The 54634-nt window shown below is 71.4% G+C and carries 57 protein-coding genes and 1 pseudogene (2 of these 58 only partly in view); 29 read left to right on the top strand and 29 right to left on the bottom strand.

Going from position 1 to position 54634, the window contains the following annotated elements:
* Together AQJ27_RS35115 and AQJ27_RS35110 are read right to left on the bottom strand one after the other, a co-directional pair.
* A protein-coding gene (locus tag AQJ27_RS35115) for an SPW repeat protein (protein ID WP_067377632.1) crosses the window boundary here: on the bottom strand, positions 1-295 show its 5' portion. It extends 146 nt beyond the left edge of the window; the window shows 295 of its 441 coding nt (coding positions 1-295); its start codon is at positions 293-295; the stop codon falls past the left edge of the window.
* 137 nt (positions 296-432) lie between these two features.
* Positions 433-1035 carry a TetR/AcrR family transcriptional regulator gene (locus AQJ27_RS35110; RefSeq protein ID WP_067377630.1) on the bottom strand — a complete coding sequence of 201 codons (603 nt, stop codon included), beginning with the start codon at positions 1033-1035 and terminating at the stop codon, positions 433-435.
* A 78-nt stretch (positions 1036-1113) separates the two neighbouring features.
* On the opposite strand from AQJ27_RS35110, the gene AQJ27_RS35105 reads away from it, so the two are divergent.
* Complete coding sequence (locus AQJ27_RS35105) at positions 1114-1956, top strand: MBL fold metallo-hydrolase (protein ID WP_067377628.1); 843 nt, start codon at positions 1114-1116, stop codon at positions 1954-1956.
* A 67-nt stretch (positions 1957-2023) separates the two neighbouring features.
* On the opposite strand, the gene AQJ27_RS35100 is transcribed toward AQJ27_RS35105, so the two are convergent.
* A complete protein-coding gene (locus AQJ27_RS35100) occupies positions 2024-2620 on the bottom strand; it encodes a sigma-70 family RNA polymerase sigma factor (protein ID WP_067377625.1) in 597 nt (198 codons plus the stop codon).
* A gap of 132 nt (positions 2621-2752) precedes the next feature.
* Between AQJ27_RS35100 and AQJ27_RS35095 the strand changes: the two genes are divergently transcribed.
* Entirely contained in the window at positions 2753-3781 is a 1029-nt protein-coding gene (locus AQJ27_RS35095) for a MerR family transcriptional regulator (protein WP_067377623.1), read from the top strand.
* Between the two features lie 30 nt (positions 3782-3811).
* Here AQJ27_RS35095 and AQJ27_RS35090 read toward each other — a convergent pair whose 3' ends face one another.
* The 3 genes from AQJ27_RS35090 to AQJ27_RS35080 all read right to left on the bottom strand — a co-directional run bounded on the left by AQJ27_RS35090 (position 3812) and on the right by AQJ27_RS35080 (position 7784).
* A complete protein-coding gene (locus AQJ27_RS35090) occupies positions 3812-4534 on the bottom strand; it encodes a DUF4142 domain-containing protein (RefSeq protein WP_201264387.1) in 723 nt (240 codons plus the stop codon).
* Positions 4535-4756: 222 nt separating this feature from the next.
* Positions 4757-6130 (bottom strand): cryptochrome/photolyase family protein, encoded by a 1374-nt coding sequence (locus AQJ27_RS35085; RefSeq protein ID WP_067377616.1) that lies wholly within the window; start codon positions 6128-6130, stop codon positions 4757-4759.
* 118 nt (positions 6131-6248) lie between these two features.
* Entirely contained in the window at positions 6249-7784 is a 1536-nt protein-coding gene (locus AQJ27_RS35080; RefSeq protein WP_067377614.1) for an SDR family oxidoreductase, read from the bottom strand.
* 186 nt (positions 7785-7970) lie between these two features.
* Between AQJ27_RS35080 and AQJ27_RS57495 the strand changes: the two genes are divergently transcribed.
* The gene (locus AQJ27_RS57495) at positions 7971-8138 is read left to right on the top strand and encodes a hypothetical protein (protein WP_165854173.1); all 168 of its coding nucleotides are present in this window, start codon (positions 7971-7973) and stop codon (positions 8136-8138) included.
* 10 nt (positions 8139-8148) lie between these two features.
* On the opposite strand, the gene AQJ27_RS35075 is transcribed toward AQJ27_RS57495, so the two are convergent.
* Complete coding sequence (locus AQJ27_RS35075) at positions 8149-9075, bottom strand: LysR family transcriptional regulator (protein WP_067377611.1); 927 nt, start codon at positions 9073-9075, stop codon at positions 8149-8151.
* A gap of 137 nt (positions 9076-9212) precedes the next feature.
* On the opposite strand from AQJ27_RS35075, the gene AQJ27_RS60885 reads away from it, so the two are divergent.
* From AQJ27_RS60885 to AQJ27_RS35055, 5 genes are all read left to right on the top strand, one after another.
* Entirely contained in the window at positions 9213-9296 is an 84-nt protein-coding gene (locus AQJ27_RS60885) for a putative leader peptide (protein WP_351305882.1), read from the top strand.
* A gap of 156 nt (positions 9297-9452) precedes the next feature.
* Positions 9453-10625 carry a dimethylsulfone monooxygenase SfnG gene (sfnG, locus tag AQJ27_RS35070; protein WP_067377608.1) on the top strand — a complete coding sequence of 391 codons (1173 nt, stop codon included), beginning with the start codon at positions 9453-9455 and terminating at the stop codon, positions 10623-10625.
* Positions 10626-10678: 53 nt separating this feature from the next.
* A complete protein-coding gene (ssuE, locus tag AQJ27_RS35065; protein WP_067377605.1) occupies positions 10679-11233 on the top strand; it encodes an NADPH-dependent FMN reductase in 555 nt (184 codons plus the stop codon).
* Between the two features lie 4 nt (positions 11234-11237).
* The gene (locus AQJ27_RS35060) at positions 11238-12422 is read left to right on the top strand and encodes an SfnB family sulfur acquisition oxidoreductase (RefSeq protein WP_067377602.1); all 1185 of its coding nucleotides are present in this window, start codon (positions 11238-11240) and stop codon (positions 12420-12422) included.
* 41 nt (positions 12423-12463) lie between these two features.
* Positions 12464-13606 (top strand): LLM class flavin-dependent oxidoreductase, encoded by a 1143-nt coding sequence (locus tag AQJ27_RS35055; RefSeq protein ID WP_067377599.1) that lies wholly within the window; start codon positions 12464-12466, stop codon positions 13604-13606.
* Here the strand turns inward: AQJ27_RS35055 and AQJ27_RS35050 are convergent.
* The gene (locus AQJ27_RS35050) at positions 13596-14678 is read right to left on the bottom strand and encodes an acyl-CoA dehydrogenase family protein (RefSeq protein WP_067377596.1); all 1083 of its coding nucleotides are present in this window, start codon (positions 14676-14678) and stop codon (positions 13596-13598) included. The two genes, AQJ27_RS35055 and AQJ27_RS35050, sit on opposite strands and share 11 nt — an antisense overlap.
* A 115-nt stretch (positions 14679-14793) precedes the next feature.
* Between AQJ27_RS35050 and AQJ27_RS35045 the strand changes: the two genes are divergently transcribed.
* Both AQJ27_RS35045 and AQJ27_RS35040 read left to right on the top strand, forming a co-directional pair.
* The gene (locus AQJ27_RS35045) at positions 14794-15150 is read left to right on the top strand and encodes a YciI family protein (RefSeq protein ID WP_067377593.1); all 357 of its coding nucleotides are present in this window, start codon (positions 14794-14796) and stop codon (positions 15148-15150) included.
* Positions 15147-16343 (top strand): RNA polymerase sigma factor, encoded by a 1197-nt coding sequence (locus tag AQJ27_RS35040; RefSeq protein ID WP_067377591.1) that lies wholly within the window; start codon positions 15147-15149, stop codon positions 16341-16343. Before AQJ27_RS35045 ends, AQJ27_RS35040 begins: the two co-directional genes overlap by 4 nt.
* 75 nt (positions 16344-16418) lie before the next feature.
* Here AQJ27_RS35040 and urtE read toward each other — a convergent pair whose 3' ends face one another.
* From urtE to AQJ27_RS35010, 6 genes are all read right to left on the bottom strand, one after another.
* A complete protein-coding gene (gene urtE, locus AQJ27_RS35035; protein ID WP_067377911.1) occupies positions 16419-17111 on the bottom strand; it encodes an urea ABC transporter ATP-binding subunit UrtE in 693 nt (230 codons plus the stop codon).
* A gap of 4 nt (positions 17112-17115) precedes the next feature.
* Entirely contained in the window at positions 17116-17937 is an 822-nt protein-coding gene (urtD, locus tag AQJ27_RS35030; RefSeq protein ID WP_067377588.1) for an urea ABC transporter ATP-binding protein UrtD, read from the bottom strand.
* Positions 17934-19049 carry an urea ABC transporter permease subunit UrtC gene (gene urtC, locus AQJ27_RS35025; RefSeq protein ID WP_067377585.1) on the bottom strand — a complete coding sequence of 372 codons (1116 nt, stop codon included), beginning with the start codon at positions 19047-19049 and terminating at the stop codon, positions 17934-17936. Before urtC ends, urtD begins: the two co-directional genes overlap by 4 nt.
* Entirely contained in the window at positions 19046-19942 is an 897-nt protein-coding gene (gene urtB, locus AQJ27_RS35020; RefSeq protein ID WP_067377583.1) for an urea ABC transporter permease subunit UrtB, read from the bottom strand. The genes urtC and urtB overlap by 4 nt, the downstream gene beginning before the upstream one ends.
* 83 nt (positions 19943-20025) lie before the next feature.
* Positions 20026-21246: an urea ABC transporter substrate-binding protein gene (gene urtA, locus AQJ27_RS35015; protein ID WP_067377580.1), complete on the bottom strand. Its 1221-nt coding sequence runs from the start codon at positions 21244-21246 to the stop codon at positions 20026-20028.
* A 383-nt stretch (positions 21247-21629) separates the two neighbouring features.
* Positions 21630-22742 (bottom strand): substrate-binding domain-containing protein, encoded by a 1113-nt coding sequence (locus AQJ27_RS35010; RefSeq protein ID WP_067377577.1) that lies wholly within the window; start codon positions 22740-22742, stop codon positions 21630-21632.
* A gap of 114 nt (positions 22743-22856) precedes the next feature.
* Here AQJ27_RS35010 and AQJ27_RS35005 point away from each other — a divergent pair, with 114 nt between their 5' ends.
* The 4 genes from AQJ27_RS35005 (at position 22857) to AQJ27_RS34990 (ending at position 26865) form a co-directional block, all read left to right on the top strand.
* A complete protein-coding gene (locus AQJ27_RS35005) occupies positions 22857-23267 on the top strand; it encodes a MarR family winged helix-turn-helix transcriptional regulator (RefSeq protein ID WP_235613697.1) in 411 nt (136 codons plus the stop codon).
* Between the two features lie 113 nt (positions 23268-23380).
* Positions 23381-24739, top strand: a complete 1359-nt coding sequence (locus tag AQJ27_RS35000) for an aldehyde dehydrogenase family protein (protein WP_079065465.1) — start codon at positions 23381-23383, stop codon at positions 24737-24739.
* 272 nt (positions 24740-25011) lie between these two features.
* Entirely contained in the window at positions 25012-25902 is an 891-nt protein-coding gene (locus tag AQJ27_RS34995; RefSeq protein ID WP_067377571.1) for a glycoside hydrolase family 19 protein, read from the top strand.
* A 54-nt stretch (positions 25903-25956) separates the two neighbouring features.
* Positions 25957-26865, top strand: coding sequence for an aldo/keto reductase (locus AQJ27_RS34990; RefSeq protein WP_201264386.1), 909 nt, complete (start codon positions 25957-25959; stop codon positions 26863-26865).
* A gap of 55 nt (positions 26866-26920) precedes the next feature.
* On the opposite strand, the gene AQJ27_RS34985 is transcribed toward AQJ27_RS34990, so the two are convergent.
* The 3 genes from AQJ27_RS34985 to AQJ27_RS34975 all read right to left on the bottom strand — a co-directional run bounded on the left by AQJ27_RS34985 (position 26921) and on the right by AQJ27_RS34975 (position 29456).
* Positions 26921-27631 carry a dienelactone hydrolase family protein gene (locus AQJ27_RS34985; protein WP_067377565.1) on the bottom strand — a complete coding sequence of 237 codons (711 nt, stop codon included), beginning with the start codon at positions 27629-27631 and terminating at the stop codon, positions 26921-26923.
* A 72-nt stretch (positions 27632-27703) separates the two neighbouring features.
* Entirely contained in the window at positions 27704-28756 is a 1053-nt protein-coding gene (locus AQJ27_RS34980) for a bile acid:sodium symporter family protein (RefSeq protein ID WP_067377561.1), read from the bottom strand.
* Positions 28710-29456 carry a phosphatase PAP2 family protein gene (locus tag AQJ27_RS34975; RefSeq protein ID WP_067377559.1) on the bottom strand — a complete coding sequence of 249 codons (747 nt, stop codon included), beginning with the start codon at positions 29454-29456 and terminating at the stop codon, positions 28710-28712. Before AQJ27_RS34975 ends, AQJ27_RS34980 begins: the two co-directional genes overlap by 47 nt.
* Positions 29457-29828: 372 nt before the next feature.
* Between AQJ27_RS34975 and AQJ27_RS34970 the strand changes: the two genes are divergently transcribed.
* Positions 29829-30224: a VOC family protein gene (locus AQJ27_RS34970; protein ID WP_054233807.1), complete on the top strand. Its 396-nt coding sequence runs from the start codon at positions 29829-29831 to the stop codon at positions 30222-30224.
* A 41-nt stretch (positions 30225-30265) separates the two neighbouring features.
* Positions 30266-31330, top strand: coding sequence for an adenosine deaminase (locus tag AQJ27_RS34965; protein WP_067377555.1), 1065 nt, complete (start codon positions 30266-30268; stop codon positions 31328-31330).
* Here AQJ27_RS34965 and AQJ27_RS34960 read toward each other — a convergent pair.
* The 3 genes from AQJ27_RS34960 to AQJ27_RS34950 form a co-directional block, all read right to left on the bottom strand.
* Positions 31318-31827: a mycothiol transferase gene (locus AQJ27_RS34960; RefSeq protein WP_067377552.1), complete on the bottom strand. Its 510-nt coding sequence runs from the start codon at positions 31825-31827 to the stop codon at positions 31318-31320. The genes AQJ27_RS34965 and AQJ27_RS34960 overlap by 13 nt on opposite strands.
* A gap of 27 nt (positions 31828-31854) precedes the next feature.
* Positions 31855-33357 carry a carotenoid oxygenase family protein gene (locus AQJ27_RS34955; RefSeq protein ID WP_067377549.1) on the bottom strand — a complete coding sequence of 501 codons (1503 nt, stop codon included), beginning with the start codon at positions 33355-33357 and terminating at the stop codon, positions 31855-31857.
* Between the two features lie 100 nt (positions 33358-33457).
* Positions 33458-34351, bottom strand: a complete 894-nt coding sequence (locus tag AQJ27_RS34950) for a LysR family transcriptional regulator (protein WP_067377546.1) — start codon at positions 34349-34351, stop codon at positions 33458-33460.
* Between the two features lie 126 nt (positions 34352-34477).
* On the opposite strand from AQJ27_RS34950, the gene mgrA reads away from it, so the two are divergent.
* Positions 34478-35470, top strand: coding sequence for an L-glyceraldehyde 3-phosphate reductase (gene mgrA, locus AQJ27_RS34945; RefSeq protein WP_067377543.1), 993 nt, complete (start codon positions 34478-34480; stop codon positions 35468-35470).
* Positions 35471-35522: 52 nt separating this feature from the next.
* Here mgrA and AQJ27_RS34940 read toward each other — a convergent pair whose 3' ends face one another.
* A complete protein-coding gene (locus tag AQJ27_RS34940) occupies positions 35523-36518 on the bottom strand; it encodes an oxidoreductase (protein WP_067377540.1) in 996 nt (331 codons plus the stop codon).
* A gap of 100 nt (positions 36519-36618) precedes the next feature.
* Between AQJ27_RS34940 and AQJ27_RS34935 the strand changes: the two genes are divergently transcribed.
* Positions 36619-37548 carry a helix-turn-helix transcriptional regulator gene (locus AQJ27_RS34935; RefSeq protein WP_067377537.1) on the top strand — a complete coding sequence of 310 codons (930 nt, stop codon included), beginning with the start codon at positions 36619-36621 and terminating at the stop codon, positions 37546-37548.
* On the opposite strand, the pseudogene AQJ27_RS52790 reads toward AQJ27_RS34935, so the two are convergent.
* A pseudogene (locus tag AQJ27_RS52790) lies at positions 37538-37672 on the bottom strand (DUF1905 domain-containing protein); the annotation flags it as partial. The gene AQJ27_RS34935 and the pseudogene AQJ27_RS52790 overlap by 11 nt on opposite strands.
* A gap of 30 nt (positions 37673-37702) precedes the next feature.
* Entirely contained in the window at positions 37703-38083 is a 381-nt protein-coding gene (locus tag AQJ27_RS34930) for a nuclear transport factor 2 family protein (protein ID WP_067377534.1), read from the bottom strand.
* Between the two features lie 383 nt (positions 38084-38466).
* Here AQJ27_RS34930 and AQJ27_RS34925 point away from each other — a divergent pair, with 383 nt between their 5' ends.
* From AQJ27_RS34925 to AQJ27_RS34915, 3 genes are all read left to right on the top strand, one after another.
* Positions 38467-38877, top strand: coding sequence for a hypothetical protein (locus AQJ27_RS34925; protein ID WP_067377532.1), 411 nt, complete (start codon positions 38467-38469; stop codon positions 38875-38877).
* 254 nt (positions 38878-39131) lie between these two features.
* Positions 39132-41465 carry an FHA domain-containing protein gene (locus tag AQJ27_RS34920; protein ID WP_067377529.1) on the top strand — a complete coding sequence of 778 codons (2334 nt, stop codon included), beginning with the start codon at positions 39132-39134 and terminating at the stop codon, positions 41463-41465.
* Between the two features lie 5 nt (positions 41466-41470).
* Entirely contained in the window at positions 41471-42097 is a 627-nt protein-coding gene (locus tag AQJ27_RS34915; RefSeq protein WP_067377526.1) for a hypothetical protein, read from the top strand.
* Positions 42098-42155: 58 nt separating this feature from the next.
* Here the strand turns inward: AQJ27_RS34915 and AQJ27_RS34910 are convergent, their stop codons facing one another.
* Positions 42156-43457: a streptophobe family protein gene (locus tag AQJ27_RS34910; protein ID WP_067377522.1), complete on the bottom strand. Its 1302-nt coding sequence runs from the start codon at positions 43455-43457 to the stop codon at positions 42156-42158.
* A gap of 466 nt (positions 43458-43923) precedes the next feature.
* Here AQJ27_RS34910 and AQJ27_RS54965 point away from each other — a divergent pair, with 466 nt between their 5' ends.
* Complete coding sequence (locus AQJ27_RS54965; protein ID WP_067377519.1) at positions 43924-44754, top strand: DUF6777 domain-containing protein; 831 nt, start codon at positions 43924-43926, stop codon at positions 44752-44754.
* Between the two features lie 7 nt (positions 44755-44761).
* Here AQJ27_RS54965 and AQJ27_RS34900 read toward each other — a convergent pair whose 3' ends face one another.
* The 4 genes from AQJ27_RS34900 to AQJ27_RS34890 all read right to left on the bottom strand — a co-directional run bounded on the left by AQJ27_RS34900 (position 44762) and on the right by AQJ27_RS34890 (position 47225).
* Positions 44762-45184 carry a PRC-barrel domain-containing protein gene (locus AQJ27_RS34900; protein ID WP_067377516.1) on the bottom strand — a complete coding sequence of 141 codons (423 nt, stop codon included), beginning with the start codon at positions 45182-45184 and terminating at the stop codon, positions 44762-44764.
* Positions 45181-45774 carry a PRC-barrel domain-containing protein gene (locus tag AQJ27_RS34895; RefSeq protein ID WP_067377513.1) on the bottom strand — a complete coding sequence of 198 codons (594 nt, stop codon included), beginning with the start codon at positions 45772-45774 and terminating at the stop codon, positions 45181-45183. Before AQJ27_RS34895 ends, AQJ27_RS34900 begins: the two co-directional genes overlap by 4 nt.
* Positions 45774-45917 (bottom strand): hypothetical protein, encoded by a 144-nt coding sequence (locus AQJ27_RS57485; RefSeq protein ID WP_167552135.1) that lies wholly within the window; start codon positions 45915-45917, stop codon positions 45774-45776. Before AQJ27_RS57485 ends, AQJ27_RS34895 begins: the two co-directional genes overlap by 1 nt.
* 126 nt (positions 45918-46043) lie before the next feature.
* A complete protein-coding gene (locus AQJ27_RS34890; RefSeq protein ID WP_067377509.1) occupies positions 46044-47225 on the bottom strand; it encodes a PP2C family protein-serine/threonine phosphatase in 1182 nt (393 codons plus the stop codon).
* Positions 47226-47351: 126 nt separating this feature from the next.
* Here AQJ27_RS34890 and AQJ27_RS34885 point away from each other — a divergent pair, with 126 nt between their 5' ends.
* Together AQJ27_RS34885 and AQJ27_RS34880 are read left to right on the top strand one after the other, a co-directional pair.
* Positions 47352-47864, top strand: a complete 513-nt coding sequence (locus AQJ27_RS34885; RefSeq protein ID WP_067377507.1) for a MarR family winged helix-turn-helix transcriptional regulator — start codon at positions 47352-47354, stop codon at positions 47862-47864.
* A gap of 275 nt (positions 47865-48139) precedes the next feature.
* On the top strand, positions 48140-48469 hold the full coding sequence (locus AQJ27_RS34880; RefSeq protein ID WP_067377504.1) for an STAS domain-containing protein: 330 nt from the start codon (positions 48140-48142) through the stop codon (positions 48467-48469).
* A gap of 7 nt (positions 48470-48476) precedes the next feature.
* Here AQJ27_RS34880 and AQJ27_RS34875 read toward each other — a convergent pair whose 3' ends face one another.
* On the bottom strand, positions 48477-49004 hold the full coding sequence (locus AQJ27_RS34875; RefSeq protein ID WP_067377500.1) for a MarR family winged helix-turn-helix transcriptional regulator: 528 nt from the start codon (positions 49002-49004) through the stop codon (positions 48477-48479).
* Positions 49005-49236: 232 nt separating this feature from the next.
* On the opposite strand from AQJ27_RS34875, the gene AQJ27_RS34870 reads away from it, so the two are divergent.
* From AQJ27_RS34870 to AQJ27_RS34850, 5 genes are all read left to right on the top strand, one after another.
* The gene (locus tag AQJ27_RS34870) at positions 49237-49689 is read left to right on the top strand and encodes an ATP-binding protein (RefSeq protein ID WP_067377903.1); all 453 of its coding nucleotides are present in this window, start codon (positions 49237-49239) and stop codon (positions 49687-49689) included.
* Positions 49690-49796: 107 nt separating this feature from the next.
* Positions 49797-50996, top strand: coding sequence for a PP2C family protein-serine/threonine phosphatase (locus AQJ27_RS34865; RefSeq protein ID WP_235613694.1), 1200 nt, complete (start codon positions 49797-49799; stop codon positions 50994-50996).
* Entirely contained in the window at positions 50993-52660 is a 1668-nt protein-coding gene (locus AQJ27_RS60225; RefSeq protein ID WP_067377493.1) for a sensor histidine kinase, read from the top strand. Before AQJ27_RS34865 ends, AQJ27_RS60225 begins: the two co-directional genes overlap by 4 nt.
* Positions 52657-53100, top strand: coding sequence for a response regulator (locus AQJ27_RS34855; RefSeq protein WP_067377490.1), 444 nt, complete (start codon positions 52657-52659; stop codon positions 53098-53100). Before AQJ27_RS60225 ends, AQJ27_RS34855 begins: the two co-directional genes overlap by 4 nt.
* Before the next feature lie 213 nt (positions 53101-53313).
* On the top strand, positions 53314-54634 hold the 5' portion of the coding sequence (locus AQJ27_RS34850) for a diacylglycerol/lipid kinase family protein (protein ID WP_067377487.1). It continues 23 nt past the right edge of the window; only the first 1321 of its 1344 coding nucleotides appear in the window; it begins with the start codon at positions 53314-53316; the stop codon falls past the right edge of the window.

Genomic DNA, 54634 nt, shown 5'->3' with positions numbered 1-54634 from the left:
CCATCGCACAGATGGCCCAGCTCAGGCCGTACATCCGTTCGGGGGCCCTGGTGAATCCGAGGGCCAGCAGGCCTATGGCGATGCCCATGATGAGGTTGTGCGTCGCCAGGGCAGGCTGGCTCGTCGTGTAGTGGAGTATCCAGGGGGACACGGCGCAGTACAGACCGAGCAGGAACACCGGTCCGTCGACGAGCGCCACATCGCGGCCACCGAGCACGCGGTCATACCGCTCCCGCATTTCGGATGCATCGGGGTGGGTCGTGATGTCACTTCTGGGGTGCGAGACGTTGGCCATGAGTCGTCTCCTTCGTTCTCTGCAGGCCTGACCGCTTCTGGCGCGGTATGCGGTTGGCGCCGCTTGTTTTCATTGTGCTCTTATTTCTTCTTTATGTGTAGAGGTGGCTTTTGGCTCCGCCGGGGCGGGATCCATCCTCAGGGGGCGATGAGGAGGCGGGCGACGGCGCGGCGGGCCCGCGTGGGTGCCTGTGGGTCGCGATGGAGCTGGATGGACTGATTGGCCGCCAGGGCCACGCCGTTGAGCTCGAAGGCGAGCTGTTCCACATCGGTGCGCGGGGGCAGTTCACGGGCCTCGATGGCTGTGCTCAACTCCGCGGTGACATACGCCGACCAGGAGGCGAGCGCGTCGAGCACCGCGTCGCGGACCGGGCCGGGCCGGCCGTCGAACTCGCTCGCCACCGAGGTGAGGAAGCAGCCGCCGTGCCCCTCGACCTCCGTCATGTAGTCGATCCACTCGTCGAAGGCGCGCGTCAGCCGCTCGGTGCCGGGTCTGGCGCCGACGGCCCGGGCCGGTACGCGTAGCCGGAACCTCTCGACGGCCGCGGCCAGAACGGCGAGTTGGAGCGCTTCCTTGCTGCCGAAGTGGCCGATCACACCGGCCTTGCTCATCTCCAGATCGGTTGCCAGACGGCCGATGGTGAGGCCTTCGAGGCCGTCCGTGGAGGCCAGCGTCAGGGCGCTGTCGATGATCCGGCTCCGCGTGGCGGCGGTTTCGGCAACGGACTTGCGGGGGCTCATACGGTCACTTTAACCTAACGACCGTTCGCAATTAGCTGACGATCGTTCGTTAGGTATGACCCATCGAAGGGACTCACGGTGAAGATCCATCACCTGAACTGCGGCTCCATGCGGACCATCGACACCGAGGAGGGGAGCCTTCCCGCGGTCTGCCACTGTCTTCTCGTGGAGACCGACCGGGACGGGCTCGTCCTCGTCGAGAGCGGCATCGGTACGCAGGACGTGGCGCGGCCCGAGGAGAGCCTCGGCCCGGACTTCCTCGGCCGGGCCCAGCCCGTCCTCGACCTCGCGGAGACCGCGCTGCACCAGGTCACCGCGCTCGGCTTCCGCCCTGGGGACGTCCGGCACATCGTCCTCAGCCACCTCGACCTCGACCATGCCGGGGGACTGCCCGACTTCCCCTGGGCCAAGGTCCATCTGAGCGAGGCCGAACACCGCGCGGCGATGGCTGCCCCCGGGGCTCACCCCGAGGACCGCGTCCGCTACCGCCCCGCCCAGTGGGCGCACCGGCCGCGCTGGGTGACGTACGCGCAGCCGCACGGCGAGGCGTGGTTCGGATTCGACGCCGTGCGCCCGCTGGAGGGCCTGGACGCCGAGATCGCACTGGTCCCGCTCGGCGGCCACACCCGCGGCCACAGTGCGATCGCCGTCGCCGACGGCGGTCGCCGGCTGCTGCACTGCGGGGACGCGTACTACTTCCACCACGAGATCGACCCCGACCATCCTCGGGGACACCCCGGCCTGGACCTCCTCCAGCAGATCGCCGAGGTGGACCGGCCGCTGCGCCTCGGCAACCATGCCCGTCTGCGGGAACTGGTGCGGCTGCACGGCGACGAGGTGGAGGTCTTCAGCGCGCACGACCCGTGGGAACTGGCGCGCTACGCGGGCGGGACCGAAGGTCCGGGAACGAATCCGTCGTGATCGCGGTCCGCCCCGACCAGGCCCTGCGGCTGCCGGCGGATCGGCTCGCGGTGGCGGAATCAGGTGTTCAGCCGACGGCCTGCGCGCGCAGGCAGTGGCGCAGCTGGCGCAGTCCGCGCCGGGAGTGGCTCTTGACGGTGCCCAGGGGCCAGCCGGTGCGCTGGGCGATCTGGGGCTGGGTCAGGTCCTCGTAGAACGCGAGGTGCAGCACCCTGCGCTGGGGCGCGGGAAGTCTGGCGAGCTCGCCGCGCAGGAGGACGCGGTCGAGCACGGTCTCCGGACGAGCCCGGGTGTCGTCGACCGGGCCGAGGAGGGCTCCGGCGGCGGCGACCAGATCGGTACGGCGGGTCCGCGCGGAGAGCGCGTCGGCGATCTTGCGGCGGGTGATGCCGACGAGCCAGCCCACGAAGGCGCCGCGCTCGGGGCGGTAACCCTGCCGGCCCTGCCAGACGGCCAGGAACACCTGCTGGGTGACGTCCTCGGCCTCCCGGGTGTCGCCGCCCAGCGAACGTCCGGCCAGTGTGTGCACCAGCGTTCCCCAGCGGTGGTAGGCGGCGGTCAGGCACTCCTCGTCGCCAGCCACGAGGCCCTGGACCAGGTCCGTGTCGGAGAGCGCCTCCCGCCGCCCGTCGACGCACTGCTCGGTGATGGAATCCACGGTCATGGCCACGGCTCCTCGGTTCGGGCGGGCTCCCGGTCACCGTGCGCTTCCCGCGACGCGCCCGGTGATCCCCATCGTGTGAACCGAGGCACATGACGGACAACTCGCATCGTTTGTGCGTCGTATAGTCGCCGCATGGGCGAGATCCAACCGGCACAGCGGCGGGAGGCGGCCGCGCGGCCCGTCGAAGCGGGCGTCACGACGGGGTCCCTGGCCCGCCGCCTCGGGGTGTCGCCCACGACCCTGCGTTCCTGGGACCGGAGGTACGGAGTGGGGCCCGCGGCGCGTTCGGACGGGCGGCACCGCCGCTGGACGCCGCAGGACGTGGCGATGCTCGAGGAGATGTGCCGGCTGACGTCGGCCGGGGTACCGCCCGCCGAGGCGGCCAGGACCGCCCAGGAGGGCGTCGGGCGCAATCAGCCCGGCCCGGAGCTGCCCGGGGGAGACGACCGGCCCGGCGGGCACCGTTCACAGGCGGCCGGCGCGCTGCCGCTCGGTGACGTCCGCCAGGAGTGCAGGGGTCTCGCGCGCGCCGCGGTCCGCCTCGACGCACCGACCGTCGGCGACCAGCTGGCCTCGCTCGTGGCGCGCTACGGCGTGGTCCTCGCCTGGGACGAGGTGATGGTGCCGACCCTGCACGCGGTCGGACGCAAGTGGGAGTCCTCCGGCGACCGTTATGTGGAGGTGGAACACCTGCTGTCCTGGCACATCTCACGTGCCCTGCACCGCGCCACCGAGCCGGTCGCGCCCGTGGGAACCCCGGCCGCCGCCGGGCCGGTGGTGCTGGCGTGCGTCCCGGGCGAACAGCACAGCCTGGCGCTGGAGGCGTTGCACGCGGGGCTCGTCGAACTCGGCCTGCCGACCCGGATGTTCGGCGCGGCGGTTCCGACGGAGGCGCTGACCGCCGCGGTACGACGGCTGGGCCCGAAGGCCGTACTGCTGTGGGCCCAGACGCGTTCGACGGCCGACCTGCCGTTGGCCCGGCATGTCGCGGAGACCCGGTGGGGAGTCAAGGGGGCCCGCAGTCACCCGGCCGTGCTGCTCGGCGGGCCGGGCTGGGCGGGCCGCCCGGTGCGGGGGATGCTCCGCCCGCCCGGGCTTCGGGACGCCCTCGAGACCCTCTCGGCCCTGTACGACCCGCTCGTCCCGGTCACCCGGAGCTGATCGCCCGCGCGCCGTCGGGTCGGATACGGCTCAGCCGACCGTCCCGGTGGGCGAGGGGGAGGCGCCGGCGGGCGGAGTGAGCACGACGGTGGGCTCACCCGGCGCGGGCGCGGGCGGCGTGAGATCGGAGGCGGGCAGCTTCGGCGGGGTGGTCTGCTGGAACAGCGCCTGATCGAAGTTGACCAGTCCGGTCTTCTCCATCACCGTGATGTGGTCCAGCACGGTGGTGTTGGCCTGGTCGGCCAGCTGGCGGACCAGCGAGTTCTTGGTGGTGGACCGGATCTTGGCGACGGTGTTGAAGATCGAACCGTGGGTCACCCGCAGGATGTTGGCGAAGTCGACGTCGAACTGCTTGCCGGTGTCGCCGCTCAGGGTCGACACGAAGCCCTGCTGCTGAGGAGACGGCTTGTTGGGGATGGTGATGCCGAGTGCGGCGGCGACCTTGCGGTCGGTTTCGTCCAGCGCGGCATGACCCTTGACCAGGTGGTCACCGGCGGTCCTGACCGCCGGGGTGGTGCCCTTCTGCAGACCCAGCATCCCCACGGGGTACTCCCACAGCCCGGCCGCCCGCACCTTGACGACGAAGTCGCGGTCGGCCTCGGTCACCGGGCCCGTCGAGGTGTTGGCGATGACGCGGCTCTGATCAGCGGCCGTGGTCTGCAGTCCGAGCATGCTGGGGTACACGAGCGCGGCGAGAGTCATGACCAACGCACCTGCCACGAAGACGGTTCCTGCGGTTCGTGCAATGCGCATTGAGCCTCCTGGCGGGGCGGCGGCCCGGAGAGTGACGCTCCGGTGGGCCGCTCGGTGGATCCGGTGCGTGGATCCGGTACGGGTGTGTCTGACGTTCACCAGTACGGCCGCGCGGGCCGGAGGAATCTCTAGGGAAAGTAAAATCCGTGCCGCCACCCGCGCAGTCGTGAACTGCTGAGCCACTGTCTCATCCGTCGCGATGCCGCTCAGCCGCGATGCCGCTCAGCCACGATCCCGAGCGGCCCTGAACCGGGCCAGCCCCTCGGAGAGTTCGACGACGGGGTCCGGGTAGTCGTACGCGGCGCGCTCCAGGCCCTGGAGTTTCCAGGGTTCGTGCACGGCGCCGCCCGCGAGTTCCGCCAGCTCCGGCACCCAGCGCCGGACGTACTCCCCGTCCGGGTCGTACCGCTTGGCCTGCGTCACCGGATTGAGGACGCGGCCCGGCCGCGAGTCCGTGCCCGTTCCGGCCATCCACTGCCAGTTGAGCTGGTTGTTCGCGACATCGCCGTCCACCAGCAGGTCCAGGAAGTGCCGGGCCCCGATCCGCCAGTCCACGTACAGCGTCTTGGTGAGGAAGCTGGCGGCCAGCAGCCGTGCCCGGTTGTGCATCCAGCCCTCGTGGCGCAGTTGGCGCATCGCCGCGTCGACGACCGGATAGCCGGTGCGTCCCTTCTTCCACGCCTTGATGTCCTCGTGCGCCGCTCTTTCCGAGCGCCAACGGTCGCGTTTGGTGCGGTAGTCGGCGACGGCCGCGTCCGGCCGCGCGGCGAGCACCTGGTGATGGAAGTCACGCCAGGCCAGTTGCCGTACGAACGCCTCGGCGCCCGGGCCGCCCGCCGCGCGCGCCCGGTGGACGAGTTCGACCGGGGAGAGGGTGCCGAAGTGCAGATGGGGGGAGAGCCGGGAGGTGGCGTCGCCCGACAGGTCGTCGTGGCCGTCCTCGTACGAGGCGATGTCCGCGCGCAGCCAGGCCGTGAGCCGCTTCCTGCCCTCCGACTCGCCGCCGCGCGCCAGCCCTTCCGACAGCCCGGACAGGCCCGTGCGGGAGGGGATTGCCTCCGAGCCGACGCCGTCCGGCACCCGGATCGCCCGGGGCGCGGCGACCGGGTCCCGCAGAGGCTCCTGCGACCAGTGCCGGAAGTACGGTGTGAACACGGCGAAGTGGTCCGAGGTGGACGGAGTGACGGCGCCGGGCGCGAGCGCGGTGATCACGGTGTCGTGAACGTGCAGCCGGCACCCCTCGCCCTCCAGAGCCGCGCGCAGCCGCTCCTCGCGGCGGCGGGCGTAGCCGCTGACCCCCGCCGCCATGTGCACCTCGTCGGCGTCCGCCTCGGCGACCACCTGGCACACCTGTGCGACGACGTCGCCGGAGCGCACCACGAGGCGGCCGCCGCGCGCCCGCAGTCCGCCGTCCAGGTCCGCCAGACAGTCGGCGAGGAACGCCATCCGGTTGGGTGCCGTGAAGCCCGCTTCGGCGACGGCGTCGTCGCGTACGAACAGGGGCACGAGCGCGGCCGAGCCGTCCTGCGCCGCCCGCAACGCCGGATGGTCGTGCAGGCGCAGATCCGAGGTGAACAGGACGACCGAGACGTTCATGGTGTGACTCCGAGACTGGGGAACGCGGTGCTGTGACAGGGCGGCGACGGGTGCGGTCATGATTGCTTCGGGCCCGCGGTCCCCGGTGGATGCGGGAATCGGAGAGGGGCCGCGGGACTCAGTGGGACGGCACGGCGGGCTGCCGCGCCCCGGACGGTAGGTCGGCCTTGGCCGCCGCCTTGGCGATGTTGCGGGCCATGCCGCCGAACACGACGGCGTGGAAGGGCGAGATGCTCCACCAGTAGGCGTGTCCCAGCAGGCCGTGCGGATGGAACAGGGCCCGTTGCCGGTAGCGGGACCGGCCCCCGGCGCCGGCCTCGGCGTACATCTCCAGCCAGGCGAGGCCCGGCAGTCGCATTTCCGCGCGCAGCCGCAGCAGACGGCCCGGCTCGATCTCCTCGACGCGCCAGAAGTCGAGCGAGTCGCCCACGCGCAGCCGGGCGGCGTCGCGCCGTCCGCGCCGCAGTCCGACACCGCCCACCAGTCGGTCCAGCCGGCCGCGGAGTGCCCAGGCGGGCGGGAAGGAGTACCAGCCGTTCTCACCGCCGATGCCCTCGATCACCCGCCACAGTGCCCCGGGCGGCGCGTCCACGACCCGTTCGCGTTGATCGGTGTACAGGCTGCCGCCCGCCCAGTCGGGGTCGGTAGGGAGGGGATCACTGGGCGCGCCGGGCACGGAGGCCGACGACCACCGGGTGGTGACCTGGGCGTCCCGCACCCGTTGCAGGGCCAGCGACACCGCCTCGTCGAAGCCGATCGGACGCCCCGGGGGATCGGGGACGTACCGGGCGATGTCGTGTTCGCGGCAGACGACCTCGTGGCGCAGCGATTCGGTGAGCGGGCGGGCGATGGACGCGGGCACCGGGGTGACCAGGCCGACCCAGTGGCTGGAGAGTCCGGGGGTGAGCACCGGCACGGGCAGGATCAGCCTGCGCGGCAGCCCGGCTACGTCGGCGTACCGCTGCATCATCTCCAGATAGGTCAGGACCTCGGGACCGCCGATGTCGAAGGCGCGGTTGACCTCGGCGGGCATCCGCGCGCTGCCGACCAGGGTGCGCAGCACGTCCCGTACGCCGATCGGCTGGATCCGGGTGCGTACCCAGCGGGGCGTGACCATGACGGGGAGGCGTTCGGTGAGGTAGCGGAGCATCTCGAAGGAGGCCGAGCCGGAGCCGATGATCACGGCCGCGCGCAGGACCGTGGTCGGCACGCCCGACTCCAGCAGGATGCGGCCGACCTCGGCGCGCGACCTGAGGTGGGGCGAGAGGCGTTCCTCGGGGACACCCGCCGGGGTCAGACCGCCCAGGTAGACGATCCTGCTCACCCCGGCGGCGCGGGCCTGCTCGCCGAAGATCCGGGCCGCCTTCCGGTCGGTCTCCTCGAAGTCGTGGCCCGTGCCCAGGGCGTGCACCAGGTAGTACGCGACGTCGACGCCGCGCAGCGCCTCGGCGACCGAGCCGGCGTCCGTGACGTCGCCGCGCACCACCTCCGCGTCGCCGGTCCACGGGTAGTCGCGCAGCTTGGCGGGGGAGCGGGCGAGACACCGCACGCGGTGCCCCGCCTCCAGCAGCTCGGGGACCAGCCGGCCGCCGATGTAGCCGGTGGCACCGGTCACCAGACACCGCGCGCCGGGGCGGGGATCGTCGTCGCTCATGGGTCCCTCCGTCGTTCACCGGGCCACCCGCTTTCCGTGTTCCCTCTCTCATCTCTTCCACGCGAGCACGGTGGTCGGATGCGCCCAGGACCGGTCCGGCGGAGTCCTTACGGACATGTCCGGCGCAATCGCGGGCAAGCGAGAGAACACGAGAGTCCGAGGTCACAGCTGGAGGTGTCTGCCGTGATGGGCACGAAGGTGTTGGAGCGGTTCCCCGCAGGAGGCCCGCGCGGATCCTGGACGGCGGAGGAGTACGCGGCCCGGCGCCGCACCGAGGGGCAGCCCGCGACGGTGGTGATGGACCTGAAGTCGGACGCCTTCCTCGTGGTGGTGCCGGTCGGCGACGAGGACTGAACGACCCTGCTCAGGGCCGATCCGACAGATGGCCGCCGAGCTCCGCCGCCCTGTGCACGAACGCCTCGTGCAGGTCGTGGGCGGCACGCGGCACCGACTCCGCCCGGCGGCGCCGCAGCATCAGCAGGACCCGTGTCGTGTCGTCCGTGAGCGGCCGGTGGGTGATCGCGCCGCACCGCTCGAGGGGATCCCCGATCACACTGAAATCGGGCAGGACCGTCGCGCCCAGCCCCTCGGCGACCATGAGCTTGCCCATCTCCGCGCCGTCGGTCGTGTACGAGAGGGCCGGGCCGCGGCCCTCCAGGAGCCGGTGGAGATAGCGGTGCATGACGTACCCGGACCGCATGGCGATCAGTGCCTCGCGTCCGTCCAGCAGGTCCGTCGCCGACACCGCGTCGAGTGCGGCGAGCGGACTGTCCGGGCGCAGGCACACCACCGGTCGGCCGCGCAGCAGTTCGGTGGTCTCGAAGTCGGCGGGCAGGTCGTCGCCGTCGAGATGGTTCACCAGGCCCAGGTCGAGGCCGCCCTCCGACAGGGCCCGGTGGATCTCCGTCTGCTGGGCGCCGACCACCTCGACCTGCGTCAGCGGATGCGCCGCGCGGAATTCCCGGACCGTCGGGATGAGCAGGGGAACCGTCGCCGCGTTCACCGTGCCGACGCGGACCATCCGGCTGATGCGGTGCTGCTCGCCGGCCGCGCCGCGCAGCCGGTCCACCGCGTCCAGCACGTTGATGATGTGGGGCAGCAGCTCCCGCCCCTCGGCGCTCATCCGCGCGCCGGACCGCTTGCGCTCCAGCAGATCGACGCCGAGTTCGCGCTCCAGGTTCCGCACGGTCTCGCTCAACGCCGGCTGGGAGAGGTGGAGTTCCTCGGCGGCCCGGCGCAGTGAGCCGAGCCGGGTGACCGCCGCGATGTATTCCAGTTGCTCTGTCCGCACGCCAGCAGAATGCGGCCCATTTCACGGCCCGTTCAAGGGTTTCCCTGTCACACGTTCGTGAAATTCGGTGGTCCGCGATACGAGACCGGTCGGGTTTTCCTTGACTGCCCTCGCGCCCGGCTGCCACGATCGACGGCATGATGATGCGACTGGACCTCACGCGGCGACGCCACGTCGACCTCGCGCGCGTCTCCAGCGCCTCCTGTTGCACCGCGGCCTGAGTCCCCGGATCCGCCGCACCCCATCGGCCCCACCGCTGTCGTCGGACAGCCGTGTGCGGCGTTCTCACAGCACCGCCTGAATTCCGCGGTCCCGCGCGCCGTCCTGAACGCGCCCCCTGAATTCGGCGTACCCGAAATCCGCAACAGGAGTTCCGCATGTCCGCAGCGCCCGTGAATCCCCTGGACCCCGTGAATCCCGTGAAATTCGCGTACTGGGTTCCCAACGTCAGCGGCGGCCTGGTCACCAGCAGGATCGAGCAGCGCACCGACTGGGGTTACGACTACAACCGCGAACTGGCCGTGCTCGCCGAGAACAACGGCTTCGACTACGCGCTCAGCCAGGTCCGTTACATGGCTAGCTACGGCGCCGAGTTCCAGCACGAGTCGACCAGCTTCAGCCTCGCCCTGCTGCTCGCCACCCAGCGCCTGAAGGTCATAGCCGCCGTCCACCCGGGCCTGTGGCACCCGGGCGTCCTCGCCAAACTCGGCGCCACCGCCGACCACCTGTCTGACGGACGCTTCGCGGTGAACGTCGTCAGCGGCTGGTTCAAGGGCGAGTTCACCGCCCTCGGCGAGCCCTGGCTCGAACACGACGAGCGCTACCGCCGCTCCGAGGAGTTCATCCGCGCCCTGCGCCAGATCTGGACCGAGGACCACACCGAACTCGCCGGGGACTTCTACCGGTTGCGTGACTTCTCGCTCAAGCCCAAGCCCCTCAACACCCCCGAACGCCCGCACCCGGAGATCTTCCAGGGCGGCAACTCCACCGCGGCCCGCGCCATGGCGGGCCGGGTCTCCGACTGGTACTTCTCCAACGGCAAGGACTTCGACGGGGTGGTCGAGCAGATCGCGGACGTCCGGAAATCCGCGGCCGAAGTGGGGCGCACGGCCCCGAAGTTCGGCCTCAACGGCTTCCTCATCGCCCGTGACACCGAGGCCGAGGCCCGCGAGACCCTGCGCGAGATCGTCGCCCAGGCCGACCACGAGGCCGTCGAGGGCTTCGGCGCCGCCGTGAAGCAGGCCGGACAGTCCACCGCCGACGGCAAGGGCATGTGGCAGGACTCCAGTTTCGAGGACCTCGTCCAGTACAACGACGGCTTCCGTACGGGCCTGATCGGCACCCCCGAGCAGATCGCCGAACGGATCGTCGCCTACAAGCGGCTCGGCGTCGACCTCTTCCTCCTCGGCTTCCTCCACTACCACGAGGAGGTGGAGTACTTCGGCCGCCGGGTGCTGCCCCTGGTGCGCGAACTGGAAGCGCGACTGCCGGACACCGGGACCGGAACCGAGACCGCGACCGAACCCGAGTCCGTCTCCGCGCCCGTCTGATTCCGTTCCCCACTCCGCTCCCGCTCCTGCCTTTGCTCCCGAAAGAGGACCCCATGGCCACCGTCCTGTCCGTCTCCGGCAGTCCCTCCGTCTCCTCCCGCACCGCGAAGCTCCTGCGCCATCTGGACACCCGGCTGGCCGCGCAGGGGCACGAGGTGATCCCGCTCGACGTCCGCACGATCCCCGCAGAGGCCCTGCTCGGAGCCGACTTCAAGCATCCCGCCATCGTCGAGGCGACCGAACTCTTCGCCCGCGCCGACGGCGTGGTCATCGGCACCCCCGTCTACAAGGCCGCCTACTCCGGCGTCCTCAAGGCGCTGCTCGACCTGCTCCCGCAGTACGCCCTCACCGGCAAGACCGTGCTGCCGCTCGTCACCGGCGGCAGCACCGCGCATGTCCTCGCCCTCGACTACGCCCTGCGCCCGGTCCTCAACTCCATGGGCGCCGCGCACATCGTCCAGGGCTGGTTCACCCTCGACAAGGACATCACCACGGGCGAGGACGGCGGCATCACCGTCGCCCCGGCCACGGCCGAGGCCCTCGCACAGGTGGTCGACCAGTTCTCGGCGGCCCTCGGCAGCGCGCCCCTGCTGGCCGCGGCGGGCTGAGGCGATGTCCGCCAAAGTGATCGCCGACGACGTCGAAGCCCTGGCCGTCGCCGCCGCGCTCGCCGAGGAGTTCCGCGCCGGTGCCTCGGCGCGGGACTCCGAACGGCGGCTCCCGCGCGAGGAGTTGGACCGCCTCTCCGCCTCCGGACTGCTCGCCGTCACCGTGCCCGCCGAGCACGGCGGGGCGGACGTACGGCAGGAAACCCTCGCGGAGGTCTTCCGGCTGCTGGCCTCGGCCGACGCCAGCCTCGCCCAGATCCCGCAGAACCACTTCGTGTACGTGAACGTGCTGCGCCGCCAGGGCACCCCGGAGCAGCAGACGTTCTTCTTCGACGAGGTCCTGGCAGGGCGCCGCTTCGGCAACGCCCAGTCGGAGGCGGGCACCCGGCACGTCCAGGACATCCGCACCCGACTCGACCCCGGGCCCGACGGCTCGTACGTGCTCACCGGCGTCAAGCACTACTCCACCGGTGCGCTCTTCGCCGACTGGATCCCCGTCCTCGCCCGCACCACCGACGACAACCTGCACGTCGCCTACGTCCCGCGCGGCGCCGACGGGGTCACGGTCGTCGACGACTGGGACGGCATGGGCCAGCGTACGACGGCCAGCGGCACCGTCCGCCTCGACGCCGTCCACGTGCCCGCCGACCGTGTCGTCCCCCACCACCTCACCTTCCGGGGACCCCAACTCCACGGCGCGGTCGCCCAGTTGCTGCATGCCGCCATCGACGCCGGGATCGCCGCGGGCGCACTGGCCGAGGCCGCCGAGTTCGTCCGCACCAAGAGCCGGCCCTGGTTCGAGAGCGGCTTCGACACGGCGGCCGAGGACCCGCTCCTCATCCAGCGGTTCGGTGAACTCGCCGTCCAGGTACGGGCGTCCGAGGCGCTGCTCGGTGCCGCGGCCCGCACGGTGGACGCGGCCCGCGACGAGCTGACCGAGGACTCGGCGGCCGAGGCGTCCATCGCGGTGGCCGCCGCGAAGGTGCACACCTCCGCCACCGCCGTGGAGGTGGCGGGCGCCCTCTTCGAGCTGTCCGGCACCCGTTCCGCCCTCAACTCGCTCAACCTGCACCGGCATTGGCGCGACGCCCGCACCCACACCCTGCATGACCCGGCCCGCTGGAAGATCCAGCACATCGGCCGATACGTGCTGGGGGGCACCAAGCCACCCCGCCACGGCCTGCTGTGACCCCACTCGCTCATCGGCCCCCACGATCGGAGAACGCCGCCGTGTCCCTCACCTTCCACTGGTTCCTGCCCACCAACGGCGACAGCCGCCATGTCGTCGGCGGCGGTCACGGCACCCCCGCCACGGCCTTCGGCCGGAACCGGCCGCCGACGGTCGCCTATCTGAGCCAGATCGCCCGCGCCGCCGAGGACCTGGGCTTCGTCGGCGCGCTCACCCCCACCGGGGCCTGGTGCGAGGACGCCTGGCTGACCACCGCGATGGTCAGCCAGCACACCGAACGTCTGAAGTTCCTGGTCGCCTTCCGGCCCGGCTTCGTCTCACCCACGCTCGCCGCGCAGATGGCGTCCACCTTCCAGCGGCAGACCGGCGGGCGGCTGCTCCTCAACGTGGTCACAGGCGGCGAGAGCCACGAACAGCGTGCCTACGGCGACTTCCTCGACAAGGACGCCCGCTACCGCCGTACCGGCGAATTCCTGCAGATCGTGCGGGACCTGTGGGAGGGCAAGACCGTCGACCTGGCGGGCGAACACCTCCAGGTCGAGGACGCCAGGCTGGCCCGGGTCCCCGACCCGGTCCCCGAGGTCTACTTCGGCGGCTCCTCACCCATCGCCGGCGAGATCGCCGCCCGCCACGTCGACGTCTACCTCACCTGGGGCGAACCGCCCGCCCAGGTCGCTGAGAAGATCGCCTGGGTACGGGGGCTGGCGGCGAAGGAAGGGCGCACCGTCCGCTTCGGCATCCGGCTGCACGTCATCACGCGCGACACCGCCGAACAGGCCTGGGCCGAGGCCCACAATCTCCTGGACGGCTTCGACCCGGACACCGTGAAGTCCGTCCAGGCGGGCCTGGCCCGCAGCGAGTCGGAGGGGCAGCGGCGCATGCTCGCCCTCCATGGCGGCAGCCGGGAGGACCTGGAGATCCACCCCAACCTGTGGGCCGGCATCGGCCTCGTCCGCGGCGGCGCGGGCACCGCCCTGGTCGGCAGCCACGACGAGGTCGCCGAGCGGATCAAGGAGTACCACGCCCTCGGCATCGACGAGTTCGTCCTCTCCGGCTATCCGCATCTGGAGGAGGCGTACTGGTTCGGCGAGGGCGTCCTGCCGCGTCTGGCCGCACAGGGCCTGTGGCAGCACCCGTTCGCACCCACGTCCGCCCCCGCCGCACAGGTGCCCTTCACGAGCTGAGCGAACCGGGCGAACCGAACGAGCCGAACGAACCGAGCGCACCGAGGTGGGCGGCGCGCACCTGGGCGGTCTGCCCCTGCACCAGCAGGAACATCCCCTCGCGTGCCAGCCGTTGCGCCGGGCTGCCCAGGTCCATCGCGCGCCCGCCACCGGCCACGACCGCCGCGGTCGTGGCCGCGCGCATGACGTCGTACGCCCGCGTCTTGACCGCCAGCCGCTCCGCGATCCGCTCGGTGGGCACCGGGTGGTCGGCGAGTTCGTACGCCCGCCGTCTGACCTCGTCGAGGCGGGCGCGCAGCACCTGCCCGGTCTCCTCCGCCGCGGGATCGCCGTCCAGCAGGTCGAGCGCCGACGCGGTGATCCCGAACACGGCCGGTGAGGCGTTGGTGTTCTTGGGGCGATCGGTGACCGCCCAGGTCTCGTACGGGGTGCGCAGGGCGACGGCGTCGTCCGGGAGCCACAGCCCGTCCAGCTCCAGGGACACCGTGCGCGAGGCGGTGAGCGCCGCCAGCCGCATCGGCGGCGAGGGCCGCAGCCCGGGCTGCTCGCGCGCCTCGGTGAACGCGAACAGCGCCTCGTCCGCGTCCGTCACCCCGGCGAGCAGCATCACGTCGTTCAGTCCCCAGCCCGTGTACCAGGGGACCGTCCCGTCGAAGCGCCAGCCGCCACGCTCACGGGTGACCCGAACGGGGACCCGCGGGTAGGCCCGCAGTTGTGCGTACGCGACCCCGGACAGCAGCTCCCCGCTCGCCAGCGGGCCCAACAGCCGCTCCCGCGCCGCGGGTTCACCCTTCGCCAGGGTCAGCACCGGCGTGTGGTGCTGGGTCTGCACGAACCAGGTCGAGCAGCACGCCCCGGCCAGGATCTCGGCGGTCTCCCGGACCACCGCGGCGGGCGCGGCCGACCCGCCGTAGGCCACCGGCGCGCTCACCCCGAGCAGCCCCGACCGCTTGACCGCCTCGATGCTGCTCGCCGGCACGCCCTCCTGGTCCACGCGTTCCGCCCGTGGGGCCAGCACCTCGGCCGCCAGCCGTCCGGCCGCCGCGACGAGCGGATGCGGTGGGGTGGTCATCGAAAGAATCTCCCGCTGTCGTCGTGTCGTGTGTCGATCCGGCCGCCTCCCGTTCGTGTAGTCAGTGAAAGACCACCCGAGAACGAGCCGAGAACGACACGGCCGAGGAGCACACATGAAGTACTACCTGCTGAGCGTGATGCAGCCGCCCGGTGAGCCGCCCGCGCCCGAGATCCTGAAAGAGATCATGCACAATCTCGACGTCTTCCACGCGGAGCTGCGCGAGGCCGGTGCGTGGGTGTTCGCCGGGGGACTGCACGGACCTGAGACGGCCACCGTGGTGCGCGCCAAGGACGGCGACGTGCTCGTCACCGACGGCCCGTACACCGAGAGCAAGGAGTACCTGGGCGGGATCTGCCTGATCAAGGCACCCGACCTCGACGCGGCGCTCGCATGGGGCCGCAAGGCGACGGTGGCGACCACGCTCCCCATCGAGGTGCGGCCCTTCATGGGCGAAGCCGAGGACGGATGACCCCGAACGCCGACATCGAGGCCGTGTTCCGTGCCGAATACGGCCGCGCGGTCGCCGTCCTCGTCCGCTTCCTCGGTGACATCGACCTCGCCGAGGAAGCGGTCCAGGACGCCTTCACCACCGCCCTGCGGACGTGGCCGGAGTCGGGCATACCGCCCAGCCCGGCCGGGTGGATCATCACCACCGCGCGCAACCGCGCCGTCGACCGGCTGCGCCGCGAGTCCACGCGCGAGGCCCGGCACGCCGAGGCCGAGCGACTGTACGCCCGTGACGAACCGGTCGAGGAGGGCCCCGTGCGCGACGACCGGCTCCGCCTGATCTTCACCTGCTGCCACCCCGCGCTCGCCACCCAGGTCCAGGTCGCCCTCACCCTGCGCCTCCTCGGGGGTCTGACCACGCCGCAGATCGCCCGCGCCTTCCTCGTCCCCGAGCCGACCATGGCGCAGCGGATCGTGCGCGCCAAGGCCAAGATCCGCGACGCCCGCATCCCGTACCGCGTCCCGCGCGACGCGGACCTCCCGGACCGTGTCAGGGGGGTGCTCGCGGTCGTCTACCTCATCTTCAACGAGGGCTACGGCGGCCGGGAGGACCTCTGCGCCGAAGCCCTCCGGCTCGGCCGACTCCTCGTGGAGCTGATGCCGGACGAGCCCGAGGCCCTCGGCCTGCTCGCGCTGATGCTCCTCATCGAGTCGCGCAGGCCCGCCCGCGCCACACCGGACGGTGACCTGATCCTCCTCTCCGACCAGGACCGCTCGCGGTGGGACCGCGATCTCATCACCGAGGGACAGACCCTCGTACGCCGCTGTCTGCGCCGCGACCGGCCGGGCCCGTACCAGATCCAGGCCGCGATCAACGCCGTACACAGCGACGCCCCGACCGCGGCCGCCACCGACTGGGGTCAGATCCTCCAGCTCTACGATCAGCTGGCCGCGCTGGCCCCGAGCCCGGTGGTCGACCTCAACCGGGCCGTCGCCGTCGCCGAGATCGAGGGCCCGGAGCCGGCGCTCGCCCTCGTCGAGGCGCTCGACCTGGACGGCTACCACGCTTTCCACGCCGTACGGGCGGACCTGCTGCGCCGCCTCGGGCGGCACACCGAGGCCGCAGCGGCGTACGAGGCGGCCATCGCGCTGACCGACAGCGCACCTGAGCGCGCCCACCTCGAACGGGCCCGCGCGGCACTCCCACGAAGCTGAGCGGCGCCTGTACCAAGCCGGGCGCCGCGCGCAGGAGACCGAGCGGCGCCCGTACGAGCCGGGATGCGCCCGCGATCACACGCTGAGCGCCTCCCGTACCGACCGCTCGGCCTCCTGCCCGCCCTCGCCCGACGAGGTGACCCGGCCCGCCTCCAGGACGTAGTACCGCTGCGCCGCCCGCATCGCGAAGCCGACGTGCTGCTCGACCAGCAGGACCGAGAGCCCGCCACGGGCGGCCAGGGCGAGGATCGTCTCCTCGATCTCGGCGACGACCGAGGGCTGGATGCCCTCGGTGGGTTCGTCGAGGAGCAGGATCCGAGGGCTCGTCACCAGGGCACGGGCGATGGCGAGTTGCTGGCGCTGACCGCCCGAGAGCAGCCCGGCCCTGCGGTTCGACAGGGTCCTCAGCGCCGGGAACAGATCCAGCGCCTCGGCGATCGCCTCCTTGCCTCGCCTGCGCCCGTCCGCGACCAGCTGGAGGTTCTCGGCGGTCGTGAGGTGCGGGAAGGCCTGCTGGCCCTGGGGGACGTACGCCATGCCGCGCGCCACCCGCTCGTGCGGCTTGCGGCGGGTGATGTCCTCACCGTCGAGACGGACGTGGCCGCTCTGTGGGGTGAGCAGTCCGACGGCGGCGCGCAGCAGGGTGCTCTTGCCCGCGCCGTTGTGTCCGAGCACGGCCGCCACCGCGTCGCGCGGGACCTCGACACGGACGCCGTGCAGGACGGTACTGCGGTGGTAGCCGACGCGTACGTCGTCGATCTCCAGCATCACGTCAGGCCTCCTGCGCGGCGGTCGGTCGGGGCACGCCCGTCGTGGTGCCCTCGGTGGCCGCGTGTCCGAGGTAGACCTCCTGCACCTTCGGATCAGCCTGCACCTCGGTCACCGTCCCCTCGCTGAGCACCTTGCCCGCGTGCAACACGCTGACGCTGCGCGCGAAGGAGCGCATGAAGTCCATGTCGTGCTCGATGACGACCACGGTCCGCTCCCGGCTGATGCGCCGCAACAGCTCGCCGGTGGCCTGCCGTTCGTCGTGGCTCATGCCGGCCACCGGCTCGTCGAGCAGCAGCAGCCGGACGTCCTGGACGAGCAGCATGCCGATCTCCAGCCACTGTTTCCGGCCGTGCGCGAGTGTTCCGGCGAGGCTGCCCGCGAGGTCCGTCAGGCCCACCGTCTCCAGGGCGCGGGCGACGGACTCCGGTACGCCCTTGCGGCGCCGCAGCATGGTGAGCGTGCCGCGGCCCGCGCCCGCCGCGATGTCCAGGTTCTGCAGGACCGTCAGCTCCTCGAAGACGGTGGCCGTCTGGAAGGTGCGGCCGATTCCCGAGCGGGCGATGCGGTGCACGCTGCGGCCGAGAATGTCCTCGCCCCCGAAGCGCACCGACCCCTCCGCCTTCACCAGGCCGGTGACGGCGTCGACCAGGGTCGTCTTGCCCGCGCCGTTCGGTCCGATGAGGAAGCGCAGATCGCCGGGGCCGACGTCGAGGTCCACACCGTCGACGGCCGTGAAACCGTCGAAGGCCACGCGCAGTCCCCGTATCTCCAGTCCCGAGAGCCCGGTGTCCGTCCGGGGCTCGGTGGTCGTCGGATCCGTCATGCCGCTTCTCCCTCCGGCGCCCTGCTCGCCCTGCGCCGCCGGACGATCCCCACCAGTGAGGCGAGGCCGCCCGGCAGGAAGGCCAGGGCCACGATGAACAGCAGTCCCTGGAAGTAGGTCCAGGCCGCGGGGAACTCCTCGGACAGCGCGGTCCTGGCCCAGGCGACCGCGATCGCGCCTAGCACCGCGCCCACCAGACTCGCCCGGCCGCCGACCGCGGCGCCGATGACGAGTTCGATGGACGGCACGATTCCGATCAGCGCGGGGGAGATGATGCCCACCGCGGGCACGAACAGGGCGCCCGCGAGTCCGGCCATGCCCGCCGCGACGACGTACGCGACGAGCTTCACGTTCGCCGGGTTGTAGCCGAGGAAGCGCACCCGCTCCTCCGAGTCCCGTACGGCGACCAGGAGTTCGCCGTACCGGCTGTGGATGAGCTGGCGGGCCAGGGCGATCAGGAGCAGCAGGACGGTGGCGATGACGAAGTACACCATCCGCTGGTTGACCGGGTCGTCGAGGTCGTAGCCGAAGAAGCCCTGGATGTCGGTGAGTCCGTTGGTGCCGCCGGTCGTGGCCTGCTGGCCGACCAACCAGATCGCGAAGGCCGCGGCGAGCGCCTGGCTGAGGATCGCGAAGTACGCGCCCTTGACCCGGCGTCGGAAGACGAACGAGCCGAGGATCGCAGCGACGGCCATCGGCAGCAGCACGGTCGCCGCGAGGGCGAAGACCGGGTTGGCGAACGGCCGCCACCACCAGGGAAGTTCGGTGGCGGTGCCGTACAGCTGCATGAAGTCGGGGACCTGGCCGGGTCCCGCGTCCGCGATCTTCAGATGCATCGCCATGGCGTAGCCGCCCAGCCCGAAGAACACCCCCTGCCCGAGTGTCAGCAGTCCGCCGCGGCCCCAGGCCAGACAGATGCCGACCGCGACCATCGCGGTGCACAGGTACTTGGCGAGCAGTCCGAGCCGGAAGTCGGAGAGCGCGAGCGGGGCGACGGCGAAGAGCGCGACGGCGGCCGCCGCGAAACCTGCCGCAGGACGCAGGAAGGTCAACCGACCTTTCGGGGACCGGAGTTGCTTCACCGATGGGACCTGAGGAGTGGTGGTCGTCATACCAGGCTCCTCGTCCGAACGGTGTACAGGCCCTGGGGCCGCCACTGGAGGAACGCGACGATGGCCACGAGGACCAGTACCTTCGCGACGCTGACCGTGGTGGAGTACTCCAGCACGGACTGCAGCACACCCAGCACGAAGGCGACGATGACGCTGCCCTTGAGCTGTCCGATGCCGCCGACCACGATCACCAGGAAGGCGTCGATGATCACGTTGGTGCCCATCGTGGGCCCGATCGGACCGACGAGTGTCAGCGCGACCCCGGCGATCCCGGCCAGGCCGGACCCGATGAAGAACGCGGTGAGGTCGACACGGCCGGTGGAGATGCCGGACACCTCGGCGAGGTCCCGATTCTGCACGACGGCACGGATGCGCCGCCCGAGTGGGGTCAGCCGCAGGGTGAGCGACAGGGCGACCACCGCCGCGACCGCCAGCCCCAGGATGAACAGGCGGCTGCTCGCGAAGGTGAGCGGGTCGTCGCCGCCGATGACGGTGATGTTCCCGGTGAGGACGTCCGGCGCGCGGGTCTGCACGTTGGGCGCGCCGAAGATGTCCCGGGCGAGTTGCTGGAGCATCAGGGAGACACCCCAGGTGACCAGCAGGGTGTCCAGGGGACGCAGGTAGAGCCGGCGGATGAGCAGCCATTCGAGCAGCGCACCGAGGGCACCCGAGACGAGGAAGGCGACGGGCAGCGCGACGATCAGCGAGAGACCCGCGCCGGCGATGGACTTCTGCAGGACGTACGTGGTGTAGGCGCCGGCCATGATGAATTCGCCGTGGGCCATGTTGATGACGTTCATCTGGCCGAAGGTGAGCGACAGGCCGAGCGCGATGAGCAGCAGGACGGCACCGATGCTGACGCCGGTGAACATCTGCCCGAGGATCACGGTCATGGAGCGACTCCGGGGGACGGGACACGGGGGCCTCTCGTCACGGACGAGGTCTGTCGTGGTCGAGGCCCCCGTGAGAAGGGCGGTCAGGAGAGGCCGGAGGCCCAGGAGTAGCCCTTGAGGAACGGGTCCGGCTTGATCGGCTTGCCCGAGTTCCACACTTCCTGGATCAGCCCGTCGGTGCCGACCTTGCCGATGCGGGCGGTCTTGTAGATGTGCTGGCTCGCGCCGTCGACGGTGACCTTGCCCTCGGGCGCCTCGAAGGTGATGCCGTCGGAGGCCGCCTTGACCTTCTCCGGGTCGAAGGACTTCGCCTTCTCGACCATCGCCTTCCACAGGTAGACCGAGGTGTACGCGGCCTCCATCGGGTCACTGGTCGGCTTGTCCTGGCCGTACTTGGCCTTGTACGCCTTCACGAATGTGGTGTTCGCCGCGCCCGGGGTCGTCTGGTAGTAGTTCCAGGCCGTCAACTGGCCCGCCAGATACTGCGATCCGATCGACTTGACCTCCTCTTCGGCGATCGACACCGAGACCACCGGCATGCGGGTGGCGGTCAGGCCCGCGGACTTGTACTCCTTGAAGAACGCCACGTTCGAGTCGCCGTTGAGGGTGTTGAACACCGCGTCCGCCTTCGACGCCTTCACCTTGTTGGCGATCGTGCTGAACTCCGTGGAGCCCAGCGGCGCGTAGTCCTCGCCGAGCACCGTCATGCCGTTGGCCTTCGCGTACGCCTTGATCTCCTTGTTGGCGGTGCGCGGGAAGACGTAGTCGCTGCCGACGAGGTAGATCTTCTTCTTGCCCTGTGACTTGAGGTAGTCGAGTGCCGGGACGATCTGCTGGTTGGTGGTCGCGCCGGTGTAGAAGATGTAGGGCGACTCCTCCAGGCCCTCGTACTGCACGGGGTAGAACAGCAGCGACCTGTTCTTCTCGAAGACCGGTTTGACGGCCTTGCGGCTCGCCGAGGTCCAGCAGCCGAACGTGGCCGCGACCCGGTCCTCCTTGATGAGCTTGCTCGCCTTCTCGGCGAAGGTCGGCCAGTCGGAGGCGCCGTCCTCGCTGATCGGCTTGATCTTCTTGCCGAGCACTCCGCCTGAGGCGTTGATCTCGTCGATCGCCAGCTTCAGCGAATCGCGTACGGTCACCTCGCTGATCGCCATGGTGCCGGAGAGCGAGTTGAGGAGTCCGACCTTGATCGTGTCACCGCTGGTGTCGGCCTGTGCCGCCTTGTCGGACGTACTGCCGGAGTTGGTCTTCGCGCCGCACGCGGAGAGCGCGACGACCGCGGCGAGCGCCGCGGTGCCGGCCATGAACCGACGCCTGGAGGTGCTGGAAATCGGGGAAAGCCGGGAAACGCGGGAATCGCGGGAAACTCGGGAAACGCTGGACAAAAGAACCCCCTAAGTCCCATGCGGGGACAGCCGGAAAGAAAGAGACAGCCCTTCAGGGGCGGCGATGGCGCGCGAGTCTCCAGCTTTCCGCTGATGGTGTACCGGCTGGTTCCTGAAGTGCGGTCACAGCCTCAAGTCGCCCTGTTTCCAAGGCGTTTCACCAGACTTTCCCGGCTGTATCTTCCCGCTCTCTCCGGGCAAGAAAAAATGCCCGGGGCGGAATTCGGTACATGAATTCACAGATCGCCCGAGGCATTCTAATTACTTCCTGTAGGAAGTATCTTGGTGCGGGTGCGAACGTGTCAAGGGCGGGATCCGTGAAGATCGAGTTCGGCCACCACGTCGAAGTCGACTCCCTCGGCCCGTGCCAGATAGATCCGCTGCCGTACGTGGCCGCCCCGCAGGTGCAGCAGTCCGCGCGGTCCCTCGTACGACACGGTGTCGGCCGTCGCCCCGATCGCCGACACGTCGAGCGACCCGGCCCGGGCGATGAGCGCGGCGAGCAACAGGACGCCCTCGTAACAGGATTCGCCGAGGCTTCCGAGCGCCGGTGCCTCGATGCCGTACCTCCCGGCGTACTGGCCGTGGAAGTCGAGGGTGTCCTGATTCGCGAGCGAGGCGAAGAAGCCCGCGGTGCTGAAGAGGTCCGAGGTGGTGCTCGGCCCGCTGGCCATCAGCATGTTCTCGTCCATCAGCGTGCTCAGCCGCAGACAGCGCTCGTCGAGTCCGGCCGCCGCGAACGCCCGGTTGAAACGTACCGCGTCGCTGCCCACCAGCAGCATCAGGACGGCGTCCGCGTCCGACCGCTCGATGCGCCGCAGCACACCGTCGAAGTCGTGGGTGCCGAGCGGGAGAAAGGACTGCCCGCAGATGCCGGTCCCCGACTCGCGGGCGTACCCGAGCGCCGCACGGGCCGTACGGCGTGGCCATACGTAGTCGTTGCCGACGACGAACCAGCGCCGCACCCCGCGCTCGTGCGGCAGCAGTCCCATCGCGGGGCGGAGTTGGTCGCGCGGTGTCTCGCTGGTGAGGAACACCCCCGCGGTGTGCTCGCCGCCCTCGTACAGCGCGGTGTAGACGTACGGCACCCGGTGCGCGACCCTCGGCGCCAGCGCCTGCCGCACCGAGGAGATGTGCCAGCCCGTGACGCCCTGCGCGACCCCCAGGTCCACCAGGGCCTCGACGTGGTCGGCGACGGCACTCGGCGGGGCGCCGCCGTCGACGGGCAGCAGCCGCAGCTCCTTGCCGAGGACGCCGCCCGCGCGGTTGACCTCCTCCGCGGCCAGCCGCGCGCACAGTTCGCAGGTGGGCCCGAAGATGCCCGCCGACCCCTGGAGCGGGAAGACCAGCGCCACACCGAGCACGGAGTCGTCGGCCGTGAACCAGTCGAGCGGAGGGGGAGCGCTCCCGAACATGGCGTCATGATTTCGGGTCCCCGCGGTGAACTCCAGTCCGTCTCATACGATGTACGCACCTCGTGACCAAGGAGCATGATGGCCGGCCGATCTGCGCGTGAGCCTCGGAACCTGATGCAGCTCTTGACGCGGGCCGAACGGCTTGCCGCGCGCCACCTCCAGACCGTCCTCGACGAGGACGGCTGCTCGCTCGACGCCTGGCGGGTGCTCGCCCTGCTCTCCGACGGCGAGGGCCACCACATGACCGCGGTCGCCGAGGCCGCCTTCCTGCCGCCCGCGACGCTGACCAAGCTCGTGGACCAGCTCGTCGACCAGAACCTCGTCCACCGCCGCGTCGACCCTCTGGACCGGCGGCGCATCCTCGCCCATCTCACCCCACGCGGCCAGACGTACTGGCGCCGCCTCGACGGCGAGGTCCGCGAGCGATGGCCGGTGCTGAGCGACGGCGAGGACGAGCTGCTGAGGGGCCTGCTGGAGCGCCTGGCCGACACGCTCCACGGGTCTCCCGCGGAGCCCGCCCTCTGACGCCCCACCGTGACTGGCTCGTCGCGGAACGTATTCTTCGTGTACCCGGAATTTATTTGGTCGCATGAAAGGTTGGCGTTTACACCGAGCCGTCCGGCTCAAGACGACCGCCCGTGGGCCGCCAGGTCCGCACCGATCAGCGAGGCACCGTGAACGACCGCACCCCCGAGCATCCCGCCGACATCGTGGCCAGGCTGCGCGCCACCTTCCGCTCCGGCCGCACCAAGCCCCTCGCGTGGCGCACCACCCAGCTGCGCCGGCTGCGTGAACTGCTCACCACGCACGGCGCCGAGCTCGCGGAGGCCCTCCACGCGGACCTCGGCAAGAGCTCCACCGAGGCCTTCCGCACCGAGATCGACTTCACCGTGCGCGAGATCGACCACACCCTCGAGCACCTCGACGAGTGGCTGCGCCCCGAGTCCGCCCCTGTCCCCGTCCACCTCGGCGCCGACGCGAGTGCCTGGACGCGGTACGACCCGCTGGGCGTCGTGCTGGTCATCGCCCCCTGGAACTATCCGGTGCAGCTCCTGCTGACGCCGATGCTCGGCGCGCTGGCCGCGGGCAACGCGGTGGTCGTCAAGCCCAGCGAGCTCGCCCCCGCCACCTCGGCGGCCGTCGCCCGGCTGCTGCCGCGCTACCTCGACACGGACGCGGTCGCCGTCGTCGAGGGCGCCGTTCCGGAGACCACCGCGCTGCTGGCGGAGCGCTTCGACCACATCTTCTACACCGGCAACGGCGCGGTCGGCCGGATCGTGATGCGCGCCGCCGCCGAGCACCTCACCCCTGTCGCCCTCGAACTGGGCGGCAAGTCGCCGGCGTTCGTCGACCGTGACGCCGACCTGTCCGTCGTCGCCGACCGGCTCGCCCGCGGCAAGTTCCTCAACGCCGGGCAGACCTGCGTCGCGCCGGACTACGTCCTCACCGACCCGGAGACCGCCCGCGCGCTGGAGCCCGAGCTCGTCCGCGCCGTCGAGGCCCTCTTCGGCGCCGAACCGCGGCAGTCGGGCGAGTACGGGCGGATCGTCAACGAGCGGCACTTCGACCGGCTCAGCTCGCTGCTCGACTCCGGGCGCACCGTCATCGGCGGCTCCGGAGACCGGACCGCCAAGTACCTCGCGCCCACCGTCCTCGCCGACGTCGACCCCAAGGCCCCCGTGATGCAGGAGGAGATCTTCGGACCGATCCTGCCGATCGTCACGGTGGCGGGGCTGGACGAGGCCATCGACTTCATCAACGACCATGACAAGCCGCTGGCGCTCTACGTGTTCACCGAGTCGGACACCACCCGGGAGCGGATCGCCGAGGAGACGTCCTCCGGAGGCCTCGGCCTCGGTCTGCCGCTCGCCCATCTGACCGTCTCCGACCTGCCGTTCGGCGGGGTCGGCGAGAGCGGCATGGGCCGCTACCACGGCCGCTACTCCATCGAGACGTTCAGCCACCGCAAGGCGGTGCTGGAGAAGCCGCTGGGCTAGGCCAGGGCTAGGCCCTGTCCGGCCCCTGCGGTGCCCCGGCGGATCGGCGAGGATCTGCCGGGGCACCGTTGTGCGACCTCACTGCCAACGTTGTCAGATCTGACTGGTCTACACCCTTGACTGGTACATACCAAAGCGGTTGAGTGTGGCTCCACACCCCCCACCACGGCCGCCCCCGACGCCGTGGCCGGCCCCGCCGGCACGTGCGCACAAGGCTCCGCTCCGCGCTGCCTCTTTCGGGGAGCGGCCGTGTCCCGCAAAGGAGTTGACCTGTGTCGAGGCGCCGTATCTCCGCAGTCCTCACCGCCCTCGCCCTCGCGTCCGCCACTCCGGTGCTGCTACCGGCCTCCGGAGCCTCCGCCGCCGCCTGTTCGAGCTATCCGAACTGGGTGGCCGGGAGGTCGTACGTCACCGGTAACGTCGTCCGCTACACCGACGGGAAGACCTACATCGCCGAGCACGACAACCCGGGCTACGACCCCACCATCAGCACCTGGTACTGGGACCCCTACGCCTGCGACGGAGGTTCCACGCCTCCTTCCGACGGCTTCGTGGTGAGCGAGGCGCAGTTCAACCAGATGTTCCCGAACCGGAGTTCCTTCTACTCCTACAGCGGTCTGCGGGCGGCGATGAGCGCCTACCCGGCCTTCGCCAACACCGGCAGCGACACCGTGAAGAAGCAGGAGGCCGCCGCCTTCCTGGCCAACGTCAGCCACGAGACCGGCGGCCTGGTCTACGTGGTGGAGCAGAACACCGCCAACTACCCCCACTACTGCGACTGGAGCCAGCCCTACGGCTGCCCGGCCGGACAGTCGGCCTACTACGGCCGCGGCCCGATCCAGCTCAGCTGGAACTTCAACTACAAGGCCGCGGGCGACGCACTCGGCATCGACCTCCTCAACAACCCCTACCTGGTGCAGAACGATGCCGCCGTGGCCTGGAAGACCGGCCTCTGGTACTGGAACACCCAGTCGGGCCCCGGCACCATGACGGGCCACAACGCCATGGTCAACGGCGCGGGATTCGGCCAGACCATCCGCAGCATCAACGGCTCCCTGGAGTGCGACGGCAAGAACCCGGCACAGGTGCAGAGCAGGGTGGACGCCTACCAGCGGTTCGTGCAGATCCTCGGGACCTCGGCCGGCGGCAACCTCTACTGCTGATCGGCCGTCGACGGCAGCCGTCCGGGCCCGGAGAACGTGTGCGAAACTGCCGCGATGACCTCGCAAACGATCACCGCGGCAGCCTCGGGCACCTGGACACTCGGAGATCTCCCCGTCCGCCGCATCGGCTTCGGCGCGATGCGGCTGACGGGTAGCGCGGCCTTCCACCTCGGCACACCGAGCGACCGCGACCGGTCGATCGCCGTGCTGCGCCGCGCCATCGAGCTGGGTGTCGACCACATCGACACCGCCGCGTTCTACTTCTCGTCGGTGCGCTCCGCGAACGAGCTGATCAACAGCGCGCTGGCCCCGTACGCGGACGACCTGGTCATCGCCACCAAGGTCGGGCCGTTCCGCGACTACTCGGGGGAGTGGGGCACCCCGGCCCGGCCGGACCAGCTCCGTGCCCATGTCGAGGAGAACCTGCGGCAGTTGGGCCGCGACCACCTCGACCTCGTGTACCTGCGGCGGACGGGGCAGGACTCGATCGCCGAGCACTTCGGCGCACTGGCCGAGCTGCGCGAGGCGGGGTTGATCCGGCACCTCGGCATCTCGAGCATCGGACTCCGCCACCTCGAGGAGGCGCAGGCCATCGCGCCGGTGGTGAGCGTGCAGAACCGGTACGGGCTCGACTCCCCGGACGCCGGGACCGATGAACTCCTGCGCAGGTGCGGGGAGCTGGGCGTCGCGTTCGTGCCGTTCTTCGCGATCGCCGGCAAGGGCGGTGAGCAGGGCCGGAGCGGCAGTGACGGTGACGAGGAGGTGCTCGCCGTCGCGCGTGCGCACGGCGCTGCGCCCGCGCAGGTACGCCTCGCGTGGACCCTGCGGCAGGGTCCGCACGTGCTCGCCATCCCCGGCACCGGCAGCCCGGACCATCTCGTCGAGAACGTCGCCGCGGGCGCGCTGCGGCTCACCGACGACGAGATGGCCCGCCTCGACGCCCTCCATCGGCCGGGCAACTGACCGATGGGTGCCGTCACCGGGGGCGGTCCTTGCCGGGCCGCCCCGGGTGACCTGCTCAGCCCAGTTGCTCGTGCAGGAAGGGCACCGTGCTCTCCCACGCCCGCGCGGCCGACTCGGGGTCGTACGTCTCCGGGCGGCCGTCGTTGAAGAAGGCGTGGTTGGCCGGGTAGAGACGGAAGTCCGCGGCAATGCCGGCCTGCTGCTGGACCGCCTCCCTCAGCTGCTCCAGGTTCTCCTTCGGGATGCTCGTGTCGAGTTCGCCGTAGTGCCCCAGGATCTGCGCCTTCAGGCGGGAGAAGTCGGGCAGCTCACCCTGGATCACGCCGTAGAACGGCACCGCCGCGCTGACCCGGGGGTCGGCCGCGGCCAGGTAGAGGACGAAGCCGCCGCCCATGCAGAAGCCGACCGCGCCCACCGTGTCCGAGGTGACCTCGGGCAGCCCGAGCAGATGATCGACCGCACCGGAGAGCAGCTCGACGCCGCGTGACACCGGCAGCTCCTTCATCATCCGGAAGGCCTCGCCGCTGTCATGGGCGACATTGCCGCCGTACAGGTCGGGCGCGAGGGCCACGAAGCCCTCCGCGGCCAGCCGGTCCGCCACCTGCGCGATGTGGTCGGTCAGACCCCACCACTCCTGGATGACGATCACCCCGGGTCCCTGCCCGGACGGCGGCAGCGCCAGATAGCCGTGGGCCGTGGTCCCGGCGCTGGGGAACGTCACGTTCTGATGGGCGGGGGCTCCGGTCGGCTTCGGCAGCTCGGACATCGCACTCAACTCCTGTGGGGCAGCGCTGGGCAGGAGCCGGCGGGGGCCGGCCCCGAGTTGATCTCCACGATGTCATGCGCGGGCGCCCGGCCTGCCCCCGGCCCGCACGACGCGCCCCGCGGCCACTTTCTGCAGCAGGCTGTAGGCCAGCACCGGCAGCAGGACGTGCGGCCGGTCGGGCAGTGTCGTCGCGATGAGGACCGCGCTCGCGCTGCTGTTGTTCATCCCGCAGGCCAGTGTCACGGAGGCGCCCTCCGGAGCATCCAGGCGCAGTGCGCGGGCCGTGATCCCGCCCAGGGCGAACGACAGGCCGCAGACGGTGGCGGCGACGACCAGCGCCGCCACCAGCAGCACCGGTTCGGGATGGGTGAGGAAGGGGCCGAGGACACCGCTGGCGTTGACGTAGGTCAGGAGCAATGAGCCGATCATCGCCGTGGGGACCGCGGCGGCCAGGAGGCGGGTCAGCGCACGGTCCGGCAGGGCGAGCCGGCACAGGATTCCGGCGCCGCAGGGGAGCAGGACGCCCGTGAGCGCGAAGGCGTGTCCGGTGGTCCGGGCGGCCCCCGCCAGCGTGTTCGCGTAGTCGCCGCTCAGCAGGGGGCACAGGGCCGTCATGGTGACCGGGATCGTGAGCGGGCTGACGATCGTGGACGCCAGCACCAGGCCCACGGTCGTGGACTGGTCGCCGTCGCCCTTGCTCGTCCACACGGTGGCCCCGGCCGCCACCGGCATCGCGACGATCAGGATCATCGCCGCGATCATTCCGCTGCCCCCGTCGCTGTCGGGCGACCGGCTCAGGGCGAAGGCTACGCCCGGAATGATCAGCAGGGGTGCGACCAGATGGAGGACGAGCCCGGTCAGCAGTGCGGTGGGGCGCCTGAGCAACTCCCGCAGTGCGTGGACCGGCACCTGCAGGCCGGCGGTGAACAGGAGCAGGGACAGCAGGAAACGTGGGGCTTCGAAGGCGATGTGCGGTAACCCGGCCGCCCCGATCAGGTGCGGATGACGCAACCACCGCCCCGGTGCCGGCAGGGCTGCGGCGGCGAGGTACGACGCGCCGACAGCCCAGCCGAGGTGGTCACGGAGCTGTGTGAGGGGGGACTTCGCGGTGGGGGTGGGAGCCATCGGGGCGCTCTTCCGTCGTCGTGGGACCGGGGCGGAGACGGAGCGCCGATATGGCGGAGAACGTGTGCGGGGCGATGCGGGCGAGGGCGTAGACGCTGAGGCTCAGCCAGCACAGGGCGAACAACCAGCCGCCGAGCACGTCGGAGAACCAGTGCACGCCCAGGTAGACCCTGGTGAGTCCGACCAGGACGGCCCAGCACGCGAGGAGCGCCGCGAGGCCCCGCCCGCCGCGGGGCGCCCGCGCGAGCACCGCGAGGAGGAGCAGTCCGCCGCTGATGGCGGACGTGGTGGTGTGGCCCGAGGGGAAGGACCAGCCGGAGGCGACCGTGGCCCACTCCGCCGTCGCGGGCCGGGGGCGGGCGACCAGGGACATCACGCCGTACCGAACGGCCTGGGCGGCGGCGAGGCAGCCGACGCAGCCGAGGGCGAAGAGGATCCGCTGTCGTGCGGTGCGACCGAGGACGACACCCGCCAGCGCGACCAGCAGGTACGGCAGGACGCCCGTGCCCGTGTAGGTCAGCCCGCGGGCCACGGCCAGCGCCATGGGCGGGCGGTGGTCCGCGGACCAGGCGTTCAGGTCCTGGTCGCCGAAGAGCGGGGCGCCGTCCTGGCCGGTCACGACCAGCGTCAGCAGCACGAAGGCGACCAGGCTGCCGACCGCGGTCGATCCCGCGAGGTCCGAGGCGTCCGCACGCCTCATGACAGGGCCCGGGGGACATCGACCGCGTACGGCGGCGCGGCGCGCAGGGCTGCGGACATCGACGGAGGCCCCTTCCATGATGGGCGTGCGGGCGCGTCGGAAGACCGCGTCCGCGGTGACTACAATCCTGTAGACGGTCTACAGAACTGTAGACGATCGGCGGGCCGAGATCGTTCCCGTGGCGGCCGCGAAAGATGAACGCCGTGCGTGGCGCACGGTCTTGCCGGACGCCAACGGGCGACGGGGGTCGAGGGTGTGCCCAGCGTCCCGCACCCCGCCGCACCTTGCGACTCGGCGCGGGCAGGGCGGGCGGGAGCATGCGGTGGGATGCCGTACCCTAGCGTGTTACGTATAACTACCTAAGGGGTCCCGATGCGACGCATCGCGCTGGTCACCCTCGTCGTCGACGACTACGACGAGGCGATCCGCTTCTACACCGAAGCCCTCGGGTTCCGGCTCGTCGAGGACCAGCCGCGGCCCGACGGCTCCCGCTGGGTCGTCGTCGAGCCCGGCACGGAGGGCGGCGGCAGCGGACTGCTGCTGGCCCGGGCCAAGGACGAGGCGCAGCGCGGCCGGGTCGGCGACCAGACCGGCGGGCGCGTGGGCTTCTTCCTGCACACCGACGACTTCGCCCGCGACCACGCGCGCATGCGCGAGGCGGGCGTCACCTTCCTGGAAGAGCCGCGCCACGAACCGTACGGCTCGGTCGTCGTCTTCCAGGACCTGTACGGAAACCGCTGGGACCTGCTCCAGCCCGCCACCGCCTGACATCCACCCATCTGTTCAGAACCTGCCGAGGAACGACACGCATGACCGCGCCCCGCATCGACATCGACACCATCCGCCGCCTCCCCAAGGCCGTGCTGCACGACCACCTCGACGGCGGCCTGCGCCCCGCCACGCTGGTGGAGCTCGCCGGGACGGTCGGCCACACGCTGCCCACCACCGACCCGGACGCGCTCGCCGCCTGGTACTACGAGGCCGCCAACTCCGGTGACCTGGTGCGCTACATAGCCACCTTCGAGCACACCCTCGCCGTGATGCAGACCCGCGAGGGCCTGCTGCGCACGGCCGAGGAGTACGTGCTCGACCTGGCCGAGGACGGCGTCGTCTACGGCGAGGTCCGGTACGCGCCCGAGCTGATGGTGAACGGCGGGCTGACCCTGCCCGAGGTCGTCGAGACCGTGCAGGAGGGCCTGGCGGCCGGTATGGCCAAGGCGGCGGCAGCGGGCACCCCGGTCCGGGTCGGCACCCTGCTGTGCGGGATGCGCATGTTCGACCGTACCCGGGAGATCGCCGACCTCGCGGTGGCGTTCCGGGACGGCGGCGTCGTCGGCTTCGACATCGCGGGTGCCGAGGACGGCTTCCCGCCCGCCGACCACCTCGCCGCCTTCGAGCACCTGCGCGGCGAGAGCGTCCCGTTCACCATCCACGCCGGAGAGGCCCACGGTCTGCCCAGCATCCACCAGGCCCTCCAGGTCTGCGGCGCCCAGCGCATCGGCCATGGCGTCCGCATCACCGAGGACATCGTCGACGGCAAGCTCGGCCGCCTCGCGGGCTGGGTGCGCGACCGCCGTATCGCCCTGGAGATGTGCCCGACGTCGAACCTCCAGACGGGTGCCGCGACCTCCATCGCCGAGCACCCCATCACCGCCCTGCGCGACCTCGGCTTCCGGGTCACCCTCAACACCGACAACCGTCTGGTGTCGGGCACGACGATGACGCGCGAGATGGCGCTGCTGGTGGAGGAGGCGGGCTGGACGGTGGAGGACCTGCGCACGGTCACGGTGAACGCCGTGAAGAGCGCGTTCATCCCGTTCGACGAGCGCAAGGCCCTCATCGAGGACGTCGTACTGCCCGGCTACGCCCTCTGAACCAGCCCCCGTACATAGGCGGCCTGTCCGACGTGCTGCAGATCGTCGGACAGGACGCTGACCAGCCGTACGCCCAGTGTGACCGGGGGATCCCAGCGCTCGTCCACGATCCGCTCGAAGTCCTTGGCGGTCAGCCCGCGCACGAACTCCAGCGTCTGTTCGTGCACGGCGTCGTAGTAGCCGGTCAGCAGGTCACCGGAGTCGACCCGCACCTTGGCGACCTTCGCGGAGCTGTGCCCGTACCCCGTGTCCCGGCGCGGCAGATCGAGCCCGAAGCGCTTCTCCCAGTCCTGCGCGAGCCAGATCTGCTCGAGCCCGGCGGCGTCCGCGACATGGTCGTCCTGGACGCGGGTGAGGTGCCAGACCAGCCATGAGACGGAGTTGGCGTCGTCCGAGGGGCGGGCGTTGAGAACGTCCGGCGACAGGCCCCCGACGGCGGCATGGACCTCTTCCTGGATGCGGCTGTACGCGTCGATGAGGATGTCCTTTGCATGCATGCGTCCACCATCGCGCATCGAGGTCCCTCACGCGTCCGGAATCCAACTCCCGTGGAAGCCGAGCGGCACCCGCCCCGGGAGATGGACCCGGGCGACCGGCTCGCCCGTGAAGTCCTGGGCGGCCAGGATCACCAGGTCGGCGGCCCCGCGATCGGGATTGTGCGCATAGACGATCGCGTAGCCGTCGTCCTCGGCCCGTGCGCCCTCGGAGGGTACGAAGACGGCTTCCCCCGCTGCGGCGTCCCGCGGCAGCCGGTGGACCTGCGTGGTCCCGCGGAGCAGGTCGTGCTTGATCAGCGCGTTGGCGAAGGCCCGGTCGGGCGGGTTCCCGTCGGGCGTCAGATACGCCAGGGTCATGTCCGCGGCGGCGGCCGTGTAGGCGTAGCGGTGCCGCCTGGACACCAACGCCTCGTGGACGCGGGGGAACTCCTGGGGACGGTCGTCGAGCGTCCTGGTGCGCACCCGGCCGTGCGCCACGTCGATCGTCCAGCGTTCGAGCGAGGCGGTGCCGGCGCCGTACGGTCCGTCGGAGCCGCGGCCCGCCACATAGAAGGGCGCAGGGTAGGTCGTCATGTCGACGACCACGGACGAGCCCTCGTCGTACGCGTTCAGGGTGTGCGAGTAGTAGACCGGATCCACCTCGAACCAGCGGACCTCACCCCCCGCGCGCGGCAGCAGACCGACCCGCGTCGGGTGCTTCTCGTTCCAGACGTACGGCACGAGGTCGCCCCGCTCGGCGCCCGCGGGGTCGAAGGTGATGGGCAGATCGAAGATCACGACGTACTTCTCGGTGAGCGCGAAGTCGTGCATCATCGGCGCGTCCGCCACCGGGATCCGCGTGGTCCTCGCGACCCGGCCCGTGTGGTCGATCACCTGGTGCCGGACGTGGTCCCAGGTGGGGTAATAGGCGATCGCGTGCAGTTCTCCGGCCGCCGCGTCGAACTTGGTGTGGGCGGTGAAGGCCCCTTCGAGGGTGCCGCGGAAGTCGTACGTGCCCACCGTGGCGAGCTCGTGGTCGAGTTCGTACGGCAGCGGCCCGCTCTCCTGGAGGGCCAGGATCCGTCCCCTGTGCCCGATCACATGGGTGTTGCACGGGAAGTCGTCCGGCGGGACGGGCCCGGGGTACGGCTCGCCGAGCTTCTTCGCCACGGAGGCCGAGCGGACCCAGCGGTTGCGGTACCACTCCGCGCGACCGTCCCGCAGCCGCACGCCGTGCACCATGCCCTCACCGAGCATCCAGTGGTGGGCGCGCGGGTCCTCCAGACCCAGGACGTTGGGGCCGTTGCGCAGGAAGCGGCCGTTCAGCTCGCGCGGGATGCGTCCGGTGACCGGCAGGTCGAACGCCGTCAGCTCCTCGGTGACGGGCTTGAACGCCCCCTCCAGGAAAGGGAACCGGTGCCCGCCCTGTGTCGTCGTGCCCGGCACAGGTGCCGCCGCCGCTGCCACCCGGCCCCCCATCGCACCGACGAGCCCTCCCGCCGCCGCGACCGCCGTCCCGCGCAGGACCGTCCGCCGTGTGTGATCCGCCATCTCCGTACTCCAGCCTCGCTGTTGCCTTCGTGGACGTCCACGAGTCTGCGGCCGGGCAGCGGGCCCGGTCAGGAGTGCTGGAGCCCCTCCGGGGGTGGTGTCAGGCCCCCTCTTGCGGGGTGTCGAGAAGCACCATCAGCGCTCGCGCCGCCGGACTGGTGGCGTCCGGCGGCGGCAGCATGGCGACCGTCTCGTACGAGGCTTCACAGGCGCCCTTGAAAGGGAGGGCGGTGAGATCGCCGGCCTCGCGCTTGTGGCCGAAGTGGCGGGGCACGACCGCGATGCCGAGGCCCTCGTGGACCAGCTCCAGCAGGCTGTGCACGTCGCTGACCTCAAGCGCCACCGTCCGCCGTACGTCCGCCGCCGCGAAGGCCGCGTCCGTGGTGCGGCGCGGCCCCCAGTCGGGGTGGAAGTCGACGAAGGCCTCGCCGCCCAGCTCCTCGGGCGTGACCACGGAGGAGGTCGCGAGGTGATGCGCCGGATGGCAGAGCACGGTCATCGGCTCGCTGGTCAGCGGCACCGACCGCAGCTGGTCGCCGTCCGCGCGCGTCCTGACGGCGAAGGCCAGGTCGAGACGGCCCGCGGCGACCTCCTCGGCCAGCGCCTCGGAGCCCGCCTGCCGCAGCCGGATCTCGACGTCGGGATGTCGCCGCCGGAACGCCGCGAGAAGCTTGGCCACGTCCACGCCCGCGATGCACTGCTCGGTGCCCAGGGAGAGCGTGCCGCGCAGCACGCCCTGCACGGCGGCCACGGCGTCCTGCGCCGAGCGCACCTGCGCGAGGATCCGCTCCGCCTCGCCGAGCAGCGCGCGACCGGCCTCCGTGAGCGTGACCCGACGGGTGGTGCGCACGAACAGCGGGGCCTGAAGCTCCCGCTCCAGGGCGCGAATGGAGGACGACAGTCCCGACTGCGACACCATGAGCCGTTCCGCCGCCCGGGTGAAGTGCTGGTCCTCGGCGACCGCGACGAAGTGCTGAAGGTGGCGCAGTTCCATGGGGCACCACAGTAGTCGCCGATTGAGAAGCACTGTCGCTCAGTCCCATCCGATTCTCCCGTTGGACCTCTGCACGTGCCCGCGCGAGAGTGGAGACCTGTTTTCCCGGCCTTTCAGGAGCAAGCGTTGTACACCGCACACCCCGACCGTTACGCGGACATGCCCTACCGGCGCACCGGACGCAGCGGACTGAAGCTGCCCGCGCTGTCGCTCGGCCTGTGGCACAACTTCGGCCCCGACCGGCCGGTGGCGACCCAGCGCGCGATCCTGCGCCGCGCCTTCGACCTCGGTGTCACCCACTTCGACCTGGCCAACAACTACGGTCCGCCGCCCGGCGCCGCCGAGTCGGCCCTCGGCGACGCCCTGAAGGCGGACTTCGCGCACCACCGCGACGAGCTGGTCATCTCCACCAAGGCCGGATACCTGATGTGGCCGGGTCCCTACGGCGAATGGGGCTCCCGCAAGTACCTGCTGTCCTCGCTCGACCAGAGCCTGGCCCGGATGGGCCTGGACTACGTGGACATCTTCTACTCGCACCGCCCCGACCCGGAGACTCCCCTGGAGGAGACGATGGGCGCCCTGCACTCGGCGGTCCAGCAGGGCAAGGCGCTCTACGTCGGCGTCTCCAACTACTCCGCGGAGCAGACCCGGGAAGCCGCCCGCATCCTGGCCGAGCTCGGCACCCCGCTGCTGATCCACCAGCCGCGCTACTCGATGCTCGACCGCCGGCCTGAGGACGAGGGGCTCCTGGACACGCTGGACGAGCTGCGGGTCGGCTCCATCGCCTACTCCCCGCTGGAGCAGGGCCTGCTCACCAGCCGCTACCTCGACGGCATCCCGGAGGGCTCGCGCGCCGCGAGCGACAGCCCCTTCCTGAGCGCCGACACGGTCACCGAGGACCTGGTACGGCAGCTGCGTGCCCTCGACGAGATCGCCAAGTCCCGCGGCCAGTCCCTGGCGCAGCTGGCGCTCTCCTGGGTGCTGCGCGGCGGCCGGGTGACCTCCGCGCTCATCGGCGCGAGCAGCCCCCAGCAGCTGGAGGACAGCGTCGCGGCCACCCGCGCCCTGGACTTCACCGCGGAGGAGCTGGCGCGGATCGACGCGATCATCAAGGGCTGAGGCCCGCTGATCAGGCCGTAGGAGAAGCCGACCGGGCAGTGGGGCCCGGTCGTCAGGCGGTGAGGCGCTCGCTGAGCTCCCAGAGGCGGTCGACCGCCGTCGGGTCCACGGCGTAGGGCACCACGCCGGCCTTGGCCGTCCTGTTCCCGAGGGACCACTCACGGCCCTCCTCCGCGGACATCGGAGGGGCGATGTCGCTGTTCTCGCAGTAGACGCCGCCCCTGCCCTCGAGCAGGGGGCTGGTCGCGCACCACACGCTGGTGGCCGCCCCCTGCTCTACGGTCTTCAGCTGCCGCTCCGGGTCGAGGATCGGCCGGCCGTCCGCGTCGAGGACGCCGACGGCCCTGAGGTCCTCCTCGGCCAGGTACTTCTTCAGACCGGTGTCGACGATGCTTCCCGGGTGCAGGGCGAAGGCCCGGATGCCGTCCGCCCTGCCCCGCTCGTCGAGACCGAGCGCGAAGAGGATGTTCGCCGTCTTCGACTGTCCGTAGGCGACCCAGCGGTCGTACTCGTGGTGCTCGAAGTGCGGGTCGTCGAACAGGACGGGCGAGAACCGGTGGCCCCACGAGGACACCGAGACGACCCGGGCCCCGTGCGCCCGGCGCAGTGCCGGCCACAGGCGGGCGACCAGCTGGAAGTGGCCGAGGTGGTTCGTGGCGAACTGCACTTCGTACCCCCGGGCGTCGCGCGTCAGCGGCGTCGCCATGACGCCCGCGCTGTTCACGAGGATGTGCAGCGGCCGGCCGGAGTCGAGGAAACGCTCGGCGAACGCGTCGATCGAGGCCGGATCCAGCAGGTCCATGGCAGCGGTCTCGACGCCGTCGATCCCCTTGAGTGCGGCCCGCGCCCTTTCGGTGTCCCGCGCCGGTACGACGACCTCGACGCCCGCGGCCCGCAGGACGCGCACGGTCTCCAGGCCGATGCCGGAGTAGCCGCCGGTGACGACGGCGACCTTGCCGGTCAGGTCGATGCCCTTGATGACGTCCTCGGCGCTGGACGCGGCGGCGAATCCGGAGTGGAGGGGCTGCTGCTGTTGCTCGGTGGTCATGTTTCGGCTCTCCTCGTGTGTGCCTTCCCGACCACCGTAGAACCGGGCATCCGTACGATGAATGCTTGATAGTCCGCATTACTTGCGCGATAGTACGGACATGCCTGCGGATCCTCTCTCCGACACCCTCGGTCTCATGGACGCCCGGTGCGTCATCTCCGGTGGCTTCACGGCCGGTGGTGACTGGGCGCTGCGCTTCCCGGCGCCCGGGATGCTCAAGATCACCGCGGTGGTGCGGGGCGGCATGTCGGTGTCCCTGGAGGGACTGCCTGAGTTCGCCCGGCTGGGGCCGGGTGATGTGGCCGTGTTCGACGGCAGCCGGGCGTTCGTGGTCGCGAGCGATTCGTCCGTGCAGCCGGCGGACGCCGAGACACTCTTCGCGGACACCTCGGGGTCCATCATTCGTCACGGCGGCGGAGAGGACGCCGTCTTCGTCGGCGGACACATCGAACTGGGCCGGGCGGGTGAGGAGTTGCTCCTGCACGCCCTGCCGCCGCTGCTGTGCGTCCGGTCCGGGGCCGAGGAGGCGCCGGTCATGCGCTGGCTGCTCGACCAGCTGCTGCGCGAACTGGCCGCCGAGCGGGCCGGGGCCGACTTCGCGGCCGACCAGCTCGCCCAGCTCATGTTCGTCCAGGTCCTGCGGGCCTATCTCGCGGACGCCGACGCCCTCCCGGCCGGACGCCTGCGCGCCCTCGCCGACGAGCGCATCGCCCCGGCGCTGCGGCTCATGCACGCCGACCCGGGCCGCCCCTGGCAGCTGGAGGAGCTCGCCAGGGCGGCGGCCATGTCCCGGACCACCTTCGCCGAGCGCTTCCGGGCCGTGGCCGGGGTGCCGCCCCTGACGTATCTGCTGGACTGGCGGATGAGTCTGGCCCGCCGGGCCCTGCGGGACGGCGAGACCTCGGTGTCGGCCCTGGCCCAGCGGGTCGGCTACACGTCCGAGAGCGCGTTCAGCAACGCCTTCAAGCGGACGACGGGTGTCGCGCCGCGGCGCTACCGTGACGTCGCGCGGGCGGCGCTCACGGGCTGAGACGCTCCTCCAGGCGGACCGTGACGGTGTCGCCCTCCCGCTTCCCGATCGCCTTGCGCACCTCGGGCTTCACCGGCAGCTTGTGGGTGCCGCCCCCCAGGGCCATGAAGGAATGCGCGGCCGGCGGCGGGGAGCGGGCGTCGGCTCCGGAGCGTCACTGGGTCGGCACGCGGTCCAGGAATCCGTGCACGCTGCGGATCCGGTCCTCGCCGTCCAGGGTGATCACATCGAATCCCGCGACGGGCGCCGTGCCGTCGGCCTCATCGACCAGCTCCCAGCCGAAGCGGGCGATGTCGTGGTGCCCGTCGACCGGCCCGGCGGGCCGGAAGGAGAACCCAGGGAACTGCTCGTGCGCCGCCGCGATCACCGCCGCGATCCCGTCGTGCCCGCGGACCTCGGCCAGCGGGTCGGTGTAGCTGCCGTCCGTGCTCCAGGCGGCGGCGACCGCCTTGGTGAGCGCATCCCGGTCAGTGGCGTTCCAGGCCTCGAAGTAGCGGGCGACGGCGTTCTCGTAACGGTTGCCGGCTGCGGACATGGTGGATCAACCTCCGTGGAAAGTAGGGTAGTTGCTGGTCAGTGAGTGGATTCCGGAAGGTGGTTCCCCGCCGGGATCCGATACCGCAACCATGCCCGCCGACGCCCGAGGGCGTCGATTACCTCCCGGGTAAGGGCAGCGAGTCGCGTTTCGGCCAAATCGGGCGGTGAATATGCCAGGAGACTGGCTGGAATGGCATGGTGACAGAGTGTCAGGAGTGGCGATACTCGAGTGACAGGGCGATTCAGCCACGCCCGCGCGCTGCACGACCATGCACGACGCGCGCAGCACCACCGTGCACCACGAACGAGCCGCACGCAGTGAGCGAGCCGCAGGGAAAGCGAGGCCGGGCCGGCGGAGAGCGTTGCAATGGGGGAGCGATCGTGCACGACGAATTTCTGTGCCATGTGACCGCATACGGAATATGCGGAGGTAGACGCATCGGCGTCCCGTTGGGGACCTATCGCGCGCCCACCCTGGCGCTGGCCCTGTGGTGGATGCGGGACCGTGCCTCCTGGATGGCGTCGCGGCTCGATCCGCAACCCGAAGATCCGACCTTCCCGCCGAACTCGATCGCGCCGGTGGCGGACACCGTCCCGGACGTGCCGAGCGTCCTGCGTGCCTGGTGCGGTGACGCCCTCCAACAGGAGCTGATCGCCGAGGAGTTGGCCGCCGGAAAGCTCGTCCGCATCGCCACCAGCGACGACACCACCGAGTACGAACTGCTCGCCGAATCCGTCGACGCGCTGCGCATGCAGCGGACCGCCGCCGCGCTCGGCAGCTCCGCGGCCTGACCGTCGCCGGGGCGGCGGCGGTGATCACCTTCTCCTCGCCGCCGTCGACGTGCGCCTGGACGCGGGCCGCGGCGACGAAGACGCCGGTGGACCCGACGGCCACGCCCATGCCCGCCTCGCCCGGTCGGCCCCTGAACGGTGCCGGGAGAGCGCGGACACGCTGCCCGTCCTGGCCCGCCTCGCGGAGCTCGCGCAGCACCGCCCAGGAGCCGCTGATCAGGCGCATATATGAACGAATAGCTAGAATTCTGGGCATGGGAGAGCGGTCGGTCGCGCCGACGGCGCCCGAACTCGTCCTCGAAACCGAGACGGGCTCCACGGTGCTGAGTCCGAGCCGCGACTATCACGTAGGGCGCGACCCGTCGAGCGAGATCGTCATCGACGACGTCCGGGTCTCGTGGCACCACGCGGTCCTGCGGCCCGAGGCGGACCACTGGACGATCCAGGACGAGAACAGCACGAACGGCACGTACGCCGACGGCAGGCGGGTCCGCGAATGGGGCGTCGGACCCGGCAGCGTCATCCACTTCGGCAGCCCCTCCGACGGCCCCCGGGCGGTCTTCGCCGGCAAGACCCCGCAGCGGCCCTCGGGCGCCTTCCAGCCCTCGGCCAGCGGCACCTTCCAACGGCCGACCACCGTACGACCGCTGCCCACCCGCACTGTCCGCATCGGCCGCGGCGCCGACAACGAGCTGGTCATCGACGACCTGGTCGTCTCCCGGCGGCACGCCGAACTCCTGGCCCACCCGGACAGGACGTACGAGATCCTCGACCTCGGCAGCCACAACGGCACGTTCCTCAACGGGCAGCCCGTCACCCGGGCCGCGGTCACCCCCGGTGACATCGTCGGCATCGGCCACTCCGCGTTCCGCCTCGTCGGAGACGAGTTGCAGGAGTACGTCGACACCGGCGAGGTCTCCCTCGATGTCCAGGAACTGACCGTCGCCGTCGACCGCGGCCGCAAGATCCTCCTCGACCAGGTGTCCTTTCCCGTCGGCGAGAAGTGTCTGCTGGCCGTCGTGGGCCCCAGCGGCGCCGGGAAGTCCACGCTCCTCAACGCCCTCACCGGGCAGCGCCCCGCCGACCGCGGGGCGGTCCTGTACGACGGCCGCGACCTCTACCGCGACTACGCCGAGCTGCGCCAGCGCATCGGCCTCGTGCCGCAGGACGACATCCTGCACGCCCAGTTGACGGTGCGGCGGGCCCTCGCCTACGCCGCCGAGCTGCGCTTCCCGCAGGACACCGCGAAGACGGAGCGCCAGGCGCGGGTCGACGAGGTCATCCAGGAGCTGGGCCTGGAGCAGCGCGCCGGCCTGCCCATCCACACTCTGTCCGGCGGTCAGCGCAAGCGGGTCAGTGTGGCCCTGGAGCTGCTGACCAAGCCGTCACTGCTGTTCCTGGACGAACCCACCTCCGGTCTCGACCCCGGCATGGACCGCTCGGTGATGCACATGCTGCGCGGCCTCGCAGACGACGGCCGCACGGTCATCGTGGTCACCCACAGCGTGCTCAGCCTCGACGTCTGCGACCGGCTCCTGGTGCTCGCCCCCGGCGGCAAGGTCGCCTACTTCGGACCGCCCGGAGAGGCACTCGCCTACTTCGGCTACGAGCAGTGGCCCGAGGCCTTCGAGGCCTTCGAGCGGGACCAGGACCGGGACTGGGCGGGGGAGTACCGGAGCTCGCCGCTCCAGGGCCGGTACATCGACAGCTCCAGCCCACAGCCCCATCTGCTCCGGGCCGGCCCGGCCGCCGCCGTCGGACCGCCGCCCAAGGCCCAGAGCTGGGGCGCGCAACTCGGCACCCTGGTGCGCCGGTACGCGGCCGTGCTCAGCGCCGACCGGACCTTCCTCGCCGTCATGATCGCGCTGCCGTGCATCATGGGCGTGATGGGCCGAGCCGTCGCGGGCAGCAAACTGACGCTGGAGACGTCGATGAACGCGCTGCTCACCCTGTGCATCGGCGGAGTCCTGGCGGGCGCGGCCAACGCCGTACGCGAAGTGGTGAAGGAACGGGTCATCTACCAGCGGGAGCGCGCGGTCGGCCTGTCCCGGTCGGCGTACCTGATGTCGAAGATCGTGGTCCTCGGCACCATCACCGTTCTCCAGGCCGTCGTCCTGACCCTCGTCGCGCTGTTCGGCGTCGACCTCAACGCGCCCCGCGGCAAAGGTGTCCTCATGTCGCCGCTTCTCGAGATCACGCTGGCCGTGGCCCTGCTGGCCTTCAGCGCGATGATGCTCGGCCTCCTGGTCTCCGCCGTGGTGACCAAGGAGGAGGTCACCATGCCGCTGCTGGTGCTGGTCGCCGTCGTCCAGGTGGTTTTCAGCGGCGCGCTGCTGAACCTGCACGGAGTGCCCGGCTTGGAGCAACTGGCCTGGCTGGTCCCCGCGCGCTGGGGCCTGGGCGCGATGTCGGGGACCATCGCCCTGGGCCGGATCGTCCCGGGGTCACTCACCTCCGACCCGCTGTTCCGGCACGAGCCCAGCGTGTGGCTGGTCAACATGAGCATGCTGGTCGTGCTGTCGATCGCCTTCGGGTGCGTGGTGGCCCGGCTGCTGCGGCGGCACGAACCCGAGGTCATGCGGAAGTAGGTGCGATGACGACTCCCGACCCGGCGACGACCGCCGAGTTCCGCCCGACGCACGTCGTTCCGCCGGACGGCCTGCCCGCCTGGGAGGCGCCGGACCCCTCCCGGCCCACCGTGCCGCTCGACGGGCTGCTCCCGGTGCGGCTCGTCGAGCGGCTCGGTGACTGGGGCAGGGTCGTCTGCGCCAACGGCTGGTCGGCCTGGGTCGACGGCCGGCTGCTGGTCGCCGTACCGCAGCCGTCGCCCGCGGAGGGTGACCCCCTCACCCGAACGGCCGACCCGCGCCCGCTCCTCGCCCGCGTCGAGCAGGCCCTCATCCGCTATCGGAGCGCGGCCGAGGACCTCGCGGCCGGGCGGCTGGACGGGGCGTCCTTCCGCGGCATCACGCGCGGGCAGCGGATCGGGGTGGTCGTCGACGGCGAGTCCCTCTGGCTGTACGACGCCGAGAACGAGCGCTGGGTGTACACCGACGGGACGCGGCTGAGCACGTACGCGGTCGCGGACGAACCGGCGGCGACCCCGGAGCGGAACGGGAGTGTTCCGGGCCGGGCGCGCACAGGTGTCGTACGGGCACCCGACGACCATGAACCGACCCGCCTGGTCCCGGGGGTGACGGACGACCCGGGTGACCGCTGACGACCCGGGTCATCGCTGACGGCGCGGGAGACCACCGCCCCGGCCGCCGGAGTCCTTCCTAGCCGACCGTGTCCTGCACGACCTCGCCCCTTCGGCGGACTCCCCTCGCCAGCAGGGCGCCGAGGAACCCGGTCACCAGGCCCCACACGACGGCGAGGCCGAGCGCGCTCCAGAGTTTCGGCTTGAGGAAGAGCTCGCCCGCGAGGCCGCCGCCGGCGTCACCGATGCCGATGAGCGACAGGCCGTAGTGCGCCGAGATCCTGCCGACCAGGCAGATCATGAGCACCGTGAGCGCCAGCGCGAGGGCCATGCGCACGGCGTGCTGCCAGGCCCGCATCCGGGCCGGTGAGCGGGCGGCCATCAGGAACGCGGCGCCCAGGAGCAGCAGCGCGTCGACGACGGGCAGCCACCACACCCTGCCGTCGTAGTGGCCCAGGGTGCGCAGGTTGACCGTGGAGACGTCCGGGGTGCGCAGCACCTGGTCGAGGACGTGCGGCATGGGCAGCCCGAACGGCCCGTCCACCCGCCCCCTCCAGGTGGCGCCCAGTCCGATCGTGAAGGCGAGCCAGGTGAGGTTCGGCAGCCCGAGGAAGATCACCGCGAAGGTCTCGGCGACGTGTCCGCGCGTCGCGGCCACCACCAGCGCGACGACCGCTCCCGCCGCCACGCAGGCGAGAACCAGTACGACCATGGCGTACGCGGCCGGGCGCACCGACTCCTGGAAGCGCAGCAGCCGGGCCGGGAGCGGGGCTCCGCGCGACACCAGCAGGGCGAGGACGAGGACACCCGCGAGCCACAGCACCCCGTAGAGCAGCGTCACCGGCACGGCTGTCTTGAAGCCCACCTCGGGCGAGACCCCGATGAGGTCGCCGATGTCGCTGATCGTCCCGGTACCGAGGGAGATCTTGAAGTTCTGGTGGGAGTAGAGCGCGAGCCCGAGCAGGGCCAGCAGCCACAGGACCGCGATCCTGGCGGCCCAGCCGGCCAACTCGGCGGCACCCGCGACGGCCCGGTGCCGCAGCGGCCGCAGGAACCCGGCGGCGATCATCAGGGCCCCCGCGAGCGTGACCGACAGAGGGATCACCGTCAGTCCCGCCCGGGTGTCGGCGATCACGCCCGCGTCGCCCGCGAGTTCGATGGTGCCGCCGACCGCGGTCACGACGGAGGCCGCGACGACCCGTGGGTAGGCGTGCTCGGGCAGGCCCGTGGCACCGGCCCCCCACAGCCCGAGGGCGGCGACCGCGAGCATGACGATCGCCCCGGCCACCACCGCCAGCAGGGCCTGGACCCAGCCGTGACGGGCGGCCCTCCGCTCGCCAGGAGTGGCGATGACCTGGTCGGACGGCGTCTGCGGGCTCACGCTGCCACGCTAAGCAGCACCGGGGGTCACCGCTCGTCGGGAGGGCCGACCGCGTCAGCTTGCGGGGGGCACCCGAGCGGAGCACACAATGGGCTGGTTGTGGAACGAAACGGGATAAATGGCGTGAAATGCCGCGAGATCCCCACGCTCGGAAGAAGACCCAGTGAGCGTCGACCCGCCATCCTCCGACCGGCCCACCGGACCTCCTTCGGGACCGCTGTCGGGCTCCCCCCGGCCGGATGCCCCCGACCACGCTCAGACCCACGGGATCGACCGCCCGCTCGCGTCACCGCCCACTGGTCCGCCCACCGGTCCCCCGAGTGGTCCGCCCACCGGTCCGCCTGCCGGCCCCCCGAGTGGTCCGCCGACCGGCCCGCCGAGTGGTCCGCAGGGCGGCGGCGGTTCCGGCGGCCGGCCCGGTCACGGCGACGGCCCGGACCACCCCTGGTGGAAGTCGGCGCCGCGGATGGCGCTGATCACCGGGGTCGTGGTGGCCGGGGTGGTGCTCGGTGTCGTCCTCACCCGCTCGGGCGGCACGTCCGGCACGGCGTCGGTCGGTGAGTTGTTCCTGCAGGCCGCGAACAAACCGGGTCCCGACCCGTTCACCGGGTCGACGGCGAAGGAGAGCTCCACCACGCCGGTGACACCGGCGGCGAACGCGCCGGAGTCCGCCAATGTGACGCGCGGTGTGTCGGGCTCCGCGCCCGGGCTCTACGGCGGCACCCGCGACACCGCGAGTTGCGATGTGGAGAAGCAGGTCAAGGCGCTCCGGGCGGAGCCGGCGAAGAACAAGGCGTTCGCCTCCGTGGAGGGCGTCCAGCCCCCCGAGGTCCCCGCCTACCTGCGCTCGCTCACCCCCGTACAGCTGCGGATGGACACCCGCGTCACCAACCACGGCTACCGGGGCGGCGCGGCCACCAGCTACCAGGCGGTGCTCCAGACGGGCACGGCGGTCCTCGTCGACGGCCGCGGGGTGCCGCGCGTGCGCTGTGCCTGCGGGAATCCGTTGACTCCGGCGGTCGCGCAGAAGACCGTGCCCAGGCGGACCGGTGACACCTGGGCCTCGTACCGCTCGCAGAACGTGGTGGTCGTCGTGCCCGCCGCGACCACCATCGACGTCTTCGTCCTCTACGACTCCCACCGCGACGAATGGGTCGGCCGTCACCGGGGCGACATCGACGGCCGCCGGGACGAGAAGAGGGACCCCCCGGCGAAGCCGTCCCCCGCGGCGAGCGTGTCGTCGGCGTCACCGAAGTCTCCGGCATCGGAGTCGGCCCTGACGCCTCCCGGGTACTGAGGCGACCTCAGCCTGTCCGTACGACCAGGGCGTAGTCCCCGAGCCCGACCAGGCGGTCGCCCGGGATGTCGCCCAGGGCCGTACACATCTTCTCGACGCGGCCGGTGACCGCGTCGAAGGCGATGTCCCGCACGGTGCCGCGCTCGTCCCCGTCCTCGGTCAGGACCCGGACGCCCAGGATTTCCACGGGGGCCGGGGGAGGGGCGGTGTCCAGGACGGCGCCCGACCGGACAAGGACGGCGTCCGGGCCGATCACGTGCAAGGCGCTCCAGTCGATCGCCATCTCCTTGCGACCCCGGGTCGGCGACAGCCGCACCTGGCCGACCAGCCCCGATACGACATCGATCGTGAGTGACCTGACGACGCCCAGCTCGTTCGCCTCGCCGAGCGTGACGACCGGCAGGCCGCGGATCTCAGAGAACAGCGTCACGGTGTGGGTTCCGTCCGGTCGGCCTCCCGGAGCCGGAACGCCTCGACCTGGGCGGCGAAACCGGCCAGGTCGTCCGCGACGAAGCGGGTCGCGTCCGCGGGGATGACAAGAGCCTGTCCCGACACGGCGAGCGTCTCGCCCCGGGGGACGTACACCTTGCGGCGGCGGCGCTTCGAACCCGACTCCAGCGACTGTCGGGCGGCGATCCGGAACCCCACCACGCGGCCGCTGATACCGGCCTCGACGACGAGGTCGAGCACGGTCCCCACCTCCGTGCCCCCGTCCGTGAGCACCCTGGCGCCCAGCACCCGGCCGTGCGCCGCCTCGCCCCGGGCGATCACCGCGGCCGGTTCGGCGAGGACCCCCCGGCTGAGGATCATGACGGCGTCGCGGCCCAGCGAGTGGACCGCGCTCCACGGCAGGCTCTGCTTCAGCGGGCCCGCGAGCAGCCCGCGGCCGTTGAGCGTGAAGCCGGCGACACGTCCCGCGGGCCCGTCGAAGACGGTGTCCTTGACCCGCGCCACCGCCTCACCGCCGAGTGTGACCACCGGTCGTCCACCGAGGTCGCGCGCGGACATCAACTCGCTCATCACACCTCCCGCTTACCGAACCGGTGCCCGCGCCGCACGGCGATGACGGTCCCCGACCGTCTGCTCGTCTGCACCCAGACCGCCGCCGCGCTCAGCAGCACCAGGGCCGCGACCACGACGACCAGCCACATCCACCAGTCCACCGTCCACCTCCGGGCCTTCGGGCCCCGGCCGCCGTCGACCGGACTCCGCGCGGTCCGGGTGCCCCGAGCGGACGGGGGAATGCGCGATGGCCGTCGCCATTTCGGCGGCCGGACCCGGGCGCGACGTCAGCCGGACGGCGTGCCGACCGGTCTGCCGGACCAGTCGAGACACACGATCAGCGCGTCGTCCAACGGCTCGGTGACGCGGTAGCGGGCCAGCTCGTCGAGGACTGCGCGCGGTACGTCGGCCGCGGGCAGCAGGGCGGTGGCCGACACGGCACGGGCCAGCGCCCGCTCCCCGAAGACCTCGCCCAGCGGGGACAGGGCGTCGTACACACCGTCGCTCACCACCAGGAGCCGGTCACCGGGCAGGACGCCGAACTCCTGCGCCACGTAGTCGGACTCCTCGAACATGCCGAGCGGCAGCTGCGCCTCCAGCTCGATCCGCTCCACGGCCGTGCCCCGGCGGCGCCACATCCGGGGCGAGCCCGCGTCCACCGCGAGCGCGCTGCCGGTGGCGAGGTCGAAGGAGAGCAGCAGCGCCGACACGTGCTGGTCGCCGTGGTGCTGCGCGTAGAGGGCCTGGTCGGCGAGTCTGGCCTGGTCGGCGACCGGGAGCCCGGCGCGGCGGGCGTTGCGCAGGGCGCCGACGGCGAGGTGGGTCAGCAAGGACGCGTGGATGCCGTCCCCCATCCCGTTGATGATCGACAGGGTGAGCCGGTGCGCGTCCGAGGACCAGTCGAAGTTGTCCCCGCGCACCGCGTACGCGGGCTCCAGCTGGGCGCCGACGGCGAACTCCTCGCGGGCACAGGCCCGGCCCGGGAGCAGCTCCCACTGCATTTCGGCGGCCAGCGTCAGCCGGCCGACCCGCCGGGCCTGACGGTAGACGTCCGTGTCCCGTTCGGCCACGACGATCGCGTGGCCCAGCAGATCGGCGACCTGCACCAGTTCGTCGGTCACCGCGGGGTCCACGGGGCCCGGGGGCAGCAGAACGGTGAGGATGCCCAGGCGCTCGCCCCGGGCGGTGACCGGCAGATGCAGACGCGTCCGTCCGGTGTTGCGGGGGTGTTCCTCGTGCGGCTCCTGACTGCCGAAGGCCCGGCTCTCGGGAGTGTTGTGCAGGGACACGGCACGCGCGGGGTCGCCGGGCTCCTCGACCGGCTGGAGCACGGTCATCCCGTAGTCCGCCAGCAGCAGGTCGGCGTCGATCGCCCCCCAGACATCCGTCAGGAGGGGGCGCAGGGTGTCGAGCAGCGCGTGCGGCGGGGCCGCGCGCAGGGCTCTGTCGACGTCGTTCACAGAGGTCACGGTCGTGATGACTTTCTCGTGCGGTTGTCGTGCGAGTGGGTCTGCGTGGTCGCAGGGGTCTGTTTCGAGGGCTGCGGTGGACCGGCGCGGCTGGTAATGGCCCTGAGTTGATGACAAGGTGGATCGGTGCCTCGCTCGATCCGTCCACCCGTCTCCCGAGACGAAGCCGCGCACACGCTCGACGCCGTCTCGGAGCTCCTCGAACTCCTGTGGGGTCGAGGGCAGGAGTCCGCGCCGTCCGGACCGGTGCCGCCCTCTCAGCTACGGGCCCTGATCGTGATCGAGCAGGGCGGGTCCATGAATCTTCGCTCGCTCGGTGACGCCCTGGCCTCGCGTCCCTCCTCGGTCAGCCGTCTGTGTGACCGGATGGAGGCAGTCGGCCTGATCCGCAGAGTGCCGAGCTCGACGAGCCGGCGCGAGGTCGAGGTCGGCCTCAGCCCGCTCGGCGAGCAGGTGCTGAGCGAACTCCGGGAGCACCGTGCGCGCGAGGTGCGGGCCGTGCTGGAGCAGATGTCCTCGGCGGACGTCGCCCGGCTCACCGAAGGCCTCGAAGCGTTCCGGGCGACCGCGCTGGACCAGCTCGAAGAGCGCTCCGGCGGGTCCAGCCGGGCGCCCGGGCATGCGACCGGTACCGGTTAGCTCCATCTGCGTCCCTTCGGTGCGACCCGTCACTGCGACCCAACCACTGCGACAACCGGCCCACGGGTCGCCGGACTTGGGATCGCAGGGGCACCAGATTGTTGCCTGACGGCAATTGTTGTCAAATGACAACGATCGGCTACGGTAGGGCCTGACACCGCTCCATCGCGGCGTTGTGGCGCCACCGTCCCCATGCGGGTACCCCACTCTCCGCGGATTCGACAACATTTCGAGGGATCGCTGTGCATTCAGGCCGGAGTCCAGGTCAGGCGGCCATGTCGCTGTCGACGCGCGAGGCCGGTCGGTCGACCGTGATCGCGGTCCGCGGCGAGGTGGATCTCGACAACGCGGGCGAGCTCGACGAAGCCCTCGCGGCGGCGGGCCGCGCCTGCCCGGGCGCGGTGGTCCTCGACCTGGCCGCGGTGACCTTCCTGGACTCGACCACGATCAACGTCGTCCTGCGGGCCCACGGGGTGCTCGGCCCGCGACTCCGGCTGGCCGCCCTCTCCCCGTTCGTGGAGCGAGTGCTGGGCATCACCGGCGTCTCGGACGTGCTGTCGGTCTTCCCCGGCGTCGGGGAGGCACTGGAGGCCGATGCGGTCTGAGAGCGTGTCAGACGGACCGGTCGGGTGGCCCGGGTGTCTCCGCGTGCTCCGGATGTCCGTGGGCCAGGGACGGGCCGAGCGAGCGCAGCGCGGCCAGCAGTCCGCTCAGATCCGACTCCGGCATCCGAAGCAGCGCGTCCTGGATCCAGGCGGTGCGCCGATCCCGCACCCGGTCGAGCGCCGAGCGGCCGCGGCCGGTCAGACTCAGGCCGACGCCCCTGCGGTCCTCGGTGCGCGGCGAACGGGCCAGCAGTCCGGCCTCTTCGAGCGTGTCGCACACCCGGCTCGCCCGGGAGCGGCTGATCTGCGCCCGCTCGGCGAGTGCCGCGAGCGTCAGACCCGGATCCGTGCCCACCAGGGTCAGGGCGCGCAGCAGCGGCGGCGACAGTCTGCTGTCGACCGCGACCGCCGTACGGGCCGACACGGAGACCAGGATCTCCGCGGCGGCCGCGAGCCGGTCGGCGGCCTGGAGCAGGACGTCGTCCCCTTCCCGGACCGGTGTCTCGTCCCGTACTTCGGGGTCCTGTCCGTCCATCCGTCCGCGCCCCTTGCTCGCACCGAGAACTCGGTGACCGGTCATGCCTCGCCTGGTGGCCCTGCCCGGCCGCGTCGGGATGACACCGTTCCCTTGTGGGAATCGTGTGCACAAGCCACCGGGACGGGGGAACATCGGGGTGACTGTGGAGGACTTCACGGGGTACGAGCCCCTGTGCAGCAGTGTCGGGACGCGCAATGTCCCGACATACCGGCATCCGAGAGAGAACCACATGATCGAGCGCTTGGACGGAGCGGTGATACCGACTGGCTTCGACGTGCCCGTGGAACCGCTTCGGCGGGCGGCGCACTACACCGGCGAGCCGGGGTGCATCGCCGAAGCTCGCCACTTCGCCGAGCTGTTCCTCGAACAGCTCCGTTCGGAGTGGTGTGCCGAGATCGGCGCACAGGCCACCGGCGACCTCCTGCTGGTAGTCAGCGAGCTGGTCACCAACGCGGACCGGCACAGCCATGGGCCGTACATCCTGGAACTGGAGGGAACCGACACCTCCGTGACCGTCATCGTGTACGACAGCAGCGCCGCCCTGCCCCGGCGCTTTCCACGGGATCCCGAACGTGTGGGGCGGCACGGCCTGGAGATCGTGCACGCGCTCGCGACCGAGGTGACCGTCGGGCGGGTGCCGGTCGGAAAGTGCGTCAAGGCCCAGCTCGCCCTGCGCCGTTGACCCGGAGCGACGTACCAGTAGGCTCACAGCCGACCGTGGTCGACGTGGGCCACCCAAGGGGGGCGAGCGTGGCGGATCGCCTGCCGCGGACAGGTGAACGAGGTGCCGTGCCCCGGCAGGGGAGTTCGGATCCCCGCTGGGCCCTGGACGCCACCGCGGTACTGCTGCTGGTCGAGGACGACGCCGGAGACGCGTTGCTGGTGCGGGAGGTGCTGGCCGACAGCGGACTGCCGATGGAGGTCACCTGGTGCAAGTCCCTCGCGGAGGCACGGGTGTTCCTCGACGACACGCCGTACTCCGTGTGCGTCCTGCTGGACTTGCACCTGCCCGACACCCACGGACTGAGCGCGGTCCGGATGGTGCGTGACGCCGCGCCCGACGCGGCCGTCGTGGTGCTCACCGGAGTCGCCGAGAACGAGGCCGGGCTCGCCGCGGTGGCCGAAGGAGCGCAGGACTTCCTCGCAAAGGACGGCCTGGACGCCGAGGCGCTCAGCCGCGCGGTCCGCTACGCCCTGCAACGCAAGCAGGTGGAGCGTTCGGGCGCCGAACTCCAGGCGAGCCGGCTGCTGGCCCGGGAGAACGCGCGCCTGGAGCGCGGACTGCTGCCCACGCCCCTGATGCGGGGCGCCGGTTGCCAGGTGGCCTCGCGCTACAGCCCGGGACGGGACCACGCCCTGCTCGGCGGCGACTTCTTCGACGTCGTCGAGAGCGAGGACGGTACCGTGCACGCGGTGATCGGGGATGTCTCCGGCCATGGCGCGGCGGAGGCCGCCCTCGGCGTCTGTCTGCGGGTGGCCTGGCGGGCCGCCGTGCTTTCCGGATGCGTGGGCACGCGCCAACTCGAGCTTCTGGAGGAGATCATCGGCGCCGAGCGCGCCGCGGACTACATCTTCGCCACCCTCACCGTCCTACGGATCGCCAAGGACCGCAGCCGTATGAGCGTGATCCGCGCCGGACACCCGGGACTGCTCGTGGGCACATCGCGCGGCATCGAGCTGTTCGAGCCGCCCCCGGGCCCCGCGCTCGGACTGCTTCCGAGCCGGGCCCACTGGCCGGAGACCGAGCTGCCCGCGCACGACATCAGCGCCGTGACGCTGTTCACCGACGGTCTCTTCGAGGGCGTCGTGGCCCCGGGCCGGCGGCTGGGAGAGGAAGGACTGCTCGCGGTGGCGAGGAAACACCAGACCCTGCGGGGGCGGCCGTTCGTCGACGCGGTGGTCGAGGACGTCGCCGCGCTGACCGCCTCCCACGGCGGACTCGCCGACGACGTGGCCGTCCTGCACCTGGCGACGGACGGAATGTCATGACCCGTACGCCGAACGCTCCGGGACCGGATGACGCCACGGCGGACACTCCGGAGGACGGAAAGCCCACACGCGTCGCCCGGCTGACCGTGCAGGGCTGGATCCAAGTGGTGCTGGCCGCCAACGTGCTGCTGGTGATCGTCTTCGCCGTGTCCGGCGGTGTCCTCCAGGCCCGCGCCGACGACCGCACCGATCTGCTCACCGACCGCATCCAGCCGGCCCGCGCCACCGCCTACCAGCTGGAGACCTCTCTGGTGGACCAGGAGACGGGCGTACGAGGCTACGTACTGAGCAGGGACGCCGGTTTCCTCGATCCGTACGCGTCCGGAGCCCGGGACGAGAAGACCTTCGAGGCCCGCCTCGCGACGCAACTCGCCGACCACTCCGGGATCGCCGCGGACCTGAAGACAGCCGGACGGCTCAGTGACGCCTGGCGCCGCGACTACGCCGAGCCGCTGATCGAGGCGGCCCGCACACCCGGCGGTGCCAAAGCCCCCTCCCTGGAGGCGAGCAAGGCCAAGTTCGACGAGATCAGGGGGCAACTCGCCACCCTGGAGAAGGACATCCAGCAGGTGCGCGACCGGACCCGCGCCTCGGCCGACGACAGCCGTCGTTCCCGTAACCTCCTTTTCGGCGGCATGCTCGCGGCCTTCCTGGCGAGTGGCCTCGCGCTGACCCTGCTGCTGCACCGGATCGTGGGGCGTCCCCTTCGGGTCCTGGAAGCGGCCTCGGTGGACGTCAGCGGCGGCGCGTTCGAGCGCAGGATCCGGCTCGACGGGCCACGCGACCTGGAGAGGGTGGCCCAGGCCGTCGAGGAGATGCGCCGCCGCATCGTCGAGGAACTCTCGGCCTCCCAGGCCCGCGAGGTCCTCCTGGAGCGGCAGGCCGAGGAGCTCGACGCCCAGACCCTGGAACTGAAGCGCTCGAACGCGGAGCTGGAGCAGTTCGCCTACGTCGCCTCGCATGATCTGCAGGAACCCCTGCGCAAGGTCGCGTCCTTCTGCCAGCTCCTGGAGAAACGGTACGGCGACCAACTGGACGACCGGGCCAAGCAGTACATCGACTTCGCCGTCGACGGCGCCAAACGCATGCAGATCCTCATCAACGACCTGCTGACCTTCTCCCGCGTCGGCCGCGTCGGCGAGGAACTGGTCCCCGTCGCGCTCGACGACGTCCTGGACCGGGCACTCGGCAACCTCAGCGTGGTGCTGGAGGAGACGGGTGCGCATGTCGTACGGGAGGGGCCGCTGCCCACCGTGACGGGCGACGCCACCACCCTGACCATGCTCTGGCAGAACCTGATCGGCAACGCCGTGAAGTTCCGCCACGCCGACCGGCCGCCCGAGATCGCCGTCCGCTGCGAGGCGGAGCCCAAGGACGGACAGTGGCGGCTGACCGTACAGGACAACGGCATAGGTATCGAACCCGAGTTCAGGGAGAAGGTCTTCGTCATCTTCCAGCGGCTGCACGGCCGCGACGAGTACGAGGGCACGGGAATCGGCCTTGCCGTGTGCCGCAAGATCGTCGAACATCACGGGGGTGCCATCGTCCTGGACGGCACCGCCGGTGCGGGCACGCGCGTGACCTTCACCCTGCCCATGGCGCGACCGGAACCCGACCTCGGGTCCGAGGAGGCAGCGCGCCCACCCGAAGGAGCACACACGTGACCACCCCCGCCCTGCCCATCCAGGTCCTGCTCGTCGAGGACGACCCCGGCGACGAGCTGATGACCCGCGAGGCGTTCGAGGACAACAAGATCCGCAACACCCTGCACGTCGTCCGGGACGGCGAGGAGGCCCTCGACTTCCTCTACCGCGCCAACCAGTACACCGAGGCACCGCGCCCCGACCTGATCCTGCTCGACCTCAACCTGCCCAAGTACGACGGGCGCCAGGTCCTGGAGCGGATCAAGTCCGACGAAGACCTGGCCCACATCCCCGTCGTCGTCCTCACCACCTCCTCCGCCGAGGAGGACATCCTGCGCAGCTACAAACTGCACGCGAACGCCTATGTGACCAAGCCGGTCGACCTCCACCAGTTCATCGCCGCGGTCCGCCAGATCGACGACTTCTTCGTGACCGTGGTGAAGCTGCCCAAGACCATCTGACCGCCGCTCCGGCCGGGGTCCATGAATGCGAGAAGTCGGGGAACAGGGACAACGGCGGCACAACCTTGCCGACCAGGAGATCTGTTGTCGAGACGCGAGGGCGGGCCTGTGATGAGAAGGCGTGGGGCGGGGCGAGGGACAAGCGGTGGCACGCCGTGGTGGCCGGGCGGGGCGGCCACGGGACCGGCCGGGCCCTCCGGATGGCGGCGGACCGTGGCCGGTGGACTCGCGTGGGGCGCCGCCGCCGCGGCCCTCGGCGCGTCGGGGAACCGGACCGCGCGCCGGGCCGCGCTGCGCGGCATCGGCACCGTCGCCATCGCCTCGGCCGTGACCCGCGTGCTGGCGCGCCCGGCGGCCCGCAGGGCGCAGCCGCTCGACGCGGCCGGCCGGGTCGCGTCGGCCGTCGCGTTCGCCGTCGGCGTCCTGCTCGAAGCGCCCCGGTACGGCCTGTTCGCGGTGCCCGGCGCCGCGGCACTGACCGTGGCCCGCACGCGCTCGGGGGAGCGGCGTCCGGGTGACGTGGCCGTGGGCGTCGCGATCGGTGTCGGCGCCGCCGCGCTGACCGCCCGCTGGTGGCCGGTCAAACCGGAGGCGGCGGCCGCGGCGGCCCGCCCGCGACGGCCCGCTCCCGCGCTGCCCGGGGGCGCCGGACTGCATATCGTGGTCAACCCGTCCTCCGGGCTCTCGTGGAGCGCCGACACCCCCGACGCGAGCGCGTATCTGCGCACCGCGCTGCCCAAGGCCGAGATCACGGTGCCGCAGGAGGGCCAGGACCTGGTGGAACTCCTGGAACAGGCCGCCCGGCGGGCCAAGGAAGAGGGCGGCGCGCTCGGCGCCTGCGGCGGCGACGGCACGATCAACGCCGCGACGGAGATCGCCGCCCGGCTCGGCCTGCCGCTCGCGGTCTTCCCCGGCGGCACCTTCAACCACTTCGCCGTCGACCTCGGCAACCAGACCCTGGAGGACGTCGTACGAGCCGTGCAGGCGGGCGACGCGGTCGTCGCGGACCTCGGGCGGGCCCGCGCCCCCGGCGGACCGGAGCAGGTGTTCCTCAACACCTTCAGCCTCGGCGTCTACTCGGACCTGGTCGGAGCCCGGGAGAAGCTGGAGCAGCGGATCGGGAAGTGGCCCGCGCTGGTGGTCGGACTGGCCAGGGTCCTCGCCAAGGGCAGCCCCGTGAACGTCTCGGTCAACGGCCGCCCCAAGCGCCTGTGGCTCCTCTTCGCGGGCAACGGCATCTACCACCCCGCCGGGTTCGCCCCCACCTACCGCACCCAACTCGACGACGGACTGCTCGACGTCCGTGCCGTCGACGCCGGCACCCCCTTGGCCAGGACCCGGCTGCTGCTCGCCGTCCTGACCGGCACCCTGCACAACAGCCGGGTCCTCACCACGGCGCAGGTGCGCGGCCTGCGGCTCGAAGTGCTGCACGGCGACCCGCGGTTCTCCTACGACGGCGAAGTGACCCGGGTCGCGACGCCGAGGCTGGTGCTCGACAAGGTGACACGGGCCGTGACCCTGTACCGGCCCGCGG

The organism is Streptomyces olivochromogenes (assembly GCF_001514115.1).
GTDB lineage: Bacteria > Actinomycetota > Actinomycetes > Streptomycetales > Streptomycetaceae > Streptomyces > Streptomyces olivochromogenes.
The sequence above is the reverse complement of the archived record's forward strand: the minus strand, read 5'-3'. Positions and strand labels throughout refer to the sequence as shown.

Coding starts and splice junctions, on each gene's coding strand:
- AQJ27_RS34895 (WP_067377513.1), bottom strand. CDS start 45,774: ATGAGCGAGTTGATGTCCGCGCGCGACCTCGGTGGACGACCGGTGGTC.
- AQJ27_RS35080 (WP_067377614.1), bottom strand. CDS start 7,784: ATGAGCGACGACGATCCCCGCCCCGGCGCGCGGTGTCTGGTGACCGGT.
- sfnG (WP_067377608.1), top strand. CDS start 9,453: ATGTCCGCAGCGCCCGTGAATCCCCTGGACCCCGTGAATCCCGTGAAA.
- AQJ27_RS35090 (WP_201264387.1), bottom strand. CDS start 4,534: ATGCGCATTGCACGAACCGCAGGAACCGTCTTCGTGGCAGGTGCGTTG.
- urtA (WP_067377580.1), bottom strand. CDS start 21,246: ATGGCCGGCACCGCGGCGCTCGCCGCGGTCGTCGCGCTCTCCGCGTGC.
- ssuE (WP_067377605.1), top strand. CDS start 10,679: ATGGCCACCGTCCTGTCCGTCTCCGGCAGTCCCTCCGTCTCCTCCCGC.
- AQJ27_RS60885 (WP_351305882.1), top strand. CDS start 9,213: ATGATGATGCGACTGGACCTCACGCGGCGACGCCACGTCGACCTCGCG.
- AQJ27_RS35010 (WP_067377577.1), bottom strand. CDS start 22,742: ATGTTCGGGAGCGCTCCCCCTCCGCTCGACTGGTTCACGGCCGACGAC.
- AQJ27_RS35005 (WP_235613697.1), top strand. CDS start 22,857: ATGCAGCTCTTGACGCGGGCCGAACGGCTTGCCGCGCGCCACCTCCAG.
- AQJ27_RS35110 (WP_067377630.1), bottom strand. CDS start 1,035: ATGAGCCCCCGCAAGTCCGTTGCCGAAACCGCCGCCACGCGGAGCCGG.
- AQJ27_RS34915 (WP_067377526.1), top strand. CDS start 41,471: ATGACGACTCCCGACCCGGCGACGACCGCCGAGTTCCGCCCGACGCAC.
- AQJ27_RS34920 (WP_067377529.1), top strand. CDS start 39,132: ATGGGAGAGCGGTCGGTCGCGCCGACGGCGCCCGAACTCGTCCTCGAA.
- AQJ27_RS34990 (WP_201264386.1), top strand. CDS start 25,957: ATGACCTCGCAAACGATCACCGCGGCAGCCTCGGGCACCTGGACACTC.
- urtC (WP_067377585.1), bottom strand. CDS start 19,049: ATGACGACCACCACTCCTCAGGTCCCATCGGTGAAGCAACTCCGGTCC.
- AQJ27_RS35050 (WP_067377596.1), bottom strand. CDS start 14,678: ATGACCACCCCACCGCATCCGCTCGTCGCGGCGGCCGGACGGCTGGCG.
- AQJ27_RS57495 (WP_165854173.1), top strand. CDS start 7,971: ATGGGCACGAAGGTGTTGGAGCGGTTCCCCGCAGGAGGCCCGCGCGGA.
- urtB (WP_067377583.1), bottom strand. CDS start 19,942: ATGACCGTGATCCTCGGGCAGATGTTCACCGGCGTCAGCATCGGTGCC.
- AQJ27_RS34980 (WP_067377561.1), bottom strand. CDS start 28,756: ATGGCTCCCACCCCCACCGCGAAGTCCCCCCTCACACAGCTCCGTGAC.
- AQJ27_RS35085 (WP_067377616.1), bottom strand. CDS start 6,130: ATGAACGTCTCGGTCGTCCTGTTCACCTCGGATCTGCGCCTGCACGAC.
- AQJ27_RS34955 (WP_067377549.1), bottom strand. CDS start 33,357: ATGGCGGATCACACACGGCGGACGGTCCTGCGCGGGACGGCGGTCGCG.
- urtE (WP_067377911.1), bottom strand. CDS start 17,111: ATGCTGGAGATCGACGACGTACGCGTCGGCTACCACCGCAGTACCGTC.
- AQJ27_RS35100 (WP_067377625.1), bottom strand. CDS start 2,620: ATGACCGTGGATTCCATCACCGAGCAGTGCGTCGACGGGCGGCGGGAG.
- AQJ27_RS35060 (WP_067377602.1), top strand. CDS start 11,238: ATGTCCGCCAAAGTGATCGCCGACGACGTCGAAGCCCTGGCCGTCGCC.
- AQJ27_RS34870 (WP_067377903.1), top strand. CDS start 49,237: ATGATCGAGCGCTTGGACGGAGCGGTGATACCGACTGGCTTCGACGTG.
- AQJ27_RS34875 (WP_067377500.1), bottom strand. CDS start 49,004: ATGGACGGACAGGACCCCGAAGTACGGGACGAGACACCGGTCCGGGAA.
- AQJ27_RS34965 (WP_067377555.1), top strand. CDS start 30,266: ATGACCGCGCCCCGCATCGACATCGACACCATCCGCCGCCTCCCCAAG.
- AQJ27_RS34950 (WP_067377546.1), bottom strand. CDS start 34,351: ATGGAACTGCGCCACCTTCAGCACTTCGTCGCGGTCGCCGAGGACCAG.
- AQJ27_RS34940 (WP_067377540.1), bottom strand. CDS start 36,518: ATGACCACCGAGCAACAGCAGCAGCCCCTCCACTCCGGATTCGCCGCC.
- AQJ27_RS34880 (WP_067377504.1), top strand. CDS start 48,140: ATGTCGCTGTCGACGCGCGAGGCCGGTCGGTCGACCGTGATCGCGGTC.
- AQJ27_RS35095 (WP_067377623.1), top strand. CDS start 2,753: ATGGGCGAGATCCAACCGGCACAGCGGCGGGAGGCGGCCGCGCGGCCC.
- AQJ27_RS60225 (WP_067377493.1), top strand. CDS start 50,993: ATGACCCGTACGCCGAACGCTCCGGGACCGGATGACGCCACGGCGGAC.
- AQJ27_RS54965 (WP_067377519.1), top strand. CDS start 43,924: ATGGCGCTGATCACCGGGGTCGTGGTGGCCGGGGTGGTGCTCGGTGTC.
- urtD (WP_067377588.1), bottom strand. CDS start 17,937: ATGACGGATCCGACGACCACCGAGCCCCGGACGGACACCGGGCTCTCG.
- AQJ27_RS34930 (WP_067377534.1), bottom strand. CDS start 38,083: ATGTCCGCAGCCGGCAACCGTTACGAGAACGCCGTCGCCCGCTACTTC.
- AQJ27_RS34970 (WP_054233807.1), top strand. CDS start 29,829: ATGCGACGCATCGCGCTGGTCACCCTCGTCGTCGACGACTACGACGAG.
- AQJ27_RS34985 (WP_067377565.1), bottom strand. CDS start 27,631: ATGTCCGAGCTGCCGAAGCCGACCGGAGCCCCCGCCCATCAGAACGTG.
- AQJ27_RS34935 (WP_067377537.1), top strand. CDS start 36,619: ATGCCTGCGGATCCTCTCTCCGACACCCTCGGTCTCATGGACGCCCGG.
- AQJ27_RS35045 (WP_067377593.1), top strand. CDS start 14,794: ATGAAGTACTACCTGCTGAGCGTGATGCAGCCGCCCGGTGAGCCGCCC.
- AQJ27_RS35040 (WP_067377591.1), top strand. CDS start 15,147: ATGACCCCGAACGCCGACATCGAGGCCGTGTTCCGTGCCGAATACGGC.
- AQJ27_RS34960 (WP_067377552.1), bottom strand. CDS start 31,827: ATGCATGCAAAGGACATCCTCATCGACGCGTACAGCCGCATCCAGGAA.
- AQJ27_RS34975 (WP_067377559.1), bottom strand. CDS start 29,456: ATGAGGCGTGCGGACGCCTCGGACCTCGCGGGATCGACCGCGGTCGGC.